47 protein-coding genes (2 of these 47 running past the window's edge) are annotated in these 57671 nt (G+C 57.7%); 17 read left to right on the plus strand and 30 right to left on the minus strand.

The annotated features are described in order from the left end of the window. Positions 1-1070: the 3' portion of a proline--tRNA ligase gene (locus tag Q672_RS18810; RefSeq protein WP_022983949.1), read on the plus strand. It extends 646 nt beyond the left edge of the window; the window shows 1070 of its 1716 coding nt (coding positions 647-1716); its start codon lies beyond the left edge, outside the window; its stop codon occupies positions 1068-1070. A 149-nt stretch (positions 1071-1219) separates the two neighbouring features. Here Q672_RS18810 and Q672_RS18815 read toward each other — a convergent pair whose 3' ends face one another. Next, complete coding sequence (locus tag Q672_RS18815; RefSeq protein ID WP_022983950.1) at positions 1220-2251, minus strand: DUF4062 domain-containing protein; 1032 nt, start codon at positions 2249-2251, stop codon at positions 1220-1222. Positions 2252-2504: 253 nt separating this feature from the next. Here Q672_RS18815 and Q672_RS18820 point away from each other — a divergent pair, with 253 nt between their 5' ends. Then, positions 2505-3251, plus strand: coding sequence for a ParA family protein (locus Q672_RS18820; RefSeq protein ID WP_022983951.1), 747 nt, complete (start codon positions 2505-2507; stop codon positions 3249-3251). A gap of 157 nt (positions 3252-3408) precedes the next feature. On the opposite strand, the gene Q672_RS18825 is transcribed toward Q672_RS18820, so the two are convergent. The 3 genes from Q672_RS18825 to chrA all read right to left on the minus strand — a co-directional run bounded on the left by Q672_RS18825 (position 3409) and on the right by chrA (position 6991). Then, the gene (locus tag Q672_RS18825; protein WP_022983952.1) at positions 3409-5103 is read right to left on the minus strand and encodes an acyl-CoA dehydrogenase family protein; all 1695 of its coding nucleotides are present in this window, start codon (positions 5101-5103) and stop codon (positions 3409-3411) included. Then, positions 5100-5759 carry a TetR/AcrR family transcriptional regulator gene (locus tag Q672_RS18830; protein ID WP_022983953.1) on the minus strand — a complete coding sequence of 220 codons (660 nt, stop codon included), beginning with the start codon at positions 5757-5759 and terminating at the stop codon, positions 5100-5102. The genes Q672_RS18825 and Q672_RS18830 overlap by 4 nt, the downstream gene beginning before the upstream one ends. Positions 5760-5854: 95 nt before the next feature. Next, positions 5855-6991, minus strand: a complete 1137-nt coding sequence (chrA, locus tag Q672_RS18835) for a chromate efflux transporter (protein ID WP_022983954.1) — start codon at positions 6989-6991, stop codon at positions 5855-5857. Between the two features lie 96 nt (positions 6992-7087). On the opposite strand from chrA, the gene recQ reads away from it, so the two are divergent. Further along, positions 7088-9223 (plus strand): DNA helicase RecQ, encoded by a 2136-nt coding sequence (recQ, locus tag Q672_RS18840; RefSeq protein ID WP_022983955.1) that lies wholly within the window; start codon positions 7088-7090, stop codon positions 9221-9223. A 110-nt stretch (positions 9224-9333) separates the two neighbouring features. Next, positions 9334-11283 (plus strand): metallophosphoesterase family protein, encoded by a 1950-nt coding sequence (locus Q672_RS18845; protein ID WP_022983956.1) that lies wholly within the window; start codon positions 9334-9336, stop codon positions 11281-11283. A 29-nt stretch (positions 11284-11312) separates the two neighbouring features. Here the strand turns inward: Q672_RS18845 and Q672_RS18850 are convergent, their stop codons facing one another. Continuing rightward, on the minus strand, positions 11313-11744 hold the full coding sequence (locus tag Q672_RS18850) for an MgtC/SapB family protein (RefSeq protein WP_022983957.1): 432 nt from the start codon (positions 11742-11744) through the stop codon (positions 11313-11315). A gap of 158 nt (positions 11745-11902) precedes the next feature. On the opposite strand from Q672_RS18850, the gene Q672_RS34370 reads away from it, so the two are divergent. Together Q672_RS34370 and Q672_RS18855 are read left to right on the plus strand one after the other, a co-directional pair. Next, on the plus strand, positions 11903-12031 hold the full coding sequence (locus Q672_RS34370; protein ID WP_022983958.1) for a hypothetical protein: 129 nt from the start codon (positions 11903-11905) through the stop codon (positions 12029-12031). Positions 12032-12115: 84 nt separating this feature from the next. After that, on the plus strand, positions 12116-13489 hold the full coding sequence (locus Q672_RS18855) for a DEAD/DEAH box helicase (RefSeq protein WP_022983959.1): 1374 nt from the start codon (positions 12116-12118) through the stop codon (positions 13487-13489). A 385-nt stretch (positions 13490-13874) separates the two neighbouring features. Here Q672_RS18855 and Q672_RS18860 read toward each other — a convergent pair whose 3' ends face one another. The 3 genes from Q672_RS18860 to Q672_RS18870 all read right to left on the minus strand — a co-directional run bounded on the left by Q672_RS18860 (position 13875) and on the right by Q672_RS18870 (position 16211). Continuing rightward, on the minus strand, positions 13875-14549 hold the full coding sequence (locus Q672_RS18860; protein ID WP_022983960.1) for a hypothetical protein: 675 nt from the start codon (positions 14547-14549) through the stop codon (positions 13875-13877). 126 nt (positions 14550-14675) lie between these two features. Further along, positions 14676-15176 carry a hypothetical protein gene (locus Q672_RS18865; protein WP_022983961.1) on the minus strand — a complete coding sequence of 167 codons (501 nt, stop codon included), beginning with the start codon at positions 15174-15176 and terminating at the stop codon, positions 14676-14678. Between the two features lie 129 nt (positions 15177-15305). After that, complete coding sequence (locus Q672_RS18870; RefSeq protein WP_022983962.1) at positions 15306-16211, minus strand: aspartyl/asparaginyl beta-hydroxylase domain-containing protein; 906 nt, start codon at positions 16209-16211, stop codon at positions 15306-15308. A gap of 207 nt (positions 16212-16418) precedes the next feature. On the opposite strand from Q672_RS18870, the gene Q672_RS18875 reads away from it, so the two are divergent. The 3 genes from Q672_RS18875 (at position 16419) to Q672_RS18885 (ending at position 19755) form a co-directional block, all read left to right on the plus strand. Beyond that, complete coding sequence (locus tag Q672_RS18875) at positions 16419-18137, plus strand: mechanosensitive ion channel family protein (RefSeq protein WP_152521807.1); 1719 nt, start codon at positions 16419-16421, stop codon at positions 18135-18137. After that, positions 18124-19425 carry an LssY C-terminal domain-containing protein gene (locus Q672_RS18880; RefSeq protein ID WP_022983964.1) on the plus strand — a complete coding sequence of 434 codons (1302 nt, stop codon included), beginning with the start codon at positions 18124-18126 and terminating at the stop codon, positions 19423-19425. The genes Q672_RS18875 and Q672_RS18880 overlap by 14 nt, the downstream gene beginning before the upstream one ends. A 150-nt stretch (positions 19426-19575) precedes the next feature. Beyond that, a complete protein-coding gene (locus tag Q672_RS18885) occupies positions 19576-19755 on the plus strand; it encodes a hypothetical protein (RefSeq protein WP_022983965.1) in 180 nt (59 codons plus the stop codon). A 295-nt stretch (positions 19756-20050) separates the two neighbouring features. Here the strand turns inward: Q672_RS18885 and Q672_RS18890 are convergent, their stop codons facing one another. From Q672_RS18890 to Q672_RS18930, 9 genes are all read right to left on the minus strand, one after another. Further along, positions 20051-21442, minus strand: a complete 1392-nt coding sequence (locus Q672_RS18890) for a DUF4397 domain-containing protein (protein ID WP_022983967.1) — start codon at positions 21440-21442, stop codon at positions 20051-20053. A gap of 350 nt (positions 21443-21792) precedes the next feature. Beyond that, positions 21793-22998 carry a sulfate adenylyltransferase gene (gene sat, locus Q672_RS18895; RefSeq protein ID WP_022983968.1) on the minus strand — a complete coding sequence of 402 codons (1206 nt, stop codon included), beginning with the start codon at positions 22996-22998 and terminating at the stop codon, positions 21793-21795. Positions 22999-23582: 584 nt separating this feature from the next. Further along, on the minus strand, positions 23583-24641 hold the full coding sequence (locus Q672_RS18900) for a succinylglutamate desuccinylase/aspartoacylase family protein (RefSeq protein WP_022983969.1): 1059 nt from the start codon (positions 24639-24641) through the stop codon (positions 23583-23585). Between the two features lie 109 nt (positions 24642-24750). Then, positions 24751-25659, minus strand: coding sequence for a 30S ribosomal protein S6--L-glutamate ligase (rimK, locus tag Q672_RS18905; RefSeq protein ID WP_022983970.1), 909 nt, complete (start codon positions 25657-25659; stop codon positions 24751-24753). Between the two features lie 58 nt (positions 25660-25717). Then, positions 25718-26152, minus strand: a complete 435-nt coding sequence (locus tag Q672_RS18910) for an ATP-dependent zinc protease family protein (RefSeq protein ID WP_022983971.1) — start codon at positions 26150-26152, stop codon at positions 25718-25720. Beyond that, positions 26152-26535 carry a lactoylglutathione lyase gene (gene gloA, locus Q672_RS18915; protein WP_022983972.1) on the minus strand — a complete coding sequence of 128 codons (384 nt, stop codon included), beginning with the start codon at positions 26533-26535 and terminating at the stop codon, positions 26152-26154. The genes Q672_RS18910 and gloA overlap by 1 nt, the downstream gene beginning before the upstream one ends. A gap of 177 nt (positions 26536-26712) precedes the next feature. Next, entirely contained in the window at positions 26713-28014 is a 1302-nt protein-coding gene (locus Q672_RS18920) for a YncE family protein (protein WP_022983973.1), read from the minus strand. A gap of 222 nt (positions 28015-28236) precedes the next feature. Further along, the gene (locus Q672_RS18925) at positions 28237-29577 is read right to left on the minus strand and encodes a YncE family protein (RefSeq protein ID WP_022983974.1); all 1341 of its coding nucleotides are present in this window, start codon (positions 29575-29577) and stop codon (positions 28237-28239) included. Positions 29578-29769: 192 nt separating this feature from the next. Then, the gene (locus Q672_RS18930) at positions 29770-30993 is read right to left on the minus strand and encodes an argininosuccinate synthase (RefSeq protein WP_022983975.1); all 1224 of its coding nucleotides are present in this window, start codon (positions 30991-30993) and stop codon (positions 29770-29772) included. Positions 30994-31177: 184 nt separating this feature from the next. On the opposite strand from Q672_RS18930, the gene rnt reads away from it, so the two are divergent. Further along, positions 31178-31846, plus strand: a complete 669-nt coding sequence (rnt, locus tag Q672_RS18935) for a ribonuclease T (protein WP_022983976.1) — start codon at positions 31178-31180, stop codon at positions 31844-31846. Positions 31847-32229: 383 nt separating this feature from the next. Here rnt and Q672_RS18940 read toward each other — a convergent pair whose 3' ends face one another. The 6 genes from Q672_RS18940 to Q672_RS18965 form a co-directional block, all read right to left on the minus strand. Continuing rightward, positions 32230-32832 carry a peroxiredoxin gene (locus Q672_RS18940; protein WP_022983977.1) on the minus strand — a complete coding sequence of 201 codons (603 nt, stop codon included), beginning with the start codon at positions 32830-32832 and terminating at the stop codon, positions 32230-32232. A 135-nt stretch (positions 32833-32967) separates the two neighbouring features. Further along, positions 32968-33693, minus strand: coding sequence for a PepSY domain-containing protein (locus tag Q672_RS18945; RefSeq protein WP_022983978.1), 726 nt, complete (start codon positions 33691-33693; stop codon positions 32968-32970). 28 nt (positions 33694-33721) lie between these two features. Next, positions 33722-34219, minus strand: coding sequence for an FMN-binding protein (locus Q672_RS18950; RefSeq protein WP_022983979.1), 498 nt, complete (start codon positions 34217-34219; stop codon positions 33722-33724). A gap of 18 nt (positions 34220-34237) precedes the next feature. Then, positions 34238-35383, minus strand: coding sequence for a porin (locus Q672_RS18955; protein ID WP_022983980.1), 1146 nt, complete (start codon positions 35381-35383; stop codon positions 34238-34240). A gap of 219 nt (positions 35384-35602) precedes the next feature. Continuing rightward, entirely contained in the window at positions 35603-35932 is a 330-nt protein-coding gene (gene grxD, locus Q672_RS18960) for a Grx4 family monothiol glutaredoxin (RefSeq protein ID WP_022983981.1), read from the minus strand. Positions 35933-35998: 66 nt separating this feature from the next. Beyond that, complete coding sequence (locus tag Q672_RS18965; protein WP_022983982.1) at positions 35999-37546, minus strand: hydantoinase B/oxoprolinase family protein; 1548 nt, start codon at positions 37544-37546, stop codon at positions 35999-36001. Positions 37547-37760: 214 nt separating this feature from the next. On the opposite strand from Q672_RS18965, the gene Q672_RS18970 reads away from it, so the two are divergent. The 3 genes from Q672_RS18970 (at position 37761) to Q672_RS18980 (ending at position 40979) form a co-directional block, all read left to right on the plus strand. Next, a complete protein-coding gene (locus Q672_RS18970; RefSeq protein ID WP_022983983.1) occupies positions 37761-38945 on the plus strand; it encodes an aspartate aminotransferase family protein in 1185 nt (394 codons plus the stop codon). Further along, positions 38942-39850, plus strand: coding sequence for an ornithine carbamoyltransferase (argF, locus tag Q672_RS18975; RefSeq protein ID WP_022983984.1), 909 nt, complete (start codon positions 38942-38944; stop codon positions 39848-39850). Before Q672_RS18970 ends, argF begins: the two co-directional genes overlap by 4 nt. A 73-nt stretch (positions 39851-39923) precedes the next feature. Then, positions 39924-40979 (plus strand): ABC transporter ATP-binding protein, encoded by a 1056-nt coding sequence (locus tag Q672_RS18980; protein ID WP_022983985.1) that lies wholly within the window; start codon positions 39924-39926, stop codon positions 40977-40979. 151 nt (positions 40980-41130) lie between these two features. Here the strand turns inward: Q672_RS18980 and Q672_RS18985 are convergent, their stop codons facing one another. The 5 genes from Q672_RS18985 to Q672_RS19005 form a co-directional block, all read right to left on the minus strand. Then, positions 41131-42234, minus strand: a complete 1104-nt coding sequence (locus tag Q672_RS18985) for a GGDEF domain-containing protein (protein ID WP_022983986.1) — start codon at positions 42232-42234, stop codon at positions 41131-41133. Continuing rightward, positions 42231-43334 carry a GGDEF domain-containing protein gene (locus Q672_RS18990; RefSeq protein ID WP_022983987.1) on the minus strand — a complete coding sequence of 368 codons (1104 nt, stop codon included), beginning with the start codon at positions 43332-43334 and terminating at the stop codon, positions 42231-42233. The genes Q672_RS18985 and Q672_RS18990 overlap by 4 nt, the downstream gene beginning before the upstream one ends. Positions 43335-43694: 360 nt before the next feature. After that, positions 43695-45182 carry a glycerol kinase GlpK gene (gene glpK / locus Q672_RS18995; protein WP_022983988.1) on the minus strand — a complete coding sequence of 496 codons (1488 nt, stop codon included), beginning with the start codon at positions 45180-45182 and terminating at the stop codon, positions 43695-43697. A 238-nt stretch (positions 45183-45420) separates the two neighbouring features. Then, positions 45421-47025 (minus strand): ATP-binding protein, encoded by a 1605-nt coding sequence (locus Q672_RS19000; RefSeq protein WP_022983989.1) that lies wholly within the window; start codon positions 47023-47025, stop codon positions 45421-45423. Positions 47026-47050: 25 nt separating this feature from the next. Continuing rightward, entirely contained in the window at positions 47051-47773 is a 723-nt protein-coding gene (locus Q672_RS19005; RefSeq protein WP_022983990.1) for a response regulator, read from the minus strand. Between the two features lie 645 nt (positions 47774-48418). On the opposite strand from Q672_RS19005, the gene Q672_RS19010 reads away from it, so the two are divergent. Together Q672_RS19010 and Q672_RS19015 are read left to right on the plus strand one after the other, a co-directional pair. After that, positions 48419-51304 carry a ribonucleoside-diphosphate reductase subunit alpha gene (locus Q672_RS19010; RefSeq protein ID WP_022983991.1) on the plus strand — a complete coding sequence of 962 codons (2886 nt, stop codon included), beginning with the start codon at positions 48419-48421 and terminating at the stop codon, positions 51302-51304. A gap of 117 nt (positions 51305-51421) precedes the next feature. Then, a complete protein-coding gene (locus tag Q672_RS19015; protein ID WP_022983992.1) occupies positions 51422-52714 on the plus strand; it encodes a ribonucleotide-diphosphate reductase subunit beta in 1293 nt (430 codons plus the stop codon). 275 nt (positions 52715-52989) lie between these two features. Here the strand turns inward: Q672_RS19015 and Q672_RS19020 are convergent, their stop codons facing one another. After that, positions 52990-54414 (minus strand): ELWxxDGT repeat protein, encoded by a 1425-nt coding sequence (locus Q672_RS19020; protein WP_235047176.1) that lies wholly within the window; start codon positions 54412-54414, stop codon positions 52990-52992. Between the two features lie 472 nt (positions 54415-54886). On the opposite strand from Q672_RS19020, the gene Q672_RS19025 reads away from it, so the two are divergent. Then, positions 54887-55720 carry a DUF6502 family protein gene (locus Q672_RS19025; protein WP_022983994.1) on the plus strand — a complete coding sequence of 278 codons (834 nt, stop codon included), beginning with the start codon at positions 54887-54889 and terminating at the stop codon, positions 55718-55720. Beyond that, complete coding sequence (locus tag Q672_RS19030) at positions 55717-56895, plus strand: hypothetical protein (RefSeq protein WP_022983995.1); 1179 nt, start codon at positions 55717-55719, stop codon at positions 56893-56895. The genes Q672_RS19025 and Q672_RS19030 overlap by 4 nt, the downstream gene beginning before the upstream one ends. 124 nt (positions 56896-57019) lie before the next feature. Here Q672_RS19030 and Q672_RS19035 read toward each other — a convergent pair whose 3' ends face one another. After that, positions 57020-57671, minus strand: the 3' portion of a protein-coding gene (locus tag Q672_RS19035) for a cytochrome P450 (protein ID WP_022983996.1). 758 nt of this gene lie beyond the right edge of the window; 652 of the gene's 1410 nt are visible here — the last part of the coding sequence; its start codon lies beyond the right edge, outside the window; it ends in the stop codon at positions 57020-57022.

The raw sequence follows: 57671 nt of genomic DNA on the forward strand, positions 1-57671 counted from the left end.
CCGGCGAGGACGACATTGCGTTCTCCGACAGCTCCGATTTCGCCGCCAACGTGGAACTGGCCGAAGCCCTGGCCCCCGCCACCGAGCGGGCCGCCCCCGGCGCGGCCATGGAAAAGGTCGATACCCCCAACGCCAAGACCATTGACGACCTGGTACAGCAGTTTGATCTGGCCATCGAGAAGACCATCAAGACTCTGGTCGTCAAGGGCGCCGAAGAAGGTACCCTGGTGGCGCTGCTGGTGCGTGGCGATCACGAACTGAACGATATCAAGGCAGAAAAGCTGGATGCTGTTGCCTCGCCGCTGGAATTCGCCAGCGAAGACGACATCCGCAAGGCCATCGGTGCCGGCCCAGGCTCACTCGGTCCCGTCAACCTGCCCCTCAAGGCAATTGCTGACCGTAGCGTCGCGGTAATGAGTGACTTCGGCGCCGGCGCCAACGAAGACGGCCAACATTTCTTCAACATCAACTGGGAGCGCGACGTGGCGCTGCCGGAAGTGGCCGATCTGCGCAAGGTGGTCGAAGGGGATCCCAGCCCGGATGGCAAAGGATCACTGACCATCAAGCGCGGGATCGAAGTGGGCCACATCTTCCAGCTCGGCACCAAGTACTCGGAAGCGCTGGGCGCCAAAGTGCTCGACGAAAACGGCAAGTCGGTGATCATGCCCATGGGCTGCTATGGCATCGGGGTCACCCGGGTAGTGGCAGCGGCCATCGAGCAGAACCACGACGACCGCGGCATTATCTGGCCGGAGGCCATCGCCCCGTTCCAGGTTGCCCTGGTGCCAGTGAACATCAAGAAGAGCCCCCGCGAACGTGAACTGGCCGAGCAGCTGTATCGCGAACTCAGCGCCGCCGGGATTGAAGTCCTGTTTGACGACCGCGAAAAAGAGCGTCTGGGCGTCAAGCTGGCCGACACTGAACTGCTCGGCATCCCCCACCGCATCGTTATCGCTGAACGCGGCATGGACAATGGCGTACTGGAATACAAGGGCCGTGGGGATGCGGAGAATACCGATGTGGCAGCGGATGAGGTGGTTGCGTTCGTGAAGGCGAAGCTGGGGAAGTGAACAGTTAACAATGAATAGTGAACAGCGCACGGGCTATGCCCGTGCTGTTTGCAACGCAAGAGGCCGCGTCCAACTGCTGGACGCGGCCTCTTGCGTTTGAAGGATAGAAGCGTCAGGCGCGCTGTTCACTATTAACTGTTAACTGTTAACTACAGTTTGACGCTGCGCTTGACCGCCATCACCTGACTCATCGTATTGTCGCCATGGGCCGTCAATTGCCATAGAGGCAGGCCTCGGTTATCGGTTTCCTGGGCTTTGCTGATGAGCCCCAGGGCGCGCAGGTGGATCTTGAGTTGATTAAAGGAGTGGGCGGCGAGCACCACGTTGCGCACAGCATGGGCGCGGGGGAAATCCGTCTGCACATCGGCAAGCGCCTTGCGCACGATGAAATCTTCGAGTGCCTTCTGCATGACAGGCTCAGAGGCAGGGTTCAGCATCAGGGGTGCCACACAGGAAAACGCCTGATCCCAGCTGATCCGGGTGGTGACCATGGCCAGTTTGCAATCACCACCTTCGTACACATTACAAGAGTAGTCCAGCGCCACCTGGTCGCCGCCCCGGGCCAGTGTCTTGAGCGCCGGGCGAGATTGAGCCAGAGACTCTTCCCGTTCTTTCTCCAGCTCACTGATCCGCGCTTTCAGCGACTCGGCTTCTGCCCCGCCGCCAAGTCCGGGCTGATCCGCTCGCACCCAGCCGGGTGTACGATGCTCCCGCATCAGGTTGGGAATCACTTTGTGAGCCAGCTCGGCCAACCCGGCTTCGGTGGTCCAGCGGAAACTGGGGACCTTTTCTTCCAGCAGACGGACAAAGTCATCACGGCGCACCTGACCATCGCGGGTTGCTTCACGCTGGTCCGCATCAAGCAAGTCCGGGTTGTCGTGGATAAAGGCGACTACCGGTTTACGCTTTGTGGCCGCAAAAATGTATTCGCGATGAATCTCGCTGAGGCCCATGGGTGACAAGTGTCCATAACGACCGCCCACCACCAGAATGAAGTAATCGCTGGTCTCGATCAGTTTCTGGATCACCGGCAGCAAGGTGTTGCCATCGGCCGCCGCACTATCGAGCCCGGTCGGAATCATGCCGTGCTCAATCATGGGCAACATCAATGCCTGCCTGGCCGCCTGCATATCGGGGTAGGTAGCACTGATAAAGACCTGGTAGCGTTTTGAGGCACTCACCCTGTATTCCTGCGTCCTGATGTCTGTGGCTGGCGCCCTTCATTGGGCTTGCTGGTGGGCTATTAAAGCGCCACCGCCCCCGGATCACAAGTTTCCGGCCCAATACGGCGGACCTGCACTGAGCCAACATGGGCCTGTGTGCCAGTTCATGCTAGCCTGAGCCCAGCCATAAGGGTAGCGGCAGGCGCATTAGCCCAGCATTCGCCGCTGGCAAGGCTATAATTGACCTTTCTCTGGACAGGAATGGAACGCCATGCAAACCATCGCCTTTTACAACCTGAAAGGGGGTGTGGGGAAAACCGCCTCGGCCGTGAATGTGGCCTGGCATGCCGCGCGCTGGAAACACCGCACCCTGCTTTGGGATCTGGACCCGCAAGGCGCGGCAAGCTTCTATTTGGGAGTCGATGATGGCGATGGCTACAAGGCCGGTAACCTGATCAAGGGCAAGCAGCCTATCGGGCGGCTCAAGCGGGAGACCCGCTGGGCCAACCTGGATGCCATCCCCGCCGACCTGTCCATGCGCAATGCGGATATCAAGCTCACCGAAAACGGTGGCGCCAAGACCCGGCTCAAACAGCTGATCGCCCCACTGGGCGAAAGCTACGAGCTGGTGATCCTTGATTGCCCGCCGACACTCAGCCCGGTAGCCGAAAGCATCTTTGCGGCGGTGGACTACCTGTTCGTCCCGGTAATCCCGACCCACCTGTCAGTGCGGGCCTTCCAGCAGGTACTCGACTGGATCGACAGCAAGAACTACAAGCACCTAACCGTGGTGCCCTTCTTCAACATGGTCGACCGCCACCGCGACCTGCACGTAGAGATGCTGGTCAAACGCCCGAAAGTCATGAAAGGCGGCCTCAAGACCTGGATCCCCTACTCCACCCACGTCGAACAAATGGGTGACCACCGCGCCCCGGTAGGCGAATTCGCCCCCTACACTCCCAGCGCCCAGGCATTCAGGGCCATGTGGTTTGAGATTGCGGGGAAGCTCAAACTTTGAGGCAGTGAACAGTTAACAGTGAATAGTTAACAGCGACGCGCGACAGCGTTGGGGTTATTCAAATCAAAGAGGCCGCGTCCACAGGTTGGGCGCGGCCTCTTGCGTTGCAAACAGCACGGGCATAGCCCGCGCGCTGTTCACTATTCACTGTTAACTGTTAACTGCTCCCCCACGGGTTCGCCCGCGCCAATATCTCCCCCAGATCCAGCCCCCGCGGCAAGGTGCCATAATTGCGGTCACCGTGTTCGCCGAGACGTGAGGCGATGAACGCTTCGGCGACGGCCTGGTTGCCGGCGGCGACCAGTTGGCTGGCCTGCATGGTCAGGGACAAGCGGTCGACGATATCGCGGGCGCGGTACTCCGCCTGATCCATATCGGCGAATTCCTGCTTCACGCTGTTCACCGCCTTGTCCAGCCGGGCATCGCTGCCTGCGGTTTTGGCCAGTTCGGCAAACCAGGTTTCCAGCACCGCCGGGGTTTTGGCCAGGGCACGCAGCATATCCAGTGCCTGCACATTGCCGGAGCCTTCCCAGATGGCATTGATGGGCGCCTCCCGGTACAGCCGCGCCATGATGAAATCTTCGGTGACACCGTTACCCCCCAGGCATTCCATTGCCTCGTAGGCATGAAACGGGGTGCGCTTGCAGATCCAGTACTTGCCCGCGGGCAGCCCCAGACGCAGCAGCAGCTTTTCATGAGCATTGGACGGATCCAGTGAGGACTGGTCCAGCGCTTCTCCCATGCGCATGGCAATGGCCAGCGACCCTTCCACTTCCAGTTGCAGATCGGCGAGCACATTGCGCATCAGCGGCTGGTCAATCAGTGTCTTGCCAAAGGCTGCCCGGCCCATGGCATGGTTCACCGCCTGGGCAACCGCCTGGCGCTGGCCCGACGCGGAGCCAATCATGCAATCGAAACGGGTCATCGCCACCATCTCGATGATGGCGGGCACGCCGCGCCCTTCTTCGCCGACCATCCAGCCCAGCGCCCCCCGCAACTCGATTTCCGAGGACGCATTGGAGACATTGCCCATCTTGTTCTTGAGGCGCTGCACCTGGATGGGGTTCTTGCTGCCATCCGGGCGCCAGCGCGGCACCAGAAAACAGCTCAAGCCGTTGGCCGTCTGCCCCAACACCAGAAAGGCATCGCACATGGGCGCCGAGGTGAACCACTTGTGGCCCACCAGCTCATAGGCTTCACCCGGGCCTTCCGCCCCGATGGGCAAGGCATGGGTGGTGTTGGCGCGCACATCAGAGCCGCCCTGCTTCTCGGTCATGCCCATGCCGATGGTCAATGCCTGTTTTTCTGTGTGCGGCACATTACGCGGGTCATAGGCATTGTTGAGAATCTTGGGCAGCCATTCCTTCGCCAGTGATGGCGTCAGATGGATAGAAGGGACTGCCGCAAACGTCATGGTCAGTGGACAGCCATGGCCGGCCTCCGCCTGGGCTTGCAGGTAGCTTTGCGCCGCACGGGCCACATGGGCTCCGGGTTTGGGATCGCGCCACGGCGCAGAATGAATACCTGACTCAAGTCCCAGAGCCATCAGCCGATGGTAAGACTCGTGGTATTTCACGTAGTCCACCCGGTATCCCTGACGGTCATGGGAGAAAAACTGCGGCTTGTGCTCGTTGGCCAGAAAGCCCCATTCAATCACTTCCGCACTACCGGTTTTCGCCCCGTGGGCCGACAGGGCATCTTCCGCCCAACCGGCACCATGGCGCTGCACGGCCTCACGCAAGGCGGTATCGCTGTCATAGGCGTTGTAATCTTCCAGCGCCCGGGCCTGGTTAAAGACCTCATGGGTCTGGGCCAGAGGATCTGCGTTCAGGTTAGCGTGTTTGGCATTCATGGGTTCTCTCCCGAAGAACTGGACTGCGGCATGATCGGGTGCGCCGGGGACATGCCCACCGCACGGAGACAAAATTGGGTCAGGGATGCCGCCAGGTCAGACCGGGGCAAAGGTTCAGACAAGGGGCCGACCAAGGCTTCGGCAATGGCTCCAACCATGGCCGCGGCGCTGATGGCCGTGTCCTGCGCCGGTAGCACAGCGCTGTCCACCCCCTCTGTCAGGAACTGCTGGTAGAGCTCGGCATAACGACGACGGTAGAGCAGACGCTCCGCGTCGACCGCCGGATCTACCGGCTCGGCAATCAGGGACCAGGCCAGTCGGGGAGCCGACTCGGCACGGCTGACAAACACCCGCAACACGTGGCTGAGCCGCTGGGCAAACGGTCCATCGTGGTCCATGGCCTCAGCCACGGCAGCCACCTCCCGCTCGGTAGCACAGCGAAACACTTCCGCCGCCAGCACCGATTTGTTGTCAAAATAACGATACAGCGTACCCACGCCCACCTTCGCCTCGCCGGCAAGGGTCTGCATGGTCAGGTTGGCAAAGCCGCCATCCCGTACCAACGACTCCGCGCAACGCAGTAAATGCGCGCGCTGCGCCGCCTTGCGGGCACGGACAGTATCGGTTTCCCGGTAAGCCATGATCGGAATCCACATTCACCCCTTAAAAGAAGTGAATCATTATTCCGCTCTTCAGGCAAGACCGGTAATCGGGCTGGGGATGAGTTGAACTTTTAACTTTCAACGGCCCTTCACAGCGCCCCCGCCACGACGCCCAGCCCCGTCATCCCCAGCACCATCCCCCACAACGGCACCTTGCCACTGCGCAGCAGCCAGAAACCCGCCACCACCACCAGCAGATCCCAGACACCCTGCACCGCAGACACAAACACCGGCTGATACAGGGCCGCCAGCAGCAACCCCACCACCGCCGCATTGATACCCGCTACGGCACCGGCCAGCGCCGGGCGAGAGGACAGCCATTGCCAGGCGTCCATCAAACCCAGCACCAACAGAAAGCCGGGGAGGAAAATCGCCAGGGTAGCAACCAGCGCCCCCAACCAGGGGCTCGACGGCAACAGCACCGCCCCCAGATACGACGCCAGGGAGAACATGGGCCCCGGCACCGCCTGGGCCGCCGCATAGCCGGTCAGGAACACATCCGGGCTGAGCTGTGGCCCCACCAATTCCTGCAGCAACGGCAGCACCACATGCCCGCCACCGAACACCAGAGCCCCGGCCGTGAAAAAATCATTCCACAGTCCCACTAACCGGCCGCCAGCCAAAACGGCAACTCCCGCGAGCAACGCCAATATCAGCAACGGAAAGCGCCGAATAACAGGCTGACCTTCGGCTGGAGCTGCGGTATCTGGTCTTAACCAGCACCAACCCAGCCCGGCCGCAACGATCAGCGCGACAATCTGCCCATAAAGTGACGACCCGATAATCAGCAACCCCGCTACCGCCACGGCCAGGACGCGGGTCAGGCGACCGGTGCAAAAACGCTTGCTCATGTTCCACACCGCATCGGCCACCACCATCACCGCCAACCATTTCAGTCCAGTGATGGCACCGCCTTGCAACGCATCCGGTAACCGGTGGGCATAGATGCCCAGCAAGGCCATCAGCACAAACGAGGGCAGCGTGAAGGCCACAAAGGCGGTAAAAGCCCCCGGCACACCGCCTCGCAGACGGCCAATCGCGAAGCCCAGCTGGCTGGATGCCGGGCCGGGGAGAAACTGGGTCAAGGCCAGCAAACGGGCGAACTCGGCGTCATCCAGCCATTTCAGCTCTTCCACGAAACGGCGGTGAAAATAGCCCACATGAGCAGCAGGCCCTCCAAAGCTGACCAGACCCAGGAGCAAAAACTGACGAAAGATATCTTTCATGACTGACTCAAAAATCCGTTAATTCAGTCCCGGAACCTAGCACATTCAGGCGTCGGGAAGATGTCAGGTTACTCCCCCGACAGGTATACTCCCGCCATGCAATCCGATGCCCACTCCGTCCTCCAGCATGTGTTCGGCTATCACCAGTTCCGCGGTGAGCAGCAGGCCATCATCGACACCCTTGTGAACGGCGACGACGCCCTGGTACTGATGCCCACCGGCGGCGGCAAATCCCTCTGTTACCAGATTCCAGCCCTGGTGCGGCACGGCACCGGCGTGGTGATCAGCCCACTGATCGCCCTGATGCAAGATCAGGTAGACGCCCTCAAGGCGCTGGGCGTCAAGGCGGGGTTTCTCAACTCCACCCTGAATTTCGAGCAGGTAAGGGCATTGGAAGACGCCTTGCTCAATGGCGAGCTGGACATGCTCTACATTGCGCCAGAGCGCCTGATACAGCCACGCACCCTGTCGCTGTTACAGCAGGCAGATATCGCCCTGTTCGCCATCGACGAAGCCCACTGTGTATCCCAGTGGGGGCACGACTTCCGTAACGACTATCTGCAACTGTCGCTACTGCACCGGGAATTCCCCGCCGTGCCGCGTATTGCGCTCACCGCCACGGCAGACCAGCGCACCCGGACAGAGATCGCCGAGCGGCTGGACCTGAGCCAGGCGCGGCACTTTGTTTCCAGTTTCGACCGCCCCAACATCCACTACCGCATTGAACGCAAGGACGGCGCCCGTAACCAGCTACTGCGCTTTATCCGCACGGAACACAGCGGTGATGCAGGCATTGTCTACTGCCTGTCGCGCAACAAGGTGGAAACCGTGGCCGACTGGCTGTGCCAGCAGGGTATTCGTGCCCTGCCCTACCATGCCGGGCTCGCTCCCCAGGTAAGAGAAAACCACCAGCAGCGATTCCTGCGCGAAGACGGTATCGTCATGGTAGCCACCATCGCCTTCGGCATGGGCATCGACAAACCGGATGTCCGCTTCGTCGCCCACCTGGATCTGCCCAAAAGCATCGAGTCCTACTATCAGGAAACGGGCCGGGCCGGCCGCGACGGTGAACCGGCCACTGCCTGGATGGCCTATGGGCTGGAAGATGCCATCAAACTCAAGCAGATGCTGGCCCAGAGCAGCGGTAGCGAGCAACACAAGCGCAACGAGAACCAGCGTCTTGAAGCCATGCTTGGGCTCTGTGAAGTAACACACTGCCGGCGCCAGGCCCTGCTGCATTATTTCGATGAAACCCTGGACGCCGCCTGCGGCAACTGTGACACCTGCCTGAACCCGCCGGAAACCTTTGATGCCAGCGTTGCCGCCCAGAAAGCCCTCAGCTGTGTCTTTCGGACCGGCCAGCGCTTTGGCGTCAGCCACCTGGTGGATGTGCTCACCGGCAATCGCAGCGACAAGGTTGCCAGTGCCGGTCATGACCATGTCTCCACCTGGAATATCGGCAGTGAATTCAGTGCCAGCCAGTGGAAAAGCATCTACCGCCAGCTGGTTGCCCGCGGCCTGCTCAGTGTGGACATGAACGGCTACGGCGCCCTCAAGCTCACCGAAACCTGCCGCCCTTATCTGCGTGGCGAACAGCCCTTGCACCTGCGCAAGGAGCTAGCCAGAGCAAAGAAAGCCACCACCCGCAAAAGCCAGGCCCATATCGCCGACGCCGACCGCACCCTGTGGGAAGCCCTGCGGGCCTGCCGCAAACGGTTGGCAGAGGAAGAAGGCGTACCGCCCTATGTGGTCTTCCACGATGCAACGCTGATGGACATGCTCGCCATCCGCCCACGCAACCGGCAGGAAATGGCCGCTGTCAGCGGCGTCGGGGATCGCAAGCTGGAACGCTATGGCGACGAATTCCTGGCGGTCCTCAACGACAGCGACGCCCCCACCGGGGTGGCTGAAACCGCCGGCTCGGACAGCAACGATATCCTCGCCCTGGCCCTGGCCAATATGCGCCCTGCCGACATTGCCCGCCAGCAGGGTGTCAATGAGCAAACCGTATACCGGGAGCTCAGCCAGCTAGTGGTCAGCAGTCATTTAAGCCTGGAACAGGCCCTGGGCATCAGCGACGTGGAGATCGGCATCATTCAGGACGCCCTGCTCAGCCAGCCGAATCTTGCGGAAGACACCTTCAGCTACCGGCAGCTGCGCGAATACCTGGCCGACGACTGGCCCACAGGCGTTCTACACTGTGTCCGCCAGGCCCTTCTGTCACAGAACTGACTTTCGTTCAGTACTATCGTTCAAATAACATTCACGAGAGCGTTAACTCGCCAACACAATCCCCCGCCACACTCTCCAGGGACCAATCATCAACCACTGGGGATACGATCGTGAAATTACTGAATTCGGGCCTGGCAGCCCTGGCCGCGGCATTGATACTGAGCGGCTGCGGCGGGGATTCTTCGTCTAACGATGGCGACACCACCACGGAAAAAGACGGCGCCTCAAGCACCACTCAGACGGTGAAAATTGGAATACTCCCTGACACCCAGGGAGGTGGCGACAATGTGGCCATGCATCCAATGAAGGCCGTACTGGACAAGGAACAGGCTCTGGGGGTCAACATCGTGATTCCCGTGGGCGACCTGACCGACCACGGTACCACCGGAGAGTTTGAGCAGTGGACGTCAATTGCCGAGGGCTACCGGGAGGCAGGCATTGAGTTCCTGCCACTCATGGGGAACCACGAGGACAGCTACGCCTATTCGGTCGAATGGATCGAAAACATGAAGCACTACATTCCGGACGATGCCGTTCACATGGCTGGCGCGCAATACCTGAATTACTACGTGGTCCGCGAAAACGTGCTGATCATTCTCCTCAAGTACTACAACCTGCCCATCGCCTTCCAGTGGATCAAGGACGCGGTCAACACTCACCGCGACGATGTGGAACACATAGTCATCGCCAGCCACGACGGCCTGATTGGCGCCAAGTACGGTGAAACCCGGGAAATGATCGTTGAAGGCACCACCGGTGACGATTTGTTGCTGAACCAGTGGGATGACATCCGCGCGTTTTTTGCCCGTAACGACATCATCTGGGTGCAGGGTCACGAACACATGTACCAGCGCTCCGTGATTACCGCACCCATCTATGTTGATCCGACATCGTGGACCGAAGAAGAAGGTAATTACCGGATTCCCCAGTACACCCAGATTGCTTCCGGCAATGCATCCTACAAGGGGTATGAATTCCGCTATGGCGAGAGGGAGCTGGTGCAACGGATCATCCAGCAAAAAATGAACACCATGAGCAATGGCTCTACGGCCTACGACGCGAATGCCTCAGTACTCACTTTCAGTGGCCCTCGTGTTGACTACGAGTCGTGGTTCACCGAACACACCATCAAGAGCAATGATGACGGCGTAAAGGAACTGGCCGAGCCTGACTGGAAACTACTGGACCGTTTCTCCCGTACCACCAACCGCTGCGAGCGCGTGGTTTACCCCAACTCTATCCCCGAGGGCACGCGCCCGGTGATGTATCTGGATAGCCAGTACATCAGCAATGACTGTCAGGGTGAAGATGGCAGCATCGCCCGCATGGTGGCCGGCACCAATAACACTTTCAACCGCCTCGAGAGCCGCACCCGAGACATGGAGCTGACCCCGGGATTCAGCCGCGCTCAATCCGTTGAAGACCTGATGCGACTGTCATACCAGTTCCTGTTTCAGTACAACCAGCCCTGGACACCCAATCTCAACGCGGAAAACCGGGTGATGCCCAATGGTGGCGACAGCAATGTGCTCGACATTCCCGAAACCACCATGGATCTGAAGGAAGATGTAGCCATGAGCTGGCTGGCCAGCGATGGCAGTACGCTTAGCGATATCCTGATTATCAGCGGCACCCAGAACCAGACTGGCACCTATTCCAGTGCCTACGGGGCCGTCAAGGACATCGAAGCGGATGCAGGTCTGCCCGGCAGCCAGCCCGACGGAAGCGCCAAAACCGCGCACTCCCTACCGGACAGTGCCAGCAAGGACTGGGATCTCGCCACCGCCATTTCGGACCGTTATGCCCTGACATTTGATGCATCCGACAACCTTGATACGGCAGCAGCCACGCTGGGCATCATGACTGCAGCGGGCTGGGAGGCAGTGACTCCTGAAGGCTGCGTGGTGGAGCAACCCTTTGACAGCAGCTTCCTGTCCACGCCCCCCGTGCGGGAGTCGCTCTGTGATGGCAGCCCTCTTGTCGGTTTTGACTCCGACCACGGCCAGCGTTGGTGGGTGGTACTGGAGCAGGACGCCGAACTCGCCCTGATTTCACGGTAATCACCTGACTCCCCCGCCTGACGGGGGAGTCAACTTTCCTCCTCCTCTCTTTTAAAGGAGCGCGAAAACTGCAGGATCAGGAAGTTGATGATCGACAACACCAGCGCGATTTCGTAGCGGCTATAGGCCACCGAGATGCCGATGGCGCCGGTGTTCCACAAACTCGCCGCCGTGGCGGTACCACTGACATTGCCCCCGTTTTTCAGGATCGCACCACCACCGATAAAACCCATCCCGGTGATCAGTCCATACATCACCCGCGCTTCCGCATCCGAGCCGGTATAAACCTGCATCCCGACCAGCATGTATCCACAGGCCGCAATAGAAACCAGCGGGAAGGTTCTCAGCCCCGCCCCCCGGGCCATTTGTTCACGGTTCCACGCCACTGGCAGCGCGAGAACAAAGGCAATACCCAGCTGATAAAGATGGGTTAATACCTGATGCCAATCCAGATCATTCATTCACCACCTCCTTCGGCATGAACAATATTCTGCATTGCAGAACCGCACTCATCAGTCACGCTCCGTAAGAAAAAGCTTACAACCGAGCAACAGAAACGCCCCTGCTGGACAGCTACTGTAAAGCCTGAGGGTAAAGAATAACCGCAGGGGATAGATAGATGGAACATGATGAAATTCTGGACATGGAGTGGGTCCCGGACTCACTGGAAAGCATCTTCGAAGATAACCATGCAGACATCACAGGTCGCTGGGAGTCTGTAACAGACCACGACAGCCACGCCGCCTAACGGCTGTCACTGGTCGGAAATCGCTCGAACCGGGGACCTGAATCAGGTAGGCTTGCCGCCCTTTCCCCGCTGGTTCGTCCCCCCATGCATTTTTCCGATCTCGGGCTTTGTGAAGCTCTGCAAACCGCTGTTGCCGACCACGGATACAGCACTCCATCCCCTATTCAAGCGCAAGCCATTCCTGCCGTGCTGGAAGGTCGTGATGTCATGGCCGCAGCCCAGACCGGGACCGGAAAAACCGCCGGGTTCACCCTGCCCCTGCTGGAACGTTTGCGTACCGGTAAAGCCGCCAGTCATAACCAGGTGCGCGCACTGGTACTGACGCCGACCCGCGAACTGGCTGCCCAGGTGGCAGAAAGCGTCGTCACCTACGGCAAGCACTTGCCGCTGAAATCCACGGTGGTCTTCGGTGGGGTCAAGATCAACCCGCAAATGCAGCGCCTGCGCGGTGGCGTGGACATTCTGGTGGCAACCCCGGGTCGCTTGCTGGATCTGTACCAGCAAAATGCGGTGAAGTTTGATCATCTGGAAGTGCTGGTGCTGGACGAAGCCGACCGCATGCTGGACATGGGTTTTATCCATGACATTCGCAAGATTCTCGCCCTGCTGCCCACGCGTCGCCAGAACCTGATGTTTTCAGCGACGTTCTCACCGGACATTCGTGCGCTGGCCAAGGGGCTGGTGAATGATCCGGTGGAAGTGGATGTCAGCCCGCGCAACACCACCACCGAGCTGGTCACCCAATGGATAGCTCCCGTGGACAAGAAACGCAAACCCGCCTTGCTGACGCACCTGATCCAGGAACACAACTGGTATCAGGTACTGGTCTTCAGCCGCACCAAGCATGGGGCCAACCGTCTGGCCAAGCAGCTGGAAGGCAGTGGCATCGAAGCGGCCGCGATTCATGGCAACAAGAGCCAGAATGCCCGCACCCGCGCGCTGGCGGACTTCAAGAGCGGCAAGATTCGGGCCCTGGTGGCCACAGATATTGCCGCCCGAGGCCTGGATATCGAGCAGTTGCCTCAAGTGGTCAACGTGGATCTTCCCAACGTCCCGGAAGACTATGTGCACCGTATTGGCCGCACCGGTCGCGCCGGCGCCACCGGTCAGGCCATCTCGCTGGTCAGCGCTGACGAATTCCAGCAGCTCACCGATATCGAACGGCTGACCCAGCAACAGCTGGAACGCAAGATTGTGGCCGGTTTCGAACCGGGCGAGCCGCTACCTGCCGCACGCCCACTGCAAGCACCCAAGCGAAAACGGCCCAAGAAGCCCAAAAAACCCGGGGTAGCGCAAGACCAGCGTCAGTCATCGTCAGGGAATCAGGGCGATCAGAAAGCGGCCCGCCCTGCCGGCAATCGCCCGCCTCGTGGCAACAAGCCTGGCGGCGGAAATGGTCAGCAACGTCGCCGGCGCCGCCCCAGTGGCAACCGTGCACAGGCCAGGACCGGGTCATAATCTACCCCTGACCGCGGCTCCCATTGAGGCCCCAACTATGGGAGCCGTGGTTCCACCGGGAGCGGATTCGCGGGAAAAGCCAGGTTTGATCCTCCCACCTATCCGCGGGAGCGTCGCTGGCGGCGCGATAGCCCAGGCCTGGATCAAACCAGAGACCACTGAGAAAAGACGCTCTTAAGCTCTGTGACCTCTGTGACCTCTGTGATAAACACTGCTTTTAACGGTTCTGGTTATCGCGCAGCATAGGAACGCCCGCAGGGCGGCCCCGAAGGGATGAGCGAAGCGAATAACCGACGCTCCGCAGGCTGGCAGCGGTCATACCCTTCCCCCCAACCAGAGAAGGCGCCAACGGCGCCTTCTCTGGATCAAGCTTTAGGGGAAATCCTCAGCGCTGCATCAGCAACGACGCATAGTGCCCCATGTAGTTCTTCAGCTCGGCATTACCCAAATCACGCAGCACCTTGTTGTTGACGGAGTGAACCGCCTTGCGGCTGCCATCCACGCCCACATTGAGCGCCTTCTGGGTAACGAAACCGATCTTCACGTGCTTGGTGTTCACCACAAAGACTTCATCGATGATCTTGTCTGCCAGCTCGCCCATGACTCGGGTGACCAGCGCCACATCTTCAGCGCCGCGACCTTCAGCACACAGATCACAGGCTTTGCGGAAATCGGTTGCGAAGCTGTCTTCAACGGGGAAAGCGATATACGCATGGTTACCGTTGTCATCACCGGCTTGCCAGTACATATCCTTCACATTGGCAACAACAGGGGCAAATTCCTTGTTGGAAACTTTCTTGAAAATCTGACGGGTCAGCATGCTGGATGCCTTGCCAGCAGTCGATACAGCGAAATCAATCACCTTCTTCTGACCACCGGAAAGATTCGCCATATTGGCAGGCTCTACCAGAAACAAACTGATGACGCGATCGGTGAGAAAATCCACCATATGAATGAATTTCTCGGCACTGTCCTTGTGATCGTGCTCGATGGCATGGAGAAAGTCTTCGGTGCTGTTCACCAGCGCCGGGTTAGCGGGAATCGCTACCACGTTCTGCATGGGATAGTCCTTGCCTGTTCAAAGAGGACGACATAATAGCCGCCGCGCACAGTGCATGAAACTGCCACAGGGACCGATTTACAAAGCCCGTACGTCAATGCTGTGAAACTGGCACAGTCAGCAATGTCAGTGCTGCATGACCAAAGGGGTTGCCGCTTGGATATCCACTTGAGGGGAGGTCTGCATGGTGCCATTCATGGCGCAGTCCGGCGCCAGACTCACTGCATCGAAAGTGGCCTCAGCGCCCTCATTTTCCCATGCCAGACTGACCGGGCCCGGACCGCAGATGCCCCCCAGCAGCGGCACCCGAACTTTCACCTGCATATCAACCACTGTCAGCTGATAAGGGCTATCAACCTGCCCCCTCCAGGGCAGTCCCAGCGCCTTAATACTCTTGCAGAGAGGATTCAGTCCACCAAATGAGACCGAAGTGACGCGAATTCCCCCGCCGTCGCCCACATGGCCATTAAACGTGGTATCACAACTGACCGGAATATGGCCCTTTTTCAAAGCCAGCTCACCGCTGGCAGAGAACTCCCCTGCCGGCGCAACTACCACGGCATTCCCCGCCGAGGCTGTCGAGACCATCAGGATTGCCAGCCCCCCGGCTATCACCTTCCATCGCATTCGTGCCATTCCCTTGTTTTTTATTCACCGGATGGTGGCACGACTGAAGCGCGGGTGCCAAGAGACCGGGGTCTCAGTCAGGCACTGCCGCCGGAAGATTTTTGCTCAACCTGGGGCGAATGGCGGCTATCAGACGATCTGATAACCGATGGCACCCAGTACACCCAGAATCACACACCACTTGGCGGTGACATAGAATGGCTTGTTACGACGCTTCACGGATTTCAGAAACTGCTTGTATGCCAACACCCCTTTACCCAATTTGTTACCCACACCGGTGTGTTCCGGATTCAGGTTATCGATAAAAAACAAGCGATTGAAAAACCAGCCGAAGGCCCAGTAGATCTTCTGGACAAGCTTTAGCTTCATGGGGCGGTCCACGTCTGTCATCAGGATGATGCGCGGGGTATCAGTGTTGTTCCAGGCAGAGTGGATATAGGTCTCGTCAAACACCACACTGTCGCCATCGCGCCAGATATAGTCATCTTCGTTGATGGTCAGACCACACCCTTCATCATTGGGGGTACTGAGCCCCATGGAGTAGCGCAGCGTATAGGCAAACGGATCGTGGTGACGATTCAATTTCTTGCCAGGCATGAGCACTGCGAACAGGGCAATGTTCATGGAGGGAATCTGGTCCAGCAAGGCCATGGTCTTGGGGGCCAATGCGTAGGCCGACGGCAGCTTGTTGTCGTAGACCTTCAGGTAAAAGCTGGTCCAACGACCATCCTTGTAGAAACTGCTGGCAGGCAAATCATCCTTGGCCGTGATATTCCCCCCGGTGTACAAGGCCAGCGCCTCATCCCGGATCGTTTCCCAGTTATCTTCAATCAGTTGCAACTCTGGAAAATGAGATTTATCCACCCGCGGCGTGGTTGGTACCTTTGACAGCAGATAGGCCGGAATATTGAACGGCACCATAAAGGTAGAAAAGTCTGTCAGCTGACGCTTGAGCCCGAAAGGCTGCGCGTTGCGTAGACGAATAAAGACGATGCAGCCCACATAAAGCAGCAGCGCACTGATAATCACGGCCATAGTAAGGAACCCTCAAACATATCGCCCGCTTTGCGCAGGCCCTTTTGCTGCCGCATTCTAAAGCAAAACCCCGTGCAAATCCGGACCTCCATCGTTCCTGAGGCACCTTTGCTCGGTCAACCCTGGCTGCAGATCCCATCACAGTTTGGCCTGGGGGCCTCCACAGGGTACATTCTCTGCTTGATACCCATCATTGAGACCGAGTTCATGCCACGGATTCAGGCCCTGTGTGCCTTTCTGTTCCTGTTACCCGCGCTATCACTGGCCCAGGACGCCTCTCCCACCTTCAAGGATGTGCTGGATAGCGGCGAGAAGTCGGAAGCAGTGATTGCAGAAGCGCTGGAAAACGACAACCTGCAACCCGGCGACACGCCACTGTCTACTATTCTGGCGATCATGGAGGCCGGCAATCGTAATGACTGGGAGAGCGCCAGCCAGTTCCTGGACATGCGATACCTGCCCGAGGATATGGCCAATGCCACCCCCTCGGAACTGATGGAGCAGCTTGCCATTGTATGGGGGCAACAACGGGTTCTGGACCTCACCCGCCTGTCCAATGAACCCCGGGGACATCAGGAAGACGGCCTGCCCAGTTACCGCGACAAACTCGGCACCCTGGCAACACTGGACGACACGCTGGTACTGTATTTACAGCGCATCCCGCAGGATGGCCGCAGGATCTGGAAAATATCCAACGCCACCGTGCAGCAGATTCCCATGTTATGGGAACAGTTCGGCTACAACCCCGTGGTTATTCAGCTGGGAGACTTTCTCCCGGAGTTCACCCTTCTGCACATGCAAAACTGGCAAGTCGCCGGTTTTATACTGATGCTGATCGGAGCCTGGGCGATTGCCGCGCTGCTAAGAAAGTTCATGCTTCGCGTTCTGGAGCATTCCGAACGATACCGTGACACCCTGCACCGCTTTGTGGTGATGCCACTGCGCTGGTTCGTGTTCTTCAAGTTGCTACAGATCGGGGTGGGCGAGCTGGGATTGTCGATACGTGCCCGCGTCTATCTGAATGAATCCGCCCTCGGCTATCTGGCGACAGTATTCCTGGTACTGGGCATCATCGAACTGCTTTCTGCCCTGTTCCTCAGCAATGCCAATAACCAGAAATACTGGTCGGGCATTATTCGACCGGTACGTACCATTCTGAAAATGATCGCGATCGTGGTGATCTTCCTGCTGTGGCTGAGCGATTCAGGATACGATATCACCACCGTGCTGACAGGCCTTGGCATTGGCTCTATTGCCGTGGCACTGGCCGCGCAGAAGACCCTGGAAAATGTCATCGGCGCCTTCACGCTCTATATCGCCAAGCCGATCCAGCCCGGAGACTTCTGCGTCGTGGGCAGTACCGCCGGGGTAGTGGAAGAGATCGGCCTGCGCTCTACCCGGATACGCCGCATGGATCGCAGCGTGGTCTATGTCCCGAACTCGGTCCTGTCCAGTGCCAGCATCGAAAATATCAGCGAATCAGACTTCCGCCGCTACCAGCGAGATCTGCACATCCGCCTGGGCGCCAGCCCGGATCAGCTACGCAACCTGCTCGCCGATTTGCGCCGACTGATTTACAGCCATCCAAGGCTTACCGAGCGGGCAGCTCGGGTACGTTTTGTGGAGATCCTGCGCGACAGTTACCGTCTGCAAATCAACTGCTATGTGGACAGCAGCGAATACAGCCAGTTTCTCGCCGTTAGCGAAGATCTCAATCTTCGCATCCTCTCGTTACTGGAAGAACACGGACTTCAATTGGCTGTGCCGGTACAACAATGGGTACGTGGCGACAACAACGCCGACGCGGGTGATGCCAACATCCCCGACACTACCTTGCAAGCCTTCCCGGATTTCGAAAAAGAAGCTAAAAACAATATGAAAGGGACACTCGAGTACCCGGAAAAAGGGCGCCATGAACAGGACTAACCCGTACCTCGCCATTGTTCTTCTGAGCATCCTGCTTGGCCTTACTGCCTGCACCTTTCGCCCCGGCACAGTAGATGAGCAGACGCTTCGTGCCAACGCACTGCATCATCACGAGGAGCAATTGACTGTCAGTGCCACGGTCATCAGTGACAGCGACGCCAGAGAGATTTTTGGTGTTGGCCTGGGTAGCCACGGTATTCAGGCCGTCTGGCTGGAAATAGATAACCGTACTGGGCAAACGCTTTATTACCTGCCTGTAACCACAGACCAGCAGTACTTCTCTCCCCTTGAGGTGTCATGGAAAGTGAAGGGCAAATTCAACAACGAAGGCGAGCAGGCTGTCGACAGAATGTTCGTTTCACGGGCAATGCCAATCAACCTCCCGCACCAACAGCGAACCAGCGGCTTCGTGTTTACCAATCGTGACCTGGGCATCAAGGTCATCAATGTGGATTTACTTGGCGGCGGCCGCAGCTGGCAAACCTCGTTCATGGTCGATGTACCCGGCATCAAACTGGATGTGGAGAAAGTGAATTTCTCTGGCCTGTATGAAAAGCATGAATATCAGCAACTGGATCGCGATGGCCTGCGCGAATGGTTGGCTCAACAGCCCTGCTGCACGGCAAATGAAGAGAACAGCAAAAGTGGCGACCCGGTTAACTTCGTATTGGTAGGCGATAGTCAACTCCTGCTCAGTGCGATGGTGCAACGGGGTTGGGATGTCACCGAACGGATTCACGGCGGCTCCATCTGGAAAACAACCAAGTCCTTCCTGGTTGGTTCGAGCTATCGCTATTCCCCCGTCAGCTCGCTCTATACGCTGGGACGTCCACAGGATCTGGCGCTCCAGAAAGCCCGTGGCAACATCCATCAACGCAATCACCTGCGCCTGTGGCGCGCCCCTGTACAGTGCGATGGGCAGCCCGTGTGGCTGGGCCAGATCAGCCGTGATATTGGGGTTCGCTTCACCTTCAAATCGCCGACTCTGACCACACACAAGATTGACCCGGATGTGGATGAAGCGCGGGATTACCTGCTCCAGGACATGATCTTTTCGCAGCGTCTCGCAGAATTTGGCTACGTCAGAGCCATGCCACCCCACCCCATCGAATCGCCAGGGCACAATCTCACCGGCGATCCGTTCATGACAGACGGCCTGCGGCTTGTGATGTTTTTCCACAGCCCAATGACCCCGATGCATGCAGTCAGGAACCTGCATTGGCAGGAGGCCAACCGGGACCGCCGCCAATGGCTGGAGCACACCCCCAACACCAATGACGATCACTGAGCACGGACAGCTCTGTGCCAAGCCGCCACACGCTGTCACAAACACTTAATATGTATATACATTGACTATCACTTAGATAGCCAATAGTTTGATTGCAAGTCGCCGGTAAACTCGCGACGATGCAGCCTGTTTTCTCTGACGGTTTCACCCATGTCAAAAGACAAGAGCAAGTCCAAAAAGAAGAACAGTCAACTCATCGTTCGCATCAACGACGAAGAACGCCTGCGCTTTATCGAGCTCTGCGAAGAACTGGATACCAGTGCAGCGCGTGAAGTACGCCGCTTTATCCGTGACTTCATCAAGGCCGAGGAATCAACGCCCGGCGATTAGCCGCAACCCGGCCTATCACTTGCGATCAATGGAGAAACATCATGTCCAAAAAGAAAAAACTGAAAAAAGCCATCAAGCAAAGTAAAGCCAAGATCAACAAACACGAAAGCGTGCTGAAGAAGCTGAAGAAGAAGCTGAAAAAGCTCTGAATCAGACAGCATGAAACGGGCCTGCGGGCCCGTTTTTACTGGCAACGACAAAATCACCTTTCCTACTGGCGTCGTGCGCAGCCCCAAAACAAAGGGCCCGCATAAGCGAGCCCGTTGCCTTGAGCGCATTCGTTTCCCGACAGGGGTTATGGCGCAGATTCATCCACTAGCGGTAACAGGGTCAACGCCTCCGTTGAGCCGTCACCGAGTGCGATCATGGTATAGACCTTCTCACTCTCCAACGTCACCTCATCAGCAATGGCCACATCGTTACTCCCTGCTGCAGTCACCAGTGCCGTAATATCCCCCAGCACACTCACTGACAGATAACCAGAATCTTCCTGATACCCCAATCCGGTGCCCAGGGTAAGCAAGGGGGCCACACCGCTCACGGTACTGGTAACGCCCGCTACAAGGCCTGTGGTGGCATAAACATCCACATCAGCACCTTCACCCTCGGCAAAAGGTGCCGCGTGTACAATCCTGACCCGGGCTTCCATGACCGGAGCACTGGTTAAGTCGTCCTGCAGAGCATACAAACCCAGCGGCAAGGTATCGGCAGCATTGACGGTACCGTTTGCAACCACGGTGTAGTATCCCCCACGCTCCAGCACCGGCTGAGCTTCGATTACCGCATCAGCAATGTCCCCGTCGGCCAACACCACATCAAGCTTCGGCTGGCTGTTTACTGCCACATAGCCCCCCGTGCTATTGCCAAAGGCGAAGTCTTCCAGGGCCGGCGTGGCTGATTCGTTGATATACACATCAACCAACGCGCCCGGCACACCATGCACCACACGAACATAAGCGGTGTCGTCCACAACCACCGGATTTTTGTCCGTTCCCGTCAATACCACCAGGTCCACCGGGGCCCGGTCGGTGAGGCTGTCCAGGGCCACCACCGAAATATTGTCGCCACTGTTCAAATTGATGGGCCCGGAGTCGTAAATCACGTCCTGACTGGCACCACCAGTGATACGAATCTGGTATTCACCCACGTCCTGATCAGGCAACAACACATTCGCGTTAAAGGTGGCGTCATCCACCGTAGGAGCCGCAGGCAAAGCATCCCCGTTGGCAGTTACATAGATATCCACCGTACCAGCATTCGCTGCTGCATGGATCACGTTGACACGTGCCTTGCCAGACATGACCGGGTTCCGGGATTCTTCCACGGACAGCAAGTCGCCGAGCATGGGGTCGGCGGCGATAATACTGAATCGATCGTTTCTTTCCAGGTCATACGTTTGTGAAAACAGCACGTTGTCGGTACCGGCTTCCAGCACCTGCACAGCACGCTCACCTGGAGCAAGATCCAGGTTGCCGGAAGCCTGCTGGTAGGCTACATCCTGCAAGACCAGCTCACCGTCCACGGCCACGTCCACATTCACGGCACCACGAATACCGTGCAGAACCCGTACCTGTGGATCAGCCACTCCTAGCCCAGCACGAACATCATCATCCGAGTCACCGCCACAGGCGGCCAGCATCCCCATCAGGGCAATCACGCTGGTTCCTTTCCAGTACGCCTTCATCATTTTTTTTGCTCCTCTTGATCATTCCACCGTCTCGGTGGCAATCCCCCCGGCACCAACCGGGATGACCGTTAGGGTCATCCGCATTGGAGAACGAAACAGGTCAATCAAGAGTGAAGAAAAGCGTCAATTTTCAGTGAGTTACGCGTGCTTTTTGCGTGAAAGCGACAACCCTGTCACGGTTGGGTAGTGAAGTAGCAATCAAAAAAGGAAAACGGTGTCGGGAAGCAGAGAGGGAAACGGGTAGCAACGCCAGCGCGTTCAATCCCTGTCTCGCCCATGCCTGCCAAAACAAAAAAAGCCTCTATGCAGAGGCTTTTCTTGAACCTTGAACGGAACCCGTACCAGGAAAATTATTTACCGGCGTCCAGCGCCTGGTAGTAATCCATCAGGATCTGCGCCACTTCCGGGCGGGAGAATTCCGGCGGCGGGGCAATGCCCTGACCCAGCATCTCACGCACCTTGGTACCGGACAGCAGCACGAAGTCGTCCTTGGTGTGATCCGGCACATCACGCATCATCACCACGCGATCCAGCTTCTTGGAGTAAGCAGTGTGATCGGCTTCGAAGATCTTGATCTCCAGCGCACCCGCCGGCACCTTGTCCTGGAAGATGGTCTGGGCGTCGAAAGCCCCGTAGTAATCACCCACACCCGCATGGTCACGGCCAACGATCAGGTGACTGCAACCACAGTTCTGACGGAATACCGCGTGCAGTACCGCCTCGCGGGGCCCGGCATACAGCATGTCGAAGCCGTAACCGGTGATCATCACGGTGTTGGGCGGGAAGTACACTTCCACCATCTTGCGGATGGAGGCATCACGCACGTCAGCCGGAATATCACCAGCCTTCAGCTTGCCCAGCAGCATGTGAATCAGGATGCCGTCAGCATTCAGGGCTTCCTGGGCCATGCGGCACAGTTCTTCGTGGGCACGGTGCATGGGGTTACGTGTCTGGAACGCCACCACATTGTTCCAGCCACGCTCAACGAATTCGTTGCGGATGGACACCGCAGTGCGGAAGGTATCCGGGAAGTCGTCGGCAAAGTAAGAGTAGCTCAGTACCTGGATGTCACCGGACACGATGAAGTTACCAGCCGCGAGGAAGTTGGCCACGCCCGGGTGTTGCTTGTCGGTGGTGGCAAACACCTGCTCGGCGACCGCTTCCAGCTCGGCATCGGTGGCTTCTTCAATGGCCGCCACGTCCATCACCGCGATGACCGGCTGGCCATCCACATTGGGGTCACGCAGGGCAATGCGCTTGGCGTCTTTGATGGCGCTCACGTCTTTCAGCATATTGACGATCGGCACCGGCCAGAACAGGCCATTGGCAGTGGTCAGGTTTTCCGCCACCGACAGCATGTCCGCCTTGTTCATGTAACCGGTCAGCGGGGTGAAATAGCCAGCGCCCATCATCACCGCATTGGCGGCAGCGGCAGAACTGATCACCACAGAAGGCAGAGACTCGGCTTCCTTCTGCAAAGCAACGCGTGCAGCTTCATCCGCAACGTACAGGGGGGTTAGTGCGTCCGCGCCATGCGGCTTGACCAAAGCGACCATCTATTCACTCCAAAGGCTCTATCAACAAGGTGTCCATTTCGCGGCGGAGTATAGCAAAGGATAAGCGTCAGGTCGGCCCGACAAAGAGAAATAAGGAAAGCACAGAAAGACATAAGAGGACGCGTATTAAGAACAACAACACTGACCAAAAGAACAGCCAGCCATCAAAGTCTGCCTTTTTGTAAGCGATATCCCATATTGTGAGTTGCCCGATGACGAGGCTCTTTGATGATTATTGCGTCTTGACACGAATATGATAAATCGCGTCCCAGCATGTTTCTTTAAGGTCAGCATCTTCGTCAGGATCATTAACAATCTGCATGAGAGCCTCTAGCACTTCACTACCTTCATAATTTGCTAATGATAGGGCGGCATCGTCTCGGTCGATATCACCAGATGACTTAGCAAGTAGAATTCGTATTAGCGCTCTCGGTTGCTCCCTATCCATCTCGTAAATTCAAAGCATATGGGGAACACACATAAACCCAAACAGACAGCTTCTAGCGCTACCCCACTGCTGGCGGGCAATTTGTGCGCACCCCCAACCCGGTAACCAATTGATGGGTCTACTCAATTAAAAGGAATCAGACGATGGGAGGCTCACCGGCCAGGGTCGGGCCTTTTTCGATGTCGGAGGTGAACACCTCCAGGGACTGGGCCACTTCGCTGACTTCCTCGAAGCGGGCGATGTGGTAGAGGGCTTCGCCTTCGTTGACCAGCGGCAGGTTGTTGCGGCCCACCAGGATGCCGGCGGCGGGGGCGTGGATGGAGACATCATCGCCACCGAAGGGGCTGGAGATTCGACCGATGAGATCGCCTTTCTTGATCCAGGCACCCAGTGCCACCAGGGACAGGAAGACGCCGTCGCGCTCGGCACGCACCCAGCTGGAGGAGCGGGCGATGTAGGGCTCGGCGGGGGGTTTGGTCCGGCGGATGCCGGTCATGCCCAGGTGCTGCATGATGTTGAGCACGCCTTTCACCCCGGCACGAATGCTGGCCTCATCAAAGCGCAGGGCTTCACCGGCCTCGTAGGTGATAACAGGGATGCCCTGGGCTTCGGCCACTTCACGCAGGGTGCCCTCACCCAATACCGAGTTGATCACCACCGGCACACCAAAGGCATTGGCCATGGCTGCGGTGTCATCGTTGGACAGGTCCGCCCGAATCTGCGGCAGGTTAGCGCGGTGAATGGCGCCGGTGTGCAGATCCACTGCGTGGGTGGCACGATCCAGCACCTGGCTCTTGAACTGCCAGGCCATACGCGCCCCCAGGCTGCCGGTTTCAGAGCCGGGGAAGCAGCGGTTCAGGTCGCGACGGTCTGGCAGATAACGGGTCTTGTGAATAAAGCCGAATACATTCACCACCGGCACCGCCAACAGGGTGCCATTGATGCTTTTCAGGGCAGAGTGACGCAGCAAGCGGCGGATAATCTCCACCCCATTCAGCTCGTCCCCATGAATTGCTGCACTGACCATCAATACCGGACCGGGCTTGCGGCCATGAACAACATGGATCGGCACGTTAAGCGGCGTCTGGGTGTAAAGTTGTGCCAGCGGCAATTCCACCTTGGCCCGAGTGCCTGGCTGCACAGTAATGCCATCAATTTCAAAAGGCGTGTTTTTCGGTTCTTTTGGATTTTTCATTCTTCACCCGAGACAACAAACTCTCATCATCTTCAGCCAGCGCAGCCAACTTTCACGCCGGGCGGTTTTTCGCTATCAACGATTCACTACTAACGGTGAATTCCCGTTGTTATCCCTTCGCGCCTTTGGTCTGGGTGCGATAGGGACGCGCATCTTTTTCGATGAACTGAATGATCATGCCCGCCACATCTTTGTTGGTAGCGGTTTCGATACCCTCCAGCCCCGGCGAGGAGTTCACTTCCATCACCACCGGGCCGTGGTTCGAGCGCAGGATATCCACCCCCGCCACATTCAGACCCATGATCTTGGCAGCACGCACCGCCGTGGCCCGCTCTTCCGGGGTTATGCGGATCAGGCTGGCACTGCCTCCGCGATGCAGATTGGAACGGAACTCACCCGGTGCCGCCTGGCGTTTCATTGCCGCGATCACCTTGCCGCCCACCACAAAACAGCGAATGTCGGCACCACCGGCTTCCTTGATGTATTCCTGCACCATCACCGAGACGTTCAAGCCCATAAAGGCTTCGATCACTGACTCTGCCGCCTTGCGGGTTTCCGCCAGCACCACGCCAATGCCCTGGGTACCTTCCAGCATCTTGATCACCAACGGTGCTCCACGCACCATGTTGATCAGATCAGGAATATCATCCGGGGAGTGGGCAAAGCCGGTGATGGGCAACCCCACACCTTTGCGCGACAACAGCTGCAGGGAACGCAGCTTGTCCCGGGAACGGGAGATAGCCACGGACTCATTCACCGGGAATACGCCCATCATCTCAAACTGGCGCAGCACCGCCGTACCGTATTGGGTAATGGACGCGCCGATACGGGGAATCACCGCATCAAACCCTTCCAGCACTTCGCCCTTGAAGTGAATTTCCGGTTTGTGCGCCACCATGCTCATGTAGCACCGCAAGGTGTCGATCACGTGCATTTCGTGACCAGCCGCCTCGCCGGCTTCCACCAGGCGGCGAGTGGAATAGAGTCGCTTGTTTCTCGAAAGAATCGCAATTTTCATGGCAGCACTTTGGTTAATAAACGTATTAAGTTAAGGAGATCAGTGAGACGCCAGACCGTTACGGCCTGTCCTTGTCACCGCCCAGCAGGAAAGACTCTGTGGGCTCGACCCTGATTTCTGTCATCGCGGTACGGCCCAGTAACATGCGGAACTTCATGGTTTCCCGGTCCGTCAGGGTGATTTCGATGGGCCAACGGCGCCCACCAAGATCAATCTCGGTGAGAATCACCGGCCGCTCTTCCTTGTGACCACCGGAATCCGTCACCACCCGGCGGTCCAGTACCGGGGCTTCACACACCGTCACCTGGGGCTGATCCTGAATGGGATGCAGGGAAAAGCGCACCCATTCCGTGTCGTCCCGCTTGAAGGATTCGACTTCAAACGCATGTATGGCCGAGGTTCGCGCCCCGGTGTCCACCTTCATCTTGATGGCATCAATGCCCAGTTCCGGCAGGCTGGCCCACTCGCGCCAGCCCACAGTGACTTTTCCCATCAGTCCCGTCCCAGCAATTCGATCTTGTAACCGTCCGGGTCTTCCACGAAGGCCAGCACCGTGGTGCCATGCTTCATGGGCCCGGGTTCACGGGTAATCTTGCCGCCCCGCTCGCGAATACGCTCACAAGCAGCGTACACGTCATCCACGGCCAGCGCGATATGGCCGTAACCGGTTCCCAGATCATAGCGGGACTGATCCCAGTTATGGGTGAGCTCCAGCACCGGGCCCTCGGCCTCCGGCTGGTAGCCGACAAAGACGTTGGTGAAACGGCCTTCCGGGTAATCCTTGCGGCGGATTTCGTGCATGCCCAGTACTTCGGTATAGAAAGCCACCGAGGCATCCACATCCCCCACACGCAGCATGGTATGCAGAATTCGCATGGTTCTTTGCTCCAGTTTGCGGTCCAGATTGCAGGCACCGGGAGCACCTACCCCATCAGGGGCGAATAGTGGTGTGGGCGGGGACAATTGACAATGAAAAACTCGTAAAGAGCGCAATTTTCTCCGTCAGGGTCAGGCTGCACAGCCATGACCCTGACGGGGGGCGAATGGCAGGGATCAGGGCAGGAACAAGGAGCCCTGATCGTCCACCCAGCTTTGCGGGACCTTGCCCTCACGAATCCGCTGCGGGTGATCGCCAACGTCTACCCGGGCGACCTCCTGCCCACTGGCATAGTGAAAGACCGACACCTGGTCCGTGCCGCTCCAGGAAATATAGCAATGTTCGCCATCAGCGCTGGTGGTGACCCAGTAAGGCTTCTCCCCCACCCCGGTCTTGATACGGTATTCAAACGTTTGCCGATCTACCAGGGCCACATAATCACTCATGGTTCCCGCCACACACAGCGTATCGCCGGCATCATTCATGGCAATGCCATGATGGGCCGAGTCGTTCAGGTACCGCTCAATGGGCATGTCCGGGACCAGATTGGGCAAGGTTGCCAGACGGGTAATACGATCGTCCTGCATGTCATATTCGATAAAGCCATGAAGGAAAGAGAGCTGGAAGTAGAAATAGCGCTCATCCGGGGTGTGGGCCATGGGCCGAACGGCTGGGCTGAGGTCCGGGTACCCCGCTTCCTCCAGCTTCACTTTCATGTCGATCTTTTTGAGGATTTCCAGCGTGTGAGCATCCACCACCTGAAAGACCCGTTCGCCCTTGAGCTTGATGGGGTCCCGGTCGAGCGGCAGGAACACATGACCAATGCTGGCATGATAAAGCCGCTCACCATCATCGGAATACACGTTCTCATGGGGCGAGTTTCCTGACGGGAACTGGCCCACCTCTTCGCCGGTCTGCACATCCAGAATATGCACCACCTTCCCCGTAGAAGCGGATACCGCCACCTGCTGGCCATCCGGTGAAATGGCCATGTGGTCAGAACGATACCCTTCCACTTCAAAACGCCACGCGATCTTGCCGCTGGCAATGTCCAGCGCTACCACGTCCGCAAAACTGGGGCGGGACACAATCAGCAGTCGACCATCGTTGCTGCTGTACATGTCATCCACAAACTGGTGATGCCCCTCACCGATAAAGGTCTTGATGGCCTGAAAGAACAGCAACTCCACCGGATTCAGGTAAATCTCCGCAATGCGTTTGTTCTTGTCAGGGATCCCGTTGATGCGACCAAGCCGCTCGTGGCTTGCCACATCAATCACATCGATGGTGCCTTCCCAGTTGTTCCCCACAAAGATCACGTCACGTTCACCGCTGGCCGCACTGCCACCGTTGTCACCCTCATCGTCCCACCAGTTCCACCAGCTGGCCGACGCCGGCAAGGGAAATAAAAAGGCAACCATGACTATCAGTGTTAAGGCGCTGTGGCGGCGACAGTGCCAGAGTGAGGTGAGCAACATGTCCTTGTCTCCCTATACGGTGTTGTTGTTTTGATTGGTGCACAACCGTAAACGTATTTGCCGGCAGGGTTCAAAAGGCAAGGGTCAGGAATGTGGGAGCGCCCGCAGCACAAGCGGGACAGGGATCACTAAAGCGACGAAAGTGCCAGTCCATAACTGGCACTTTCGTCTAAGACTTACGTCATCCAGGCCGCCGTCATGGCGGCCGGACAACCCGCCGGCTCAGGGCAGAAAGAGCGAGCCCTGGGCCTCGACCCAGGCGATCGGCACCCGCCCTTCACGAATCCGCTGGGGGTGGTCTCCCACATCGACCCGGGCCACTTCCTGCCCGCTGGCATAATGGAAAATGGACATCTGGTCGGTGCCACTCCAGGACACGTAGCAATGCTCGCCGTCGTCACTGGTGGTGACCCAGTAGGGCTTTTCACCAATACCGGTCTTGAGCGAGTACTCGAAGGTCTCCCGGTTTACCAGCGCCACATAGTCGCTCATGGTGCCGGCCACACACAGGGTGCTGTTGTCGGCGCTCAACGCAATGCCGTGATGGGCAGAGTCGTTGACGTACACTTCCTGCGGCGTATCGGGGATCAGGTTGGGGAGCGACGCCACCCGGGTAATCCGGTCCTCTTCCATGTCGTACTCGATAAAGCCATGGAGAAATGACAGCTGGAAGTAGAAATAGCGCTCGTCATGGGTATGGGCCATGGGCCGCACGGCCGGGCTCAGGTCGGCATACCCGGCCTCTTCCAGCTTGGTCTTGATATCCAGCTTGCGCAGGATCTCGAACGTCTCGGCGTCCACCACCTGAAATACCCGCTCGCCCTTGAGCTTTTTCAGCGGATCACGGTCCAGCGGGGTAAACACATGACCAATGCTGGCGTGGTAAATCCGTTTTCCATCCTCGGAATACACATTCTCGTGGGGCGAATTCCCTGACGGAAACCGGCCGATCTCTTCCCCGGTCTGCACGTCGAGCACATGCACCACATTACCGGTGGAGGCCGACACGGCCACATGCTTGCCGTCCGGGGAGATGGCCATGTGATCGGAGCGATTGCCGTCGACCTCGAAGCGCCATTCGATCTCGCCACTGGCAATGTCCAGCGCCACCACATCGGCATAGCTGGGCCGGGAAACAATCAGCAGGCGACCATCGTTGGAGCTATACATGTCATCCACGTACTGGTGATGCCCCTCGCCAATGAATTGCTGAATGGCGATAAAGAACACCAGGTCCACCGGGTTCAGCACGATGGCTGCCTCGCGGGCCTGCTTGTCGGGAATCCCGTTGATCCGCCCCAGCCGCTCATGGGTGTCCCGATCGACCACATCGATCATGCCTTCCCAGTTGTTACCCACAAAAATCACATCACGGGAGGTTGGCGCCGGGGGAACGGGATCGGGCTCAGACGGGGTATTGGGGGTGGCCGTGCTGCCCGTGTCGGCAGGGGCCGCACTGTTCGGCGATGGCGCAGTACTGTCACTGTCCCCACCGCAACCGCTGATAACCAGAGCCAGAGTCGCAGCCAACAGAGCGCGACGATGCAAGGACGGCAGAAACATAACCGGATCTCCCCAGGGTCGAATGTTGTTATTGTCAATCCCCAGAGCCTAGTTGTGACCATGGTACAAATTAAAGGGCGTTTCCTTTGCGTTATGTAAATCGCAGGTTCAACAGAACGAATCGCCAGAAACAAAAAACCGCCGCGGCCTCTCGGCCAGCGGCGGTTTCGCTCAGCGTTCGACGTTCGTCAATCAGCTCAGCTTGCGCCCGTTCTTGGCCGCAATGCGCAGACGCAGGGCGTTCAGCTTGATAAAGCCTTCCGCATCTTTCTGGTCATAGGCACCCGCATCGTCCTCGAACGTGGCGATGGAAGCATCGAACAGGCTGTCGTTGTCGGAGCGACGCCCCACCACGGTGGCATTGCCCTTGTAGAGCTTCATGCGTACTTCACCGTTGACGTGTTCCTGGGTCGCATCGATCAGTTTCTGCAGGGCCAGACGCTCCGGGCTCCACCAGTAACCGTTGTAGACCAGCTCGGCGTACTTCGGCATCACGGAATCTTTCAGGTGCGCGGATTCACGATCCAGGGTCAGAGACTCAATGGCACGGTGCGCCGGCAGCATAATGGTGCCACCGGGGGTTTCGTAGCAGCCGCGGGACTTCATACCCACGTAGCGGTTTTCCACCAGGTCCAGACGGCCAATGCCGTTGTCGCCACCCAGCTTGTTCAGTTTGGTCAGCACGTCGGCCGGGCTCAGACGCTCGCCATCGATGGACACGATGTCGCCTTTCTCGAAGCCCAGAGTAATGTAAGTAGGCTGGTCCGGGGCCGCTTCCGGGCTCACGCTCCAGCGCCACATGTCATCTTCGGCTTCCCACCATGGGTCTTCCAGGTTGCCGCCCTCGTAGGAGATGTGCAGCAGGTTGGCATCCATGGAATACGGGGATTTCTTCTTCTTGCTGGAGAAGTCCACCGGGATGTTGCGCTCTTCGCAGTACGCCATCAGCTTTTCGCGGGAGTTCAGATCCCACTCACGCCACGGCGCAATCACCTGAATGCCGGGGGCCAGGGCGTACGCTCCCAGCTCAAAACGCACCTGGTCATTGCCCTTGCCGGTCGCACCGTGGGAGATGGCGTCAGCTCCGGTTTCCTCGGCAATTTCCACCAGTCGCTTGGCGATAAGCGGACGCGCGATAGAGGTCCCCAGCAGGTACTCACCTTCGTAGATGGTGTTGGCGCGGAACATGGGGAAAACGTAGTCACGCACGAACTCTTCGCGCAGGTCTTCAATGTAGATTTCCTTGACGCCCATGGCCTGTGCCTTGGCGCGGGCCGGCTCCACTTCCTCGCCCTGGCCGATATCGGCGGTGAAGGTCACCACCTCGCAGTCGTAGGTATCCTGCAGCCATTTAACGATGACCGAGGTATCCAGGCCGCCGGAATAGGCCAGCACTACCTTGTTGATCTTGGACATTGAAAGACTCCGCAAAAGGGTGGTCGTCAGCGCGGTCGCGGCCACCCGATGAATCGAGGTCGCGTATTGTACCCGCCCGCCCGTGCCGACGTCACCTGTCACCACCGCCGGGATTCCGGTAGCATAGCGACTTCCCGGCCAGGCCCAGTGCCTGAGCCGGGGCTTTTTGTCTGTTGGAGTCATCATGAGCGATCAGCACCCCAGCCTGGCGCTGCGGTTTCGGGGGTTTCTGCCGGTAGTCATCGACGTGGAAACCGGGGGATTCAATGCCAGTACCGATGCCTTGCTGGAAATCGCCGCCGTCCTGATTGATATGGACGCCCAGGGCTACCTGCGCCCCTCTACCCGTATCCAGTTCCATGTGGACCCGTTCCCCGGCGCCAATATCGAGCAGGCCGCCCTGGACTTTACCGGGATCGACCCGCACAACCCGCTGCGTGGGGCGGTGAACGAAGATACCGCCCTGAAAGGGGTCTTCGAGCCCGTACGCAAAGCCGTCAAGAAGCATGGCTGCAACCGCGCGGTACTGGTCGGCCACAACAGCTTCTTTGACCTGGGTTTCATGAACGCCGCCGCCGAGCGCGCCGACATCAAGCGCAACCCGTTCCACCCCTTTTCCAGCTTTGATACGGCCGCTCTGGCCGGGCTGGTGTACGGCCAGACGGTATTGGCCAAGGCCTGCGAAGCCGCCGGCATCCGTTTCAGCCAGCGTGAAGCCCACTCGGCCCTGTACGACGCCACCCGTACGGCAGAGCTGTTCTGCTCCATGGTCAATCGTTTTCGTGATCTTGGCGGCTGGCCGCCCCCACCCGCCGGCGAAATGCCGCCAACCCTGGCCAAGGCCCTGGATTGATTTAAAAACCCTTCTTGCCACAGAGATTGCAGCGCCCATTGGGGTAAACACACCGGAGGCTGCGATCTCTGTGCGACGCTGCTGCAAGTAAAACCCGCTTGAGGTGCAAACCCTGTCGCAGGAGCGCCGGTTATTCGCTACACCCACCCTTCTGGCCGCCCTGCTGGCGTTCCTTCACTGCGCTCGGTGGCGGCGCGATTTCTGAGTATGCGGGTTGCCCACAGGGTGAACCGTGATTCCACCGCTCCCACCTTAGGACGTCAAAGGTGGCTGCTCGGCCTTCTTGGTGGCAACCCCCTATAGGATTCTGATTCAGCGCGGTTGCGTGAAGCACAAAAAAAGGGCGCCATTTCTGGCGCCCTTTGTCTTTTTGCTGTGGCGTTTTACAGCTTGTCAGCGTTACCTGACAGGTACTCGGCAACCCCTTCCGGAGAAGCGTTCATGCCAGAGTCACCTTTCTGCCAGCCCGCCGGGCACACTTCACCGTGCTCTTCGTGGAACTGAAGCGCGTCAACCAGACGAATCAGCTCTTCCATGTTACGACCCAGCGGCAGGTCGTTAACGATCTGGCTGCGAACCACGCCATTCTTGTCGATCAGGAAGGCACCACGGAACGCCATGCCACCCTCGGACTCCACGTCGTAGGACTGGGCAATGGTGTGGTTCATGTCGGCCGCAAGGGTGTATTTCACCGGACCAATCCCCCCTTCGTTAACCGGGGTGTTACGCCAGGCGTTGTGGGTGAAATGGCTGTCAATGGACACACCAACAACTTCTACACCACGCTCCTTGAAGGCATCCATGCGGTGATCCAGAGCAATCAGCTCGGACGGGCAAACGAAGGTGAAATCCAGCGGGTAGAAGAATACCAGGCCGTATTTGCCCTTAATCGCTTCGGACAAGGTGAAAGAATCTACGATGCTGCCATCGCCCAGTACGGCGGGAACAGTGAAATCCGGTGCAGGCTTACCTACCAGAACGGCCATGATGCGTCTCCATTTTTCTGTCTACGTGACGGGCAGCACCATGCCGCCCAAGGCTGCGTCCTATCATCGGGATTCCGGCGCATCATGCAACCGGGTTTAACCCGCAGAACATTCAATTGATCAAATTACCACCAATCAGCGACGGGTACGGGCCCAGATTATGCTACCGGTGACCGCCAAAATCGCCAGCACAAGCGCAGCCAGGTCCATCATCAATTGACCGGCAAATCCCAAAATTCGCCCTGCATGCAGATCCTGTAGAAATCGCTGCCAGTTGAGAGACTCTGGCACACTCTGCCGCAGAATCGCCTTTTCCAACTCAGCTGGCAGACGAGCAAGATCAGCAGCCTGCCATGGCCCGGAGTAAGGGACACTGACCAGCTGGTTCACATCAAAGCGCACCAGCGCCTCCGGCTGCCTGAGCACCAGCACCCCTTCATGCCCCCCCAGCTGGACATAGCCAGGCAGACCATAAGCCGGGCCGATTCGCTCTACCAATTGATAACCTTCAGCAATCAGCAACAATTCGTCCGCACAGCCAGCGACAATCAACGGCGCAGCGTCAACCACACCTTTCAGTGGCCCCTTGCAGTAAAACGCATTGGTGTCGTTGATAAACAGTCGCTCTTCGAGCTGGGTATACCAATTGCCCTTAACGGAGACCCCTTGGAGGGTTTCAGGAAGCACAGCGCCGTACCAACGCGCTACCGCAGGCGGGAGAGGACGAGAAGCCCAGGACAACGATTCAATGTGATTCAACAGCACGCCGGTCACGGACAACACCAGCACAGGAATGGCTACCGCCAACCCCAGCCAACGATGCCAGCGCCGCCATTGACGAGTCGGTTTACGGGTCCCCATGCCTTTCCTCTGAACAACGGAAGATCAATTATGGCAACTGCTGATCCAGCCACAACGCAAGCCGGGCAGCTCGCTGCAATGCCCTGACAGACAGGGTTGCACCAGTAATGTTATCGATGTTTCGGTCGAGTTTGCCCTTGTTCATGTGCGCCTGGTCAAATTGACGGGTAAAGAATGGATGGCGAACTTCCCAGCCTCGAGACTCCCGGTAGATCAGTACACGCAGCTGGTCAATCTTACCGTTTTTGACGCTGATACCAAGGGTAATAGGGTGGTCCTTGCCAATCACGTTGAGCACCCAGGCAGACTTTCCGTCAGCCCGCCAGTAACGCTGACGAAAACCAGGATCTTCTCCGGAAATCGCCACTGCGGCTTTACGCTGGGTATCATCGAGCCAAAGCATGGATGGGGATGGCACAGTCTCGAACTGCTGCGCCATATAGTCCGCTACGGACAGATAGACATCTTCCGCCCGCACCGGAGAAAACAGGCACAACAGCAGGGCTAGCCCTGCTGTGCGCTTCAACAACCCACTACACAAGGATTAGAAACTCCAACCAATTCCGAGGCTGACATTGTCATCAGCATCGTTGTCCTTGCCGTCGGTATCGTAATGAACATCGGTGTAATCCGCCTTCAGCACAACCCGCGGCATAATCCAGTAGTTTACGCCAGCAGTGCTGTCGGTACGCTCAGTATTTTCGGCATCAGCACCGCCATCATTCCAGTCCAGCTCGGTGTGCCGGGCAAAGATACCGAATTTTTCGGTGAGCTTGTAGGACGCTTCCGCCATCAACCCACTCTGTTCTTCCGCTGCCTTGACCCCAATCGCGTCATCAAACTCCCACTGGGCATGCTGTACCGTAAAGGTAGCGGCTCCGAGGGTGTAACGGGCATGGGCTTCAATCAGGACACCCGAAACAGTGTCAAACCCGGGCTCAGCCTGGAAAACATCCTGCTGATACTGAACGGTAGCCGCCATATCCAGCCCAGGCAGACCGGCATAACGAACCCGGCCGGTCACTGCACCCTTGTTACCATTGGCTTCAGCCACCTTCTGTCGACCACTACGAATCTTGTTGGGTGCACCGCCAGCAGTGAACATGTTCAGTCCGGAATGGCCAGCAATGTCGTAGGTCAGGCCGGCGCCCAGATCCTGGGAGAACATCGCACCCGCTTCCCACCATGTAGCCGGGATAATCTTGTTTTCCAGAGTATTGCGCTCAACACCGTAGAAAGTATCTGGCTCGTGGGTCTCATTGAGGATCCCCACCGGCACCAGGAACTGCCCCAGAGTCAGTTTGGTATTGGCTGTGGTATCGATTTGAATGTAGGCCTGTTCCAGCTCAACCTCTCCGGGTTTGCCGTCACCCGCCAGACTGTGTTCCAACTCAAATTCGGAGAAGAATCGCACCTTGTCGCTGTAGTCATAACCAAAGAACAGCACAAAACGGTGCGCATCGATCTGGTCGTCTTTGTCACGCTCCAGATAGTTGTTGTAGTGAATCTCGCCATAGCCCCCGATGCTCAGCTTATCCAGCGGACTGGAAGACGAGCCATTTTCTTTCAGCGACTCAACTTCCTGGGCAAGGATATCAATCTGCTTTTGCAGGTCTTCAACGGATTGTGCGGCAAACGCGGGCACAGAGGTGGCGGCGATGGCCATCGCCAAAACGGAACGCTTCAACATGAATTTCTCCCTTCCTGATAGGTGCTGCCAATCAAAGCGGAAGGGAATTTATATTGATACGAAATAAAATTGAAACTTATTCTTGATACGATTTTTGTAGCGAAGTATAAAAAAACCCGGTTCAACCGGGTTTTTTTATACTGAACAAAATTCGGAGAAAAATGTTAAATTTCACCGAACAAAGTTCATAACTTTATTCAGATTCTCCCTGAATGCAATTCAGGAATCTTCTCCGTCGACTGCGGCTCCATCAACCATCTCTTTAAGCTGACCGGAACGGTACATATCCATGATGATATCGCAGCCACCGACCAGCTCGCCCTGCACCCACAGCTGAGGGTAGGTCGGCCAATTGGCATACTCTTTCAGAGTCTGGCGAATTTCCGGCGCCTCAAGAATATTCACATAGGCAAACGGCTTGCCCACGGCAGTCATGGCTTCCACCACCTGGGCAGAAAAACCGCACTGGGGAAATTGCGGGGTACCCTTCATGTAGAGGATTACCGGGTTCTTGCCGATCTGGTCTTTGATGACCTCTAACACATCCATTACTTCACCTGTATTCGTTGAAAGCCGTTGCCTGCGCCAGGTATGGCGCCGTGTGGGGGCATTGTATCACTCTTGCCCCCCATAGCCGCCACCACCGGGGGACGCAATCAGCAGCCGGTCGCCGGCCACCGCCTCCCCCTGATATTTGGGGGGCAGCACCCGATTATTCAAGCGGTTTGCGCCCGGCTCACCGGGTAAACCTCCCGCCAGCCCCCAGGGGCCACGACGACGGCGCTCGGTAAGCAGGGTAAAACTGGCCGGCCCCAGGAACTCCAGCTCTCTGACAACCCCTGCCCCCCCGGTAAAGCGCCCAGCGCCACCGCTGCCGCGACGCACAGCGTAACGCCGCACCCTCAACGGATAATGGCTTTCGAGGCTCTCGATAGGCGTATTGAGGGTGTTGGTCATGTGACTATGCACCGCTGACAGCCCAGCGCCTGCGGCATGCGCTCCGGTGCCACCGGCCATGGTTTCGTAATAATCCCAACCGTGTTCACCCGCCGCCCCCATGGCCACATTATTCATGGTGCCCTGACTGGCCGCCGGGATCGCCTGGGGAGCGGCCTGTGCCAGTGCCCCCAGCACGACATCCACCACTCGCGAGCTGGTTTCCACATTGCCCGCCGCCACGGCCGCCGGGCGCCGGGCATTCAGCAAAGAGCCTTCCGGGGCCGACAGGGTAATAGGGCGGAACAACCCGTCACAGGCGGGCACATCGTTATCCATCAGACAGCGAAAACAGTAGTACGCGGCGGCGGCCGCCACGGATAGCGGGCAGTTGATGTTGCCCGCCACTTGATCGTCCGTCCCCGCAAAATCGAGCGCCGCGCACTCTCCCCGAATGGAGAGTGACACGGCAATGCGAATGTCCTGTTGGCCCTGACCATCATCGTCCATCCAGTCTTCGAACCGGTATACCCCATCCGGCAGTTCCGCTATGCGCGCCCGCGCCCGACGCTCGCCATAGGCATTGAGCGCATCAAATGACTGAGCCAGCGACGCGCGCCCCGCCCCGGCCAGTTCAGCGAGGCGCCGGGCGCCCGCCTCACAGGCACTGGCCTGAGCGGCAAAGTCGGCAAACCGGGCATTACCTGCCGGCAGCGTGCCCGCCTCTTCCAGGCCAGCCAATCGCCGACATAACGACACCTGCCATTGCCCCTGCTGTTTGAGCAAGGTGGGGGCGATCACAATGCCTTCCTGTTCAAGGTGGGTCGACACCGGCATGGAGCCGGGGCTGTGCGCCCCAATATTGGCATGGTGGGCACGGGTCACCGCGAAGCCCAGCAAGTCCTCCCCCTGCAACACTGGCGACACGACCGTCACATCCGGTAAGTGCGTGCCCCCCAGATACGGGTCATTCACCACCAGCAGGTCCCCTGCCCGCCAGTCTCTTCCCCGCACCAGATCTGCCATCGCGTAAGCCATGGACCCCAGATGCACGGGGATATGGGCCGCCTGGGCACACAGACGCCCCTCGGCATCAAAAATGGCACAGGAGAAATCGAGCCGGTCCTTGATATTGGGCGACAGGGCACTCAGCCGCAGCACCGCCCCCATTTCGTCACAGATCCCGGACAGGCGATTGGCGAAGATGCTGAGCTGGATAGGATTCATAAAGGCAATGAACAGTGAACAGTTAATAGTTAACAGCTAAAAAAACCGTACCGAATCGGGCCGGCCACAGCCTACCCTCATTCGCTGTTCACTGTTAACTATTAACTGTTCACTAAAATGTGCGCTATTATCGGGGGTTCCCGGCAGCTAATAGCTGCCGTTTTTTGTTTCGGTCGCCCCGAAACAGACGAATTTGCGTTAACGAGTCAGGGTAATGAGTCATCAATATTTGATTCCCACCTACGCACGGCAGCCTGTGGCGTTTGTGCGCGGTGAAGGGGTGTGGCTGTTCGATGAGAACGGTGACAAGTACATGGATGCCATCTCCGGCATCGGGGTCTGCAACCTGGGACACTGCCATCCGGCGGTGAGCCGAACGCTGGCCGAACAGGCCGGGCAGCTGATGCACACCTCCAATCTGTACCGTATTCCCGCCCAGGAATCCCTGGCTCAGCGTCTGTGTGAGCTGAGCGGCATGCAGAGCGTGTTTTTCTCCAATTCCGGGGCCGAAGCCAACGAGGCAGCCATCAAGATTGCTCGCCTGTATGGCAACCGCAAAGGCATTACCAAACCCGTGGTAGCCGTGATGGAAGGCAGCTTCCATGGCCGCACCATGGCCACCTTGTCGGCTACCGCCAATGCCAAGGTGCAGGAGGGCTTCGGTCCGTTGGTAGAAGGCTTTGTCCGGGTGCCGTTCAATGATCCGGATGCGGTTGCATCGCTGGCCGGCAATCCGGATGTGGTGGCGGTACTGGTTGAGCCAGTGCAGGGTGAGGGTGGCATCAATATCCCGAATGCAGGCTACCTCACCGCTCTGCGTCAGCTCTGTGACCAGAATGACTGGCTGCTGATGCTGGATGAAATCCAGACCGGCAACGGTCGGACCGGGCATTACTTTGCCTGCATGGGCGAGAATGTGGTGCCGGATGTTCTGACCACAGCCAAAGGCCTGGGCAACGGTTTCCCCATCGGCGCCTGCCTGGTCGCTGGCAAGGCTGAGGGCGTGTTTGGACCGGGCAACCACGGCAGCACCTATGGCGGCAACCCGCTGGGCTGCGCCGCGGCCCTGACGGTGGTCAACACTCTCACTGACGACGTGGTCGACAGCGTCAACGACAAAGGCGCTTGGCTCAAACACGCCTTCGAGACCGCACTGGCGGATCTGCCCCTGGTGTCTGAAGTACGTAACAAGGGCCTGATGCTGGCCATTCAGCTCGACCGCCCGTGCGCGGAACTGGTTAACCTGGCACGTGAAGCCAGCCTGCTGATCAATGTAACGGCGGGTTCCGTGGTGCGGTTGCTGCCGCCGCTGGTGATCAGCCAGCACGAAATGCAAATGCTGGTGGACGGCCTGAGCGGTGTAATACGCCATTTTGCTGCTGCCCAGGAGGTCGCATGACTCGCCACTTCCTCACCCTCAACGACCTGACCTCCGACGAACTGGGTTACTTGATCCAGCGCGCCATTGAGCTGAAAACCATGCAGCGCAACGGCCAGCGTCACGAACCCCTGCAGGGCAAGACCCTGGGTATGATCTTCGAGAAGTCTTCCACCCGTACCCGGGTGTCGTTCGAAGTGGCCATGACCCAGTTCGGCGGCGCCAGCATTTTCCTGTCGCCCCGTGACACCCAGCTAGGCCGCGGCGAGCCGATTGAAGACTCTGCCCGGGTACTGTCACGCATGGTCGATGCGGTGATGATCCGCACCTTTGATCATGCCACGGTGGAAACCTTTGCCGCCCATTCCGCGGTGCCGGTCATCAACGCACTGACCGACGATTTCCACCCCTGCCAGCTGCTGGCCGACATGCAGACCTTCGTGGAGCATCGCGGCAGCATACAGGGCAAGAAAGTGGTCTGGGTCGGTGACGGCAACAACATGTGTGCCAGTTATATCAATGCGGCTAACCGCTTCGACTTTGAACTGGTGATCAGCAGCCCGTCAGGCTTTGCGCCCAGCGAAACGTTGATGGGCCGTTACCCGGAGCGGGTCAGCCTGCAGGGGGATGTACGTCAAGCCGTGAAGGGAGCCCATCTGGTGGTGACCGACGTGTGGGCGTCCATGGGACAGGAAGACGAACAGGAAAGTCGCCTGAATGCGTTTGAAGGCTACCAGGTTACCCCGGAACTGATGGACCTGGCCGATACCGACGCCTTGTTCATGCACTGCCTGCCTGCCCATCGCGGCGAGGAGGTCAGCCACGAAATGATGGACGACCCCCGTGCTGTCGTCTGGGACGAAGCCGAAAACCGCCTGCATGCCCAAAAGGCGCTACTGGAATTCCTGCTGACCGGTCAGCATTGAGTCAACCCTCTGCATGATGTGCCTGGCAGAAGCCGTCCATCTGACAGGCCAATGAAGCGTGGAGCCTACGACCATGAACAAGGCATTGCTGAGTATTGAAAACCTGGCCTGTGGTTATCACCAACAGGCCGTGGTGAAAGATCTCAGCCTGTCACTGGCGGCAGGCGAAATTGCCTGTTTGTTAGGCCCCAGCGGCTGCGGCAAGACTACCACGCTGCGAGCCATTGCCGGCCTTGAACCGGTGAGCGGTGGCAGTATTCGTATCGGCGACCACACCGTTTCCAGCCTGCAGCAACAACTCCCTCCCGAACAACGTGGCCTCGGCATGGTCTTTCAGGAGCACGCCCTGTTCCCCCACCTTACTGTTGCCGATAATGTCGCCTTCGGTCTGCGCAAATTGCCAGCCGGACAGCGGGATGAACGGGTCAGGGAGTGCCTGGCACGGGTTCGACTGGCCGGCATGGAAACCCGTTACCCCCACGAATTATCCGGCGGACAACAACAGCGGGTAGCACTGGCCAGAGCACTGGCCCCTCGCCCGGCCTTGTTATTGCTCGACGAACCCTTTGCCAGCCTGGATCTGGATTTACGTCGCCAGCTGGCGCGAGAGCTAGGGGATATTCTGCGCGAGGAAAACGTCACGGCCCTGATGGTCACGCACGACCAGGAGGAAGCGTTTGCGCTTGCCGACAAAGTCGGCGTCATGAACAACGGCGAGCTGGAGCAATGGGATACCCCGTATAATATCTACCACGCTCCTGCGACCCGGTTTGTCGCCGAGTTTGCCGGCTACGGCGCCTTCCTCCGTGGTGAGGTCACCACTGCCCACAGCGTACTCACCAGTCTCGGCGAAGTCTCTGGCCGGCGTCAGGATACCCTGACACCAGGTACCGCCGTGGACGTTTTGCTTCGTCCCGAAGATCTGGTCGCCGACGAAACGGCCACCCTCGCCCTGCCAGTGACCCGACGCCAATTCACCGGTGCCACCATCCTTTATCACCTGCGCATCAGCGCCAATGAAACCCTGCTCTGCCAAACCGATAGCCACATCAACGTGCTGGAAGGCGATGCCCTGCATGTCAGGCTTGGGACCAAGCATTTGGTCACTTTTTTAGTTAACAGTGAATAGTTAACAGCTCGCGAGTTCGCGATGCTCTGAATTTGAAATGCATGAGGCCGCGCCCAGAGTCAGGACGCGGCCTCATGCATTTCAAACCCAACCCCGTGTTATTCCGCGGGTTTTCGCTGTTAACTATTCACTGTTAACTGTTAACTGCTGTTCACGCCACCTGACTCTGATCCCGCCCTCCACTCTTGGCCTTGTAGAGCCCTTCATCGGCACGGTTGATAAGAGTATCGATAGTGTCGCTGTCACGATACGCAGCGACACCAATGGACAAGCTGACATTCGCCGGCCCCCCTTCAGCGCCGAAGCTCTCTTCGCGCCAACGCTTACGCAGGCGCTCAGCCACGCGCACCGCGCCCAGCTCATCACTTTGCGGCAAAATCAGTAAAAACTCCTCGCCTCCGAGCCGGCCAAAATAGTCGCCATCGCGCATACCCGCCATCGCCACTTGCGAAAAGCGACGCAATACCCGGTCGCCCCATTCATGACCAAAGCGGTCGTTGATCTGTTTGAAATGATCCAGGTCCACATAACAGACCGCGAAGGGCAGTTTCTTGCGCAGCGCCAGTGCACGCTGACGCTCCATGATTTCCAGCAAGTGGCGACGATTGAACAACCCGGTAAGATCATCTCGTATCGCCATCTCTCTCACCTGCTCTACCGCTTTGGCCAACTCGCGATTCTTGTCTTCGAGAGTATTGCGCAAACGGTTGATGCCTCCTCCTGTGATCGCAAAACTAATGGCAATCATGGAGAACACCAACCACTGCAAGGCCTCGACGGAAAAGCTCAACTGGATCCAGCGGTCATTCAGTGCCAGCCACAACATGACCGCGTAGGAAGCGCTACCGAGGACAGCCACTGCCACCATGGCCTTGCCTGACAAACGGAATGACACCAGCAACAAGCCAGCAAAATACAATGTCACCGCGCTAAGACGGAACTCATCGACGTAGTAGCCGCTGATCATGAAAACCAGCGTGAAATGCAAGATAAGAAACAGCGACAGTGATGGCTCACGAAGTTTGATCGTCCAGCCCGACACCAGAAGAAGCTGATAGACCAGCAGTGACCCCCACACCCCGGCCAACAACATCAGGCCGCTTTCGATGCTGATCTGGAGATAACCCTGCCGAAAGTAAAGCACGCACAGCAACGTATGCATGGCCATAATCGCAATGGCAGAACGGCCGTGACGTTTCAAAAGGCGTCTCTCGTTCAGCGTAAATCGCTGCGCCTGGCGAAGATCCTGATTCATTGCGACTCATCCACGGTTAGACGGTCGCGTCCGGATTCCTTGGAGCGATACAACGCCTGATCTGCGCGCCTGACCACACTGGCCGGCGATTCATGCGCATCAAGCATGGCCAAGCCCGCAGAAACGGTGACAACAAGCCCTGGTGCCTCGTCATATCGCTGGCTGCGCATCCCCAGCAAGATCCCTTCAAGCAGATTGACCGCCTCGTCGCGGTCACTGACCGGCAGCACCAGCATGAACTCTTCCCCACCCAACCGTGCGGCAAAGTCTTGCCCGCCAAGATGTCGCCGCACAACTTCCGAAAAACGGACCAACACACTGTCACCGCAACTGTGCCCATACTGGTCGTTGATACGCTTGAAGTGATCCAGGTCCACATAGGCCACAGCAAGAGAAAATGCTCCCCTCGACGCCTGACCACAGGCCTTTGCCAGCAGTTCCATGGCATGACGGCGCCGATAAAAGCCCGTCAGCTCATCCTTCACCGCCATTTCATGAATACGTTCAACCACCTCAGCCAACTGCTGGTTCCGTTTGCCCAGCAGGCTGCGGATGGCAGAAATCTCTGACGCCAGCAACGTCACTGCGGCCACCATGACTGAGAACAGACCCCACTGCATCCACTCCCCACGCAGATCAACCACTTCCGGCCAGTAAACCCCAACTACCCCGAGGATCACCGCGTAGCTGAGCACACAGTAGAGAGCCAGGACGACAAATTGACGTAACGATGCCTGCAGCACGCCCAATTGCACCACGGCAAAGAAAATCATCATGACGCAAAGTCGGGCCTGGTCTACCACCAGCGCGGTTACCAGTAGCCCGGTAGTGGACCACACCATCAAGGGGAAAATCATTGCCGGCTCGGACAAACGCCGGTTCAGCCCCAGCAACATGAAAGTGAGGAAGAGCAGGTGGCCGCCCCAGATAATGGCAAACAACGGATAAAAAACAGCATCACCACCACGGAAAAAATCCAGCTGCAGTGTGATCCAGCATAGCAATGTGTGGGCACCACCCCCTGCCAGTATGGCAAACAGCACGCGGCGCACACGCTGACCCTGCATGGCCGCAGGGTGAAGGGCCAAAGTATGATCCATGAAGGATTCCCAAAGAGTGTGGCATCCCACCCGCACCACACCGGTATGACGATTTAGTATTATTTATGAGCCAATACTAATGCTAAATGCCTATTGGTTCACAGTTTGACCGTCTACCAATTCGCACCGCCTGTCGCCAATGCACGGTAAACAACTGATTTACTTGGGGAAGCCAACACTGGCGGCAACGGCCTCCCGTTACCATCGGCGCCACTCCTGATGACGAGATAGACGCCACTTGGGCAGAGAACACCCCGCGGACGGGGGGAGAATAAGCACAAAGGGGAAAAACAGAAACGAAGCACCGGCACTCCAGCCCTTCACAAGGTGGCGAAGTGCCGGATCAGCCCCCCGAAAAAATCAGTGACTGGCATCCCGGCAGACGCGCGCAACCGCATCTCGCCATCCACGGTAGCCGCGCTCACGCTCGCTTTCTTCCAGCATGGGCGTAAATTCACGCTCACACTGCCAACGCGATGCCACCGCCTCCAGCGAGTCATATAACCCCACACCCAGCCCGGCAAGGTAGGCGGCGCCAAGCGCCGTCGTTTCCGTTACCTGGGGGCGGTCGACACAGACGCCCAATACGTCTGACAGGGTCTGGCTCAGCCAGTTGTTGACCACCATACCTCCATCGACTCTCAGGGTTGTGGGCCGGGTACCACAGTCCGCAGCCATGGCATCCAGTAAATCCCGCGATTGGTAGCACACCGCCTCCAACCCGGCAGTGACCACTTCGGCAATCCCCGTATCACGGGTCAGCCCAAGTAAGGCACCGCGGGCATGGGGGTCCCACCAGGGCGCCCCCAGGCCGGTAAATGCCGGCACCAGGTACACCCCGCCGGCAGACCCCGCCCGCCGGGCCAGAGCCTCGGTTTCGCTGGCATCGCGTATCAGATTAAGTCCGTCGCGCAGCCACTGGATGGCCGCCCCGGCCACAAAGATGGAGCCCTCAAGAGCATAGGTGGTCTTGCCATTGACCCGGTAACCCACCGTCGTCAACAATCGATTTTCCGAGGCCACCGCTTCCCCGGTGTTCATGACCATAAAGCACCCCGTGCCGTAGGTACTTTTCACCATCCCCGGGGCAAAACAGGCCTGGCCAACCAACGCCGCCTGCTGATCTCCGGCAATACCCGCTACTGGCACTGCTGCACCAAGCAACTCCGGGCATGTCAGCCCAAACTCACCGGCGCTGTCCCGAACCTCTGGCAAGACCGACGCAGGCACCTGAAACAGTGCCAACAGTTCTTCGTCCCAGCACTGACGGTGAATATCGAACAACAGCGTCCGCGAGGCATTGGTGGCGTCAGTCGCGTGCACCTTGCCGCGTGTCAGTTGCCACAACAACCAGCAATCAATGGTTCCGAAGGCCAGCTCACCAGCCTCAGCCCGTTGCCGTGCGCCAGGAACATTGTCCAGCAACCAGGCCAGTTTGGTGGCAGAAAAATAGGGATCCAGCAGCAAACCGGTGCGCTCACGAACCAGCGCTTCGTGGCCTGCATCCCGTAATGTCTCACACGTCGAAGCGGTTCGTCGGTCCTGCCAGACAATCGCCCGCGCCAACGGATCTCCTGTGGCACGATCCCACAGTACCGTCGTTTCACGCTGGTTGGTGATACCGATAGCGGCGAGTTGCTGTGCCTCCACATGCGCGTTGCGCAGCGCCTCACGACATAGCGTCAAGGTGTCGTTCCAGATCTCCTTGGCATCATGCTCCACCCAGCCATCCGACGGAAAATGCTGCCGGAACTCCTTCTGCGCCTGCCCCATGGCATGCCCATCGGCATCAAAGACAATGGCGCGGGTACTGGTCGTGCCCTGATCTATGGAGAGGATGTATGACATGCGGCGAACACCTTGTTGTTTTGAGAGCCGATGAATAATGGCATGTGCGCCCTAACGATGACCGGCAGAGACGCAAAAGCAGCGGCATTTTACCCGGGGACCCGCCAGCAGATTGCGCGATTTCGGACACGTTTATGGACAAAGCCGGACGCACTGACTCATGAAACGAAAAGCCTTGCTTTGCCGCAAGGACAACGTGTCCGGTAGATTACCGCTCGTGTGGCGACTTCTGGCGCGGCTACCCCATTCGCCCCAACACGTGTTGCTCCTGCTGGGTGCGCGGCAGCTCCACGGTAAACCGGGCGCCGCCTGCCGGGCTTTCCTCGACGCGAATCTCACCGCCATGCCAGTCGACGATGCGCTTCACGATCGACAACCCCAGACCATAGCCACCACTGGCGCGATGGCGACTTTTGTCCAGTCGGGCAAACGGCTTGAAGACCCGCTCACGCTCGTGTTCAGGGATCCCGGGGCCATCATCATCGACATATATCAGCACCCGGCCCTCAGATTCCTGCACCCGCATGACAATTGAGGAACGGGCATAACGCAATGCATTGGTGACCAGATTCTGCAATACCCGGTGCAGGTAGCGCTCTTCCGCCTCCACATCCAGCCCCAGGCTGGCGCACTCGACAGTAATCGAGGTATCGCCACGAATGGTCTCCAGCTCTTCTCGCAACTGCTCACACAGCTCTGCCACCACCACCGGCGTAAATTCAATATTGGGCGTGCCCTGCTCAAGACGGGCATAGGTAAGAATTTCATCGATCAACTGATCCAGCTGTTCGATGTCGTGATCCATGGCATTGAGTTTTTCCCGGCGCATATCAGCAGACTCAATATCTGCCAGCATCTCCAGTCCGAATCGCAATCGCGCCACCGGGGTCCGCAACTCGTGACTGACCGCCCGCGTCATTTCCCGCTGCGACTCAATCAACCGACGAATGTGCGCAAAGGTTGCTGCCACCTGGCCAATGGCATCGTTGCCTTCGATATTGGCGTAAGCCCCCAGGTCACCGGAACCCAACTGACTCACAGCCCGATCCAGTTGCTTGAGACGTCGCTGCAACGGACTGACCTGCAAGTACGTGGCAAATGCCACGGCGATCAGGCTCAAGGCACCTGCGATCAACAGCAACTCAATGGGGAATTGATCGAACAGGCTGAGCGGCCCCAGCATCAATAACATGCCTGTCTGCGCCACGGGGGCAAAGATCCGGATACTGGAGTCACGGCGGGTGCTGTCATCCAGAGCAATCACCACCTCACGTCGGTTGAGACGCTGCTCCTGCTCATTATCCAGACTGACACTGTCGCGGCCCACCAGACTCAAACTATAGCCAAAATGCTGTTGCAACCTGGCCAGCGCAGGCTTCCATTCCTCTTCCGGGAAATGAGACAGATGATTGAGGATAAGCACCGCCGTAGCACGCGCCTGCTGCTCAGAGACCTTGGTCATTCTGGTGGTAATGTAGGCATCCTCACCCGGCAACTGGAACAGGATATCGGCATAGCCTTCACTGTCATTGAGCCGCATCACCACAAGACCGTCACTCAGATGAAGCTCCTCGCGATAGCCCAGCTCCAGCGCTTGCGCATTCTGGAGCGAGATTTCGGCATTGAACAGCTTGCTGAGGACCTGACTCCAACGTTCCCGCTCCGCGGGCTCATAACGCTGGTAACCCTCCGCCATCAGATAGAAGGTGCCACGCGCCATGGCTTCCCGGTACAGGTCCGAGCGGTAATGGTTCACCAGCTCCACAGAGGCATAGGTGATGGCGCCAATAAAACACAACGCCAACAGCAGGCCCCCATAGAGCCGCAGGAAGATACTATTCAAACGTCACCCGCGTGCGGCTGAAAAATCAGGCCGCGCCGATTTCCTTGACGAACAGATACCCCTTCGAGCGTACGGTCTTGATGCGCTTGGGGTTTTCCGGGTCATCCCCGACCTTGGGTCGAATCCGCGAAATACGCACATCAATGGAACGGTCCTGACCGTCATATTGAATACCGCGCAGTTTCTCGAAAATGGTTTCACGAGACAGGACTGTCCCGGCATTGGATGCCAGCAACCACAACAGGTCGTACTCCGCGCTGGTCAGGTCCACGGATTCCCCCGCCAGAGTCACTTCCCGTGCGGAGTTGTCGATCACCAAAGCACCAAATTCCAACCGTGCCGGGGAGTTATCGCGTTCGCTGTCGGTTTCCACACGGCGCAACAGAGCACGGATACGTGCCAGCAGCACTCGCGGCTTTACTGGTTTGGCCACATAGTCGTCCGCTCCCATTTCCAGGCCCAGTACCTGGTCCATATCATCAGTTCGGGCCGTCAGCATAAGAATCGGGTTCTTGTATGCGCTGCGGACTTCCCGGCACACAGTCAATCCGTCTGCTCCCGGCAACATAAGATCGAGAACCACCAGATCCGGCTGCTCGGCACGAATTCGGCGAATAGCCTCTTCGCCGTCACTGACGACGGTCACATCGAGTCCATTGGCTTGAAGATATTCACAGGTCAGATCAGCAAGACGTTCATCGTCTTCCACGATCATGATGGCTGGCGGGTTATCCTGAACCGTTGTCATCCCGTCCTTATCCTTTTAGGTATCCTGTCATTATTGTCGTTTTGTGCAGTGCCCAACCCGGCAACTGTTACAAACGTATCCCTACGGCATGTTTATACGCATCCGCATTCCCCACGGCAACCTGCAGGAAGACTATGAGGCGCCACAACCCCGGATTTCGGGGTAGTTTTTCCGTTGACAAACACAATATCTAGTATTTGCCCGCACGGAAAAAGTGCGCCGGCAATGCACCCACATTGCTCCACAACTTATCCACAAAATTTCCCCAGGCGAAATGCTTGCAAAACCGCGGAGCCAACTATAACTTGTACTGAACTCGAGCGCCGACCCCAATATGTTGGGTTTTTGTTAAACCGTCACGAGTTTTTGATCTGTCCGTAATGAATATGAAAAATGCCAGCGCGATCAGCTGCTTAGAGCATTTCAACCACTCAGGAACAACGGCAGGCTCATGGAAGGGACACAAGATATAGTGGTTAGCAGGCAAAACACCCTATACCACCAAGCTAAACGTATTTTTCGCGCCATGATTCAGTGTCATGGCGCTTTGCGTGGTTAATCCCACGCGCCCCTGCTGAACAACAGCAGCTACAGACATCACAACAGACAGAACAGCACCACAACGAGCACAACGGAGAGGGCAACATGCAAACGGATATGAGCCAGAACCCGCAGGGCGCTGCCGCCCAGGCCGGTGACAGCACCGAACAGGACCAGAACATTGCCAGCACAGCACCAGGCCAACTGCGCGTCATCAAGCGCAACGGCAAGGTTGTCAGCTACGATGATGACAAGATCACCGTGGCCATCAGCAAGGCGTTTCTGGCCGTAGAAGGCGGCACTGCTGCCGCCTCGTCCCGTATCCACGATGTGGTTGCCCGTCTGACCGAGCAAGTCAGTGCCACCTTCAAACGCCGTATGCCCTCCGGCGGCACGATCCATATTGAAGAGATTCAGGACCAGGTAGAGCTGGCCCTGATGCGCAATGGCGAACACAAAGTGGCCCGCGACTACGTGCTATACCGTGACCGTCAGGCGCAGAAACGTGCCGAGCAGGCCAGCCAGTTCCCGGAGCCCACCCACAAGGTGGAAATGTCCGTGACCATGGAAGACGGCAGCAAGGCGCCGCTGGACATGGGCCGCCTTGAGCACCTGATCCGCACCGCCTGTGAAGGCCTGGACGACGTCCACGCCGACAAGATCATCACCGAAACCGTCAAGAACCTGTACGACGGCGTCTCCATCAACGACGTCAACACCTCCATGGTGATGACCGCACGCACCCTGATCGAAGTGGAGCCCAACTACTCCCAGGTCACCGCTCGCCTGCTGATGGACAAGATCCGCGCTGAAGCACTGCAGTACCTGGGCGTGGCCGAGCGTGCCAACCAGGAAGAGATGAACGCGCTGTACGGCGATGCCCTCGCCGCCTACATCAGCAAAGGCATCGAGCTGGAACTGCTGAGCCCGAAACTGGGTGAATACGACGTGGCCCGCCTTGGCGCCGCGATCCAGGGCGACCGTGATCTGCAGTTCACCTACCTGGGCCTGCAGACCCTGTACGATCGTTACTTCATTCACCACAACGATACCCGCATCGAGCTGCCGCAGTGCTTCTTCATGCGTGTCGCCATGGGTCTGGCCATCGAAGAAGAGAACAAGGAAGAGCGCGCCATCGAGTTCTACAACCTGCTCTCCAGCTTCGACTACATGAGCTCCACCCCGACCCTGTTCAACGCCGGCACCTTGCGTCCGCAGCTTTCCAGCTGCTACCTGACCACCGTGCCCGACGACCTGCACGGCATCTACGGCGCCATCCAGGACAACGCCATGCTGTCCAAGTTTGCCGGCGGCCTGGGGAACGACTGGACCCCGGTGCGCGCACTGGGTTCTTACATTAAAGGCACCAACGGCAAATCCCAGGGCGTGGTGCCGTTCCTGAAAGTGGTCAACGATACCGCCGTCGCGGTTAACCAGGGCGGCAAACGCAAGGGCGCGGTCTGCGCCTACCTGGAAACCTGGCACATGGACATCGAGGAATTCCTCGAGCTGCGCAAGAACACCGGTGACGACCGTCGTCGTACCCACGACATGAACAGCGCCAACTGGATTCCCGACCTGTTCATGAAGCGTGTGCTGAACGAAGAAGACTGGACCCTGTTCAGCCCCAACGACACCCCGGACCTGCATGACTTGTATGGCGAAGCCTTCGAAAAAGCCTATACCGCCTACGAAGCCAAAACCCGTACTGGCGAACTGAAGCTGTTCAAGCGTCTGCCGGCCACGACTCTCTGGCGCAAGATGCTGTCCATGCTGTTCGAAACCGGCCACCCCTGGTTCACCTTCAAGGATCCGTGCAACCTGCGTAGCCCGCAGCAGCACGTGGGTGTGGTGCACTCTTCCAACCTGTGCACCGAGATCACCCTGAACACCAACAAGGATGAAATCGCTGTCTGTAACCTGGGCTCCGTTAACCTGGCCCAGCACGTGGATGAAAACGGTCTCGACACCGACAAGCTGCAGCGCACCATCAACACCGCTGTACGCATGCTGGATAACGTGATCGACATCAACTACTACAGCGTGCCGCAGGCAGAAAACTCCAACATGAAGCACCGCCCCGTGGGCCTGGGCATCATGGGTTTCCAGGATGCGCTGTACAAGCAAGGCATCAGCTACGCCTCCGAAGGCGCAGTGCAGTTCGCTGACACCTCCATGGAAGCGGTGAGCTACTACGCCATCCAGGCCTCCGCCAAGCTGGCCGAAGAACGCGGTGCCTACCAGACCTTTGACGGCTCGCTGTGGAGCCAGGGCGTACTGCCCATCGACTCCATCGACATCCTGGTCAACCAGCGTGGCGAAGATTACTGCAAGGTGGATCGCAGCCAGACCCTGGATTGGGACAGCGTGCGCGAGATGGCCAGGAAAGGCATGCGTAACTCCAACGTGATGGCGATTGCGCCGACGGCGACCATTGCCAACATCACCGGGGTGTCCCAGTCCATCGAGCCGACTTACCAGAACCTGTACGTGAAATCGAATCTGTCCGGCGAGTTCACCGTAGTGAACCCGTACCTGGTCCACGCCCTCAAAGAGCGTGGCCTGTGGGACAACGTGATGGTCAACGATCTGAAGTACTACGACGGTTCCGCGCAGCCCATCGAGCGTATTCCTGCCGATCTCAAAGAGCAGTTCCGTACGGCCTTTGAAGTGGAAACCCGCTGGATCGTGGAAGCCGCCAGCCGTCGTCAGAAGTGGATCGATCAGGCCCAGTCCCTGAACCTGTACATCGCGGAAGCCAACGGCAAAAAGCTGGACGTGACCTACAAGATGGCCTGGTTGCTGGGTCTGAAAACCACTTACTACCTGCGCGCCATCGGTGCGACCCAGGCAGAAAAATCCACCATCAACGATGGCAAGCTCAACCGCGTGTCTTCCAAAGTGGAAGAAGAGCCGGCGGAGTTCAGCCAGGCCGCTGAAGTACCGCAAGCCTGCTCCATCGACAACCCGGATTGCGAAGCCTGTCAATAAGCGCTCCGCGCTCGCAGCGGCTTCACGCGACAGGTGTGAAGCTGCTGCCGTCACATAATGAATACGCAAGCGGTGACCTGACGACACCAAACTTGTTAGAAAGGAATGGAGAGAAACATGCTGAGCTGGGACGAATTCAATGCGCAAGAGACGCCTGCCGCCAAGCCGCAACCAAAGCCCGCAACGCCGCCGCAATCTGAGACGGTTTCTGGCCAAGCGGCATCTGCACCTGAAGCACCGGCACCGGGAAGTGCAGCGGATGCTGGAAATTCAGGAAGCGATGAACTGCGAGGAAGAACCGACAACGCCGTAAGCGATGCCGTTGAACGCGCCCAGGCCGCCGTGGCCAAGATGGACGTAGCCGAAGGCGTTGCCGAACTGGAAGGCACTGCCGGTCGTGTAGAGGTTGACGACAAGCGCATGATCAACTGCCGCGCCGACCTCAACCAGCTGGTACCGTTCAAGTACGACTGGGCCTGGCAGAAATACCTGGATGGTTGTGCCAACCACTGGATGCCCCAGGAAGTGAACATGAACGCCGATCTGGCACTGTGGAAACGCCCCGACGGCCTCACCGAAGACGAGCGCCGTATCGTCAAGCGTAACCTGGGTTTCTTCTCCACCGCCGATTCCCTGGTCGCCAACAACCTGGTGCTGGCCATCTATCGCCTGATCACCAACCCGGAGTGTCGCCAGTACATCCTGCGTCAATCCTTCGAAGAAGCAATCCACACCCACGCCTACCAGTACTGCATCGAGTCCCTGGGCATGGATGAAGGTGAGATCTTCAACATGTACCGTGAGATTCCTGCCGTGGCCAAGAAGGCGCAGTGGGGCATCCAGTACACCCGCGACCTGTCCGATCCGGAGTTCAAGACCGGCACCGTGGAAACCGACAAGGCACTGCTGGAAAACCTGATCGCGTTCTACTGCGTACTGGAAGGCATCTTCTTCTACTGTGGCTTCACCCAGATCCTCTCCATGGGTCGCCGCAACAAGATGACCGGCGTCGCCGAGCAGTTCCAGTACATCCTGCGTGACGAATCCATGCACGTGAACTTCGGCGTAGACGTCATCAACCAGATCAAACTGGAAAACCCGCACCTGTGGGACCAGGCCATGCGCGACAAGGCCACCCAGATGATCCTGGAAGGCACCGAGCTGGAAATCCAGTACGCCCGCGACACCATGCCACGCGGAGTACTCGGTATGAACGCCGCCATGATGGAAGAGTATCTGCAGTTCATCGCCAACCGCCGTCTCGCCCAGCTGGGCCTGCCGGAGCAGTTCAAAGGCGTGAACAACCCGTTCCCGTGGATGAGCGAAATCATGGACCTGCGTAAAGAGAAGAACTTCTTCGAAACGCGGGTGACTGAGTACCAAGTGGGTGGTGCACTGAGCTGGGATTAAATCACCCTCAGATGCAGTACAAAAAGGGCGCTTCGGCGCCCTTTTTTATGCATCATGCCTCACGCAACAGGCCAAGCCCAAAACCCTAAAGGCAGGTTTAGCCCACCTCTTTTATGTCACGCCGCCATCGGCGCTCCTACGGTTAAAGACACGATTGGTCCGTTTGCAGAAAGCCCTTAGCTCCCAAAATAAAAACGCCCAGTTCACTTGAACCGGGCGCTGACTGTAACGGTCAGAAAATCTAGCGGGCAATCTCTACTGAATCGCCCGAAGCATTAGAGATCAAAGCCATGCCCCATACCAGGATTGATATCCTTGATCAGCTGGGTACCAGCAGCAGTGCCGTCGGTTTTCCATAGCTCAACACCAATATCAGAACGATAGGCAACAATTAGCGCAACACCGGGCAACACTTCTACGAGGGGGGCTGCATCGTTCTCATGGAAATAGACTTCGCCGAGCGAGTAAAAATCCGAACTGCTGGCGCCTGGCTCGATGTCCTTGAGCAATACCGTGCCGGCCACCGTACCGTCAGTGGTCCACATTTCCTGACCATGCATTGCATCCTCCCCCACAAAGAGAGCCGTATCATTGGCAACCATCAGGTAATACACATTACCGGCATTGAACAGAGACATGGTTCCCGCTCCAGTGCCATCGGACACCCATAGCTCATCATCACCACCAGAAACTGAGCGCGCGGTGAAAAACAGCTTGTCGTTCACTGTATTCAGGAAATCAAGGTTGGCACCATTGGCGGTAGTGCTCCCCCCCGTACTGGTATTGATATTCTTGACTAGCTCGGTACCCGCAGCGGTACCGTCAGTGCGCCAAAGCTCGGCGCCCTGCGCGGTACTTTCAGCTGCGGAGAAATAGATCACCCCATCCATGGCAACAAGATCGGCGGGTAAGGAGGGATCCATACCCGGGCGAATGTCTTTTACCAATTCCGTACCCGCTGCAGTGCCATCACTTTTCCACAACTCGTGACCATGAGTACCATCATTCGCTCCGAAGTAAAGCATGCCATCCACGTTGATCATTTCCGAAATATTGGATGGAGAGGCCCCGGAGTTGATGTCCGCCACCATCACCGTCCCTGCCGCTGTACCGTCGCTTTTCCACAACTCATAGCCGGCAACACCATCGCTGGCGGAGAAGTACACCGTGGCTCCCATCGTTACCAGATTGCTGACCCCCGTCCCGTTTATCCCAGGCTGAATATCCTTAACCATGATCGTTCCCGCCGCGGTGCCGTCGGTTTTCCATAGCTCCGTACCATTGACGTTATCGTAGGCGCCGAAAAACAGCGTGCCATCAGCAATAGCGAAACTGGGAATGTAGGTACTTCCCGTACCAGCGAGGATATCTTTCAACAGGAGCGTACCCGCCTCCGTACCATCCGTTACCCATAGCTCATGGCCATGAATACCATCATTCGCCTTGAAGACTGTTTTTGAGCCAAGGGTGCCAAGCACTTCGATGCTCGCGTTCCCGCCAGCATTGATCACCTTGACCATTGATGTGCCCGCCTCCGTGCCGTCCGTTTTCCATAGCTGCATGCCATTCGCGCCATTGTCCGCCTGGAAAAACTTCACCGTCGGACTTGCTGCTACCTCCGGCGCCTCTCTATTACTGGAGCCACCGCCCCCACACGCCGTCAGACACAATGCCGCACCCAGCACATACCACGCTTTCATAATCGACCCCTCTTCAATTTTTGGGTTTATTTTCCCATTTTTTGGAAATCTATCAGAATGATTTGGGTTTTGCACACCTTTTTGGGGAATCAGTAACTATGGTTATTTTGAGCCAAATAATGCTATTTCCTTCAATAAATCATATTGTTACGGGGGATTGCACTTCGACACCGGTCACGTTACCGTAGGAAAAACCCAGCTTTAGATGGGGTTCAGGTCCCAAATTTTACGATTCACCATCATCTCGACAGAGGATCTGAGGTACCTTTGCGCCTGCTCCCTGAAGGCGTACTCCAACGAACTGTGGCTACCAGAAGGCCGAGCGCCATGGACTCGCGAACTGTAGGGGGAGAGAGGATGTCGGGATGTACCGCCCGGTCGACACAGGCCCGTCCTTAACGCCTTTGCGGCAGAGCCAGGAGACAAAAAAGTGCTCCACAAACATTCACCTTACGCGCCAGGTCTTTAACCAATGCCTGATCCGTCCTCCAAAACAGGATTTCACAAGGCGGTTCGCAAGCTGATGCGCCCGCTTGTGCGGATGGCGATCAAGCGCGGCATCTCGGTGAATGATTTCTATCTCTGGCTGAAAGCCATTTACGTGGAAGAAGCGGAAAACTTCACCATTGAAGGCAAGAAGCAAAGCACATCGCGGATCGCCCTCCTCACTGGCCTGGACCGCAAGGAAACCGCCCGGCTGCGCAAGCTCAACCAAGACATGGATGCCCTGCTGCAACTGCAGACCAAACGCACCAACCGAGCCGTCAGAGCCATCAACGCTTGGCAGAAAGAAGCGCTTTACTGCGATGAACAAGGCCAACCGAAGACGCTCCCCCTTTATGGCGATGGCCCTAGCCTCGAGAGCCTGGTGCATCACTATTGTGGTGATGTGACTGTCGTTACCGTGCTAGGGGAGCTCGAGCAATCGGGGCTGGTTGATGTCCATGACGGCGACACGGTAAGCCTGAAAGACAACAGCTACATTCCCCATGAAGACAACGAAGAGCTGCTGTTCCTGATGGGACAGGCAGCCCATGACCTGCTGAACACCAGCGCTTACAACATCGAAGAACAAGGCAAGACTTCCCGCCTTCAGCTGAGCGTCGCCTATAACCGGGTCAACCCCGAGGTAATCGCCAAGTTAAAAGTGCTGATTGAAGCGGACAGTTTGGAACTGTTGCAGAAGCTCAATCGCTGGCTGGACAGGGAAATCGATCATCAGGGAGACGCCGACTCAGAACAATTCCGGGCCGGCGTCGGTATCTACTATTTTGAAGAACCCATGGACTCAGGCTCAGAGCGATGAAAAACACCACTAAATTCATCTTCTTTCTTCTGGTGGCTCTGCTGCTGTCCTGCGGCGGAGAGTCCTTTCTTGCAAGCAACGATGGGGGGATATCCGGCACGGGTAATGGCGGCAGCAAATCTTCGCTTGCGGGTTCTGCCTATAAAGGGCCCTTTATTCAGGATAGTGAAGTGAATGTGCTCAAGATTGAGGGAGATTCCAGCTCGCTCATCGCTTCATCGCAAGTCCAGGCCAACCTTGGCGATTTCCTTCTTGAGGTGGAACCTGGCTTGCTTTCGGTCGCCACCTCTGGGCGCTATTACGATGAAACTGAGGCAACCTATTCCGAAGAGAGCATCACCCTCAAGGCTCTGGTGAACAAAGATCCCGAACAACCAGCCCTCGTCTTTGTGAACGTGCTGACCCTGCTCAGTCATGATGAGGCAGTGAAGGGAATCGATTTGGGTAACAGCTACGAACAGGCGACACAGGATGCGCAAAGCAAGGTCAAAACTTTGCTGGCAGCTGTAACCGGTGATATCCCCACCAGCCAGCCCTTCACCAACATGAACATCAGCAACCGTCCTGGAACTACGGCCGAGGACAATGCCTATGCGCTGTATGTTTCGGCGCTCTTCTCCGAGGCTGTGAATGAACGACGCCTCGAAGAGCCTCAATACTCCATGGCCACACTACTCAACACTTTGAGAACCGACATTGGCAACGGCGATCCTATTGATGAAACCACCCTGCGCTCCTTACAGGAGGCCAATGGAAGGCTGGATGCGGCATCGATTCAGCAAAATCTTGAATCAGTACTGATTGGCCAGACCATTGCTCCAGTTGGGGACGTCATCGATACAGTCACTCCTGGCCTGGAACCTCCAAGCAACCTGACAACCTCCCACAACCCAACCGCAGCGTCCCAACAGTTTTGTTTCGATATGACTGCGGAATGCACAAACCCGGAACACAAAGCGCAGATCGTCACAGCAACGGGCCTTACCTACGATCTGCAGATTGATGACAATGCCGATTTTTCCTCGCCCATCGTCGACCTTTCTGGCTGGCGACGTAACTACTATGAAATCGAGCACTCTTCGTTAGGTAGCGGAACCCGCTATTTCCGGGTCAGAAAACACCATGACGATAGCCAGCTTAGTCTATGGTCAGAAACGGATTTTGAGGTTCCCTGAGAAGTCCTCATACCTCAAAGTCATCCTTCATCACCACCTACAGTCATGAAGGATGACTTTGCAGTGAGGAGTGCCTCACCACAACCTCAACCACTCCCGATACGGCGCGGCGGTTCAACCGCTATCACGGTGACTTTCCCTCAGTTTTATTATTCTTTCTGCCCGAAAGCCGAACCATCATCTTGCTATATCCACGCACAAAGTTGGATTGCACGCACTCGGGCTCCTCCAGCACTTTGATGTCATCAAAACGCTCAAGCAGTTCCTCCCAAAGTATACGGAGTTGCAATTCCGCCAGACGATTCCCCATGCAGCGATGGACGCCAAAGCCAAAGGAAAGGTGATTGCGCGCGCCTTTGCGGTCGATCTGGAAGACGTCCGGGTTTTCAATCTTGCGCTCATCACGATTACCCGAGGCATACCACATCACCACCTTGTCGCCCTTGCGAATAGTCTCCCCGTTGAGCTCTACATCCTGCTTCGCGATGCGCCGCATATACGCCAACGGCGTCTGCCAGCGGATAATCTCAGATACCATGTTGGGAATCAGGTCAGGGTTTTCCTTGAGCTTGATAAACTCCCCAGGGAACTGATTTAGCGCCAGCACCCCGCCCGTCATGGAATTACGCGTGGTGTCATTACCGCCCACGATCAGCAAGACCAGATTCCCCATGAACTCCATGGGCCGCTTGACCATGTCTTTGGTTTCTTCGTTGGCCTGCATCAGGCTGATCAGATCAAAACCCGGGGCTTCTCCCGCTGCTTTTCGGGCAGCC

The sequence above is a fragment of the Alcanivorax sp. P2S70 genome, from assembly GCF_000475295.1.
GTDB classification, from domain to species: Bacteria; Pseudomonadota; Gammaproteobacteria; order Pseudomonadales; family Alcanivoracaceae; genus Alcanivorax; species Alcanivorax profundi.

Excerpts from the sequence above, each read along its gene's own strand:
- Q672_RS18910 (WP_022983971.1), bottom strand. The coding sequence starts at position 26,152 with ATGGGAAAAGTCACTGTGGGCTGGCGCGAGTGGGCCAGCCTGCCGGAA.
- glpK (WP_022983988.1), bottom strand. The coding sequence starts at position 45,182 with ATGTCATACATCCTCTCCATAGATCAGGGCACGACCAGTACCCGCGCC.
- rimK (WP_022983970.1), bottom strand. The coding sequence starts at position 25,659 with ATGAAAATTGCGATTCTTTCGAGAAACAAGCGACTCTATTCCACTCGC.
- Q672_RS18875 (WP_152521807.1), top strand. The coding sequence starts at position 16,419 with ATGCCACGGATTCAGGCCCTGTGTGCCTTTCTGTTCCTGTTACCCGCG.
- chrA (WP_022983954.1), bottom strand. The coding sequence starts at position 6,991 with ATGAAAGATATCTTTCGTCAGTTTTTGCTCCTGGGTCTGGTCAGCTTT.
- Q672_RS18820 (WP_022983951.1), top strand. The coding sequence starts at position 2,505 with ATGCAAACCATCGCCTTTTACAACCTGAAAGGGGGTGTGGGGAAAACC.
- Q672_RS18965 (WP_022983982.1), bottom strand. The coding sequence starts at position 37,546 with ATGAATCCTATCCAGCTCAGCATCTTCGCCAATCGCCTGTCCGGGATC.
- Q672_RS19025 (WP_022983994.1), top strand. The coding sequence starts at position 54,887 with ATGCCTGATCCGTCCTCCAAAACAGGATTTCACAAGGCGGTTCGCAAG.
- Q672_RS18920 (WP_022983973.1), bottom strand. The coding sequence starts at position 28,014 with ATGTTGCTCACCTCACTCTGGCACTGTCGCCGCCACAGCGCCTTAACA.
- Q672_RS18860 (WP_022983960.1), bottom strand. The coding sequence starts at position 14,549 with ATGCAGAACGTGGTAGCGATTCCCGCTAACCCGGCGCTGGTGAACAGC.
- Q672_RS18970 (WP_022983983.1), top strand. The coding sequence starts at position 37,761 with ATGAGTCATCAATATTTGATTCCCACCTACGCACGGCAGCCTGTGGCG.
- Q672_RS34370 (WP_022983958.1), top strand. The coding sequence starts at position 11,903 with ATGGAACATGATGAAATTCTGGACATGGAGTGGGTCCCGGACTCACTG.
- Q672_RS19010 (WP_022983991.1), top strand. The coding sequence starts at position 48,419 with ATGCAAACGGATATGAGCCAGAACCCGCAGGGCGCTGCCGCCCAGGCC.
- Q672_RS19020 (WP_235047176.1), bottom strand. The coding sequence starts at position 54,414 with ATGAAAGCGTGGTATGTGCTGGGTGCGGCATTGTGTCTGACGGCGTGT.
- Q672_RS19030 (WP_022983995.1), top strand. The coding sequence starts at position 55,717 with ATGAAAAACACCACTAAATTCATCTTCTTTCTTCTGGTGGCTCTGCTG.
- Q672_RS19015 (WP_022983992.1), top strand. The coding sequence starts at position 51,422 with ATGCTGAGCTGGGACGAATTCAATGCGCAAGAGACGCCTGCCGCCAAG.
- Q672_RS18880 (WP_022983964.1), top strand. The coding sequence starts at position 18,124 with ATGAACAGGACTAACCCGTACCTCGCCATTGTTCTTCTGAGCATCCTG.
- Q672_RS18925 (WP_022983974.1), bottom strand. The coding sequence starts at position 29,577 with ATGTTTCTGCCGTCCTTGCATCGTCGCGCTCTGTTGGCTGCGACTCTG.
- Q672_RS18990 (WP_022983987.1), bottom strand. The coding sequence starts at position 43,334 with ATGGATCATACTTTGGCCCTTCACCCTGCGGCCATGCAGGGTCAGCGT.
- Q672_RS18900 (WP_022983969.1), bottom strand. The coding sequence starts at position 24,641 with ATGAAAAATCCAAAAGAACCGAAAAACACGCCTTTTGAAATTGATGGC.
- Q672_RS18855 (WP_022983959.1), top strand. The coding sequence starts at position 12,116 with ATGCATTTTTCCGATCTCGGGCTTTGTGAAGCTCTGCAAACCGCTGTT.
- sat (WP_022983968.1), bottom strand. The coding sequence starts at position 22,998 with ATGGTCGCTTTGGTCAAGCCGCATGGCGCGGACGCACTAACCCCCCTG.
- Q672_RS18980 (WP_022983985.1), top strand. The coding sequence starts at position 39,924 with ATGAACAAGGCATTGCTGAGTATTGAAAACCTGGCCTGTGGTTATCAC.
- Q672_RS19005 (WP_022983990.1), bottom strand. The coding sequence starts at position 47,773 with ATGACAACGGTTCAGGATAACCCGCCAGCCATCATGATCGTGGAAGAC.
- Q672_RS18865 (WP_022983961.1), bottom strand. The coding sequence starts at position 15,176 with ATGCGATGGAAGGTGATAGCCGGGGGGCTGGCAATCCTGATGGTCTCG.
- Q672_RS18870 (WP_022983962.1), bottom strand. The coding sequence starts at position 16,211 with ATGGCCGTGATTATCAGTGCGCTGCTGCTTTATGTGGGCTGCATCGTC.
- Q672_RS18885 (WP_022983965.1), top strand. The coding sequence starts at position 19,576 with ATGTCAAAAGACAAGAGCAAGTCCAAAAAGAAGAACAGTCAACTCATC.
- Q672_RS18890 (WP_022983967.1), bottom strand. The coding sequence starts at position 21,442 with ATGATGAAGGCGTACTGGAAAGGAACCAGCGTGATTGCCCTGATGGGG.
- Q672_RS18930 (WP_022983975.1), bottom strand. The coding sequence starts at position 30,993 with ATGTCCAAGATCAACAAGGTAGTGCTGGCCTATTCCGGCGGCCTGGAT.
- Q672_RS18955 (WP_022983980.1), bottom strand. The coding sequence starts at position 35,383 with ATGTTGAAGCGTTCCGTTTTGGCGATGGCCATCGCCGCCACCTCTGTG.
- Q672_RS18830 (WP_022983953.1), bottom strand. The coding sequence starts at position 5,759 with ATGTGGATTCCGATCATGGCTTACCGGGAAACCGATACTGTCCGTGCC.
- Q672_RS18850 (WP_022983957.1), bottom strand. The coding sequence starts at position 11,744 with ATGAATGATCTGGATTGGCATCAGGTATTAACCCATCTTTATCAGCTG.
- recQ (WP_022983955.1), top strand. The coding sequence starts at position 7,088 with ATGCAATCCGATGCCCACTCCGTCCTCCAGCATGTGTTCGGCTATCAC.
- rnt (WP_022983976.1), top strand. The coding sequence starts at position 31,178 with ATGAGCGATCAGCACCCCAGCCTGGCGCTGCGGTTTCGGGGGTTTCTG.
- grxD (WP_022983981.1), bottom strand. The coding sequence starts at position 35,932 with ATGGATGTGTTAGAGGTCATCAAAGACCAGATCGGCAAGAACCCGGTA.
- argF (WP_022983984.1), top strand. The coding sequence starts at position 38,942 with ATGACTCGCCACTTCCTCACCCTCAACGACCTGACCTCCGACGAACTG.
- Q672_RS18825 (WP_022983952.1), bottom strand. The coding sequence starts at position 5,103 with ATGAATGCCAAACACGCTAACCTGAACGCAGATCCTCTGGCCCAGACC.
- Q672_RS18940 (WP_022983977.1), bottom strand. The coding sequence starts at position 32,832 with ATGGCCGTTCTGGTAGGTAAGCCTGCACCGGATTTCACTGTTCCCGCC.
- Q672_RS18945 (WP_022983978.1), bottom strand. The coding sequence starts at position 33,693 with ATGGGGACCCGTAAACCGACTCGTCAATGGCGGCGCTGGCATCGTTGG.
- Q672_RS18985 (WP_022983986.1), bottom strand. The coding sequence starts at position 42,234 with ATGAATCAGGATCTTCGCCAGGCGCAGCGATTTACGCTGAACGAGAGA.
- gloA (WP_022983972.1), bottom strand. The coding sequence starts at position 26,535 with ATGCGAATTCTGCATACCATGCTGCGTGTGGGGGATGTGGATGCCTCG.